37 protein-coding genes and 1 tRNA gene are annotated in these 41,836 nt (G+C 33.8%); 11 read left to right on the top strand and 27 right to left on the bottom strand.

The features are described from left to right. Positions 1 to 237: 237 nt before the first annotated feature. The 19 genes from lon to accD form a co-directional block, all read right to left on the bottom strand. The gene (gene lon, locus GQ590_RS09410) at positions 238 to 2,673 is read right to left on the bottom strand and encodes an endopeptidase La (protein WP_160408552.1); all 2,436 of its coding nucleotides are present in this window, start codon (positions 2,671 to 2,673) and stop codon (positions 238 to 240) included. A gap of 190 nt (positions 2,674 to 2,863) precedes the next feature. Beyond that, positions 2,864 to 4,129 (bottom strand): ATP-dependent protease ATP-binding subunit ClpX, encoded by a 1,266-nt coding sequence (gene clpX / locus GQ590_RS09405; RefSeq protein WP_368669160.1) that lies wholly within the window; start codon positions 4,127 to 4,129, stop codon positions 2,864 to 2,866. A gap of 19 nt (positions 4,130 to 4,148) precedes the next feature. Then, complete coding sequence (gene clpP / locus GQ590_RS09400; protein WP_065637162.1) at positions 4,149 to 4,751, bottom strand: ATP-dependent Clp endopeptidase proteolytic subunit ClpP; 603 nt, start codon at positions 4,749 to 4,751, stop codon at positions 4,149 to 4,151. Between the two features lie 93 nt (positions 4,752 to 4,844). Beyond that, positions 4,845 to 6,146: a trigger factor gene (gene tig / locus GQ590_RS09395; protein WP_160408549.1), complete on the bottom strand. Its 1,302-nt coding sequence runs from the start codon at positions 6,144 to 6,146 to the stop codon at positions 4,845 to 4,847. 106 nt (positions 6,147 to 6,252) lie between these two features. Then, positions 6,253 to 7,281, bottom strand: a complete 1,029-nt coding sequence (gene lpxD / locus GQ590_RS09390; RefSeq protein ID WP_160408546.1) for a UDP-3-O-(3-hydroxymyristoyl)glucosamine N-acyltransferase — start codon at positions 7,279 to 7,281, stop codon at positions 6,253 to 6,255. After that, entirely contained in the window at positions 7,281 to 7,769 is a 489-nt protein-coding gene (locus GQ590_RS09385; RefSeq protein ID WP_160408544.1) for an OmpH family outer membrane protein, read from the bottom strand. The genes lpxD and GQ590_RS09385 overlap by 1 nt, the downstream gene beginning before the upstream one ends. A 36-nt stretch (positions 7,770 to 7,805) precedes the next feature. Continuing rightward, positions 7,806 to 10,229: an outer membrane protein assembly factor BamA gene (gene bamA, locus GQ590_RS09380; protein WP_160408542.1), complete on the bottom strand. Its 2,424-nt coding sequence runs from the start codon at positions 10,227 to 10,229 to the stop codon at positions 7,806 to 7,808. A 25-nt stretch (positions 10,230 to 10,254) separates the two neighbouring features. Beyond that, positions 10,255 to 11,571, bottom strand: a complete 1,317-nt coding sequence (gene rseP, locus GQ590_RS09375) for an RIP metalloprotease RseP (RefSeq protein ID WP_160422585.1) — start codon at positions 11,569 to 11,571, stop codon at positions 10,255 to 10,257. Positions 11,572 to 11,587: 16 nt separating this feature from the next. Then, positions 11,588 to 12,430 (bottom strand): phosphatidate cytidylyltransferase, encoded by an 843-nt coding sequence (locus GQ590_RS09370; protein WP_160408538.1) that lies wholly within the window; start codon positions 12,428 to 12,430, stop codon positions 11,588 to 11,590. After that, entirely contained in the window at positions 12,424 to 13,155 is a 732-nt protein-coding gene (locus GQ590_RS09365; RefSeq protein ID WP_160408536.1) for an isoprenyl transferase, read from the bottom strand. Before GQ590_RS09365 ends, GQ590_RS09370 begins: the two co-directional genes overlap by 7 nt. 50 nt (positions 13,156 to 13,205) lie before the next feature. Further along, on the bottom strand, positions 13,206 to 13,835 hold the full coding sequence (gene crp, locus GQ590_RS09360) for a cAMP-activated global transcriptional regulator CRP (protein WP_160408533.1): 630 nt from the start codon (positions 13,833 to 13,835) through the stop codon (positions 13,206 to 13,208). A gap of 85 nt (positions 13,836 to 13,920) precedes the next feature. Next, positions 13,921 to 14,127, bottom strand: a complete 207-nt coding sequence (locus GQ590_RS09355; RefSeq protein WP_160408532.1) for a YheU family protein — start codon at positions 14,125 to 14,127, stop codon at positions 13,921 to 13,923. Between the two features lie 139 nt (positions 14,128 to 14,266). Further along, entirely contained in the window at positions 14,267 to 15,250 is a 984-nt protein-coding gene (locus GQ590_RS09350; RefSeq protein ID WP_160408530.1) for a hypothetical protein, read from the bottom strand. Positions 15,251 to 15,358: 108 nt separating this feature from the next. Further along, the gene (locus tag GQ590_RS09345; protein WP_160408528.1) at positions 15,359 to 18,052 is read right to left on the bottom strand and encodes an inverse autotransporter beta domain-containing protein; all 2,694 of its coding nucleotides are present in this window, start codon (positions 18,050 to 18,052) and stop codon (positions 15,359 to 15,361) included. A 415-nt stretch (positions 18,053 to 18,467) separates the two neighbouring features. Beyond that, complete coding sequence (gene purF / locus GQ590_RS09340; protein ID WP_160408526.1) at positions 18,468 to 19,985, bottom strand: amidophosphoribosyltransferase; 1,518 nt, start codon at positions 19,983 to 19,985, stop codon at positions 18,468 to 18,470. An 18-nt stretch (positions 19,986 to 20,003) separates the two neighbouring features. Further along, positions 20,004 to 20,489, bottom strand: a complete 486-nt coding sequence (locus tag GQ590_RS09335) for a CvpA family protein (protein WP_160408556.1) — start codon at positions 20,487 to 20,489, stop codon at positions 20,004 to 20,006. 74 nt (positions 20,490 to 20,563) lie between these two features. Beyond that, complete coding sequence (locus GQ590_RS09330; RefSeq protein ID WP_160408524.1) at positions 20,564 to 21,145, bottom strand: SPOR domain-containing protein; 582 nt, start codon at positions 21,143 to 21,145, stop codon at positions 20,564 to 20,566. Next, the gene (gene folC / locus GQ590_RS09325; RefSeq protein WP_160408522.1) at positions 21,123 to 22,430 is read right to left on the bottom strand and encodes a bifunctional tetrahydrofolate synthase/dihydrofolate synthase; all 1,308 of its coding nucleotides are present in this window, start codon (positions 22,428 to 22,430) and stop codon (positions 21,123 to 21,125) included. The genes GQ590_RS09330 and folC overlap by 23 nt, the downstream gene beginning before the upstream one ends. 6 nt (positions 22,431 to 22,436) lie before the next feature. Further along, positions 22,437 to 23,327, bottom strand: a complete 891-nt coding sequence (accD, locus tag GQ590_RS09320; RefSeq protein ID WP_160408520.1) for an acetyl-CoA carboxylase, carboxyltransferase subunit beta — start codon at positions 23,325 to 23,327, stop codon at positions 22,437 to 22,439. Between the two features lie 301 nt (positions 23,328 to 23,628). On the opposite strand from accD, the gene tmaR reads away from it, so the two are divergent. Further along, entirely contained in the window at positions 23,629 to 23,949 is a 321-nt protein-coding gene (gene tmaR, locus GQ590_RS09315) for a PTS system regulator TmaR (RefSeq protein ID WP_065637178.1), read from the top strand. A gap of 63 nt (positions 23,950 to 24,012) precedes the next feature. Here the strand turns inward: tmaR and yciH are convergent, their stop codons facing one another. From yciH to GQ590_RS09275, 8 genes are all read right to left on the bottom strand, one after another. Then, positions 24,013 to 24,336, bottom strand: a complete 324-nt coding sequence (yciH, locus tag GQ590_RS09310; RefSeq protein ID WP_065637179.1) for a stress response translation initiation inhibitor YciH — start codon at positions 24,334 to 24,336, stop codon at positions 24,013 to 24,015. A gap of 4 nt (positions 24,337 to 24,340) precedes the next feature. After that, positions 24,341 to 25,045: an orotidine-5'-phosphate decarboxylase gene (pyrF, locus tag GQ590_RS09305; RefSeq protein WP_160408518.1), complete on the bottom strand. Its 705-nt coding sequence runs from the start codon at positions 25,043 to 25,045 to the stop codon at positions 24,341 to 24,343. Between the two features lie 29 nt (positions 25,046 to 25,074). After that, positions 25,075 to 26,250, bottom strand: a complete 1,176-nt coding sequence (locus tag GQ590_RS12930; protein ID WP_160408516.1) for a GDSL-type esterase/lipase family protein — start codon at positions 26,248 to 26,250, stop codon at positions 25,075 to 25,077. Beyond that, positions 26,243 to 27,508, bottom strand: coding sequence for an SGNH family hydrolase (locus GQ590_RS09295; RefSeq protein WP_160422583.1), 1,266 nt, complete (start codon positions 27,506 to 27,508; stop codon positions 26,243 to 26,245). The genes GQ590_RS12930 and GQ590_RS09295 overlap by 8 nt, the downstream gene beginning before the upstream one ends. 66 nt (positions 27,509 to 27,574) lie before the next feature. Then, entirely contained in the window at positions 27,575 to 28,975 is a 1,401-nt protein-coding gene (locus GQ590_RS09290) for an MBOAT family protein (RefSeq protein WP_160408512.1), read from the bottom strand. A gap of 82 nt (positions 28,976 to 29,057) precedes the next feature. Next, positions 29,058 to 30,053, bottom strand: a complete 996-nt coding sequence (gene holB, locus GQ590_RS09285) for a DNA polymerase III subunit delta' (protein WP_160408510.1) — start codon at positions 30,051 to 30,053, stop codon at positions 29,058 to 29,060. Continuing rightward, entirely contained in the window at positions 30,050 to 30,691 is a 642-nt protein-coding gene (tmk, locus tag GQ590_RS09280) for a dTMP kinase (protein ID WP_160408508.1), read from the bottom strand. Before tmk ends, holB begins: the two co-directional genes overlap by 4 nt. A 478-nt stretch (positions 30,692 to 31,169) precedes the next feature. Beyond that, positions 31,170 to 31,304, bottom strand: coding sequence for a transposase (locus GQ590_RS09275; protein ID WP_160408506.1), 135 nt, complete (start codon positions 31,302 to 31,304; stop codon positions 31,170 to 31,172). A gap of 176 nt (positions 31,305 to 31,480) precedes the next feature. On the opposite strand from GQ590_RS09275, the gene GQ590_RS09270 reads away from it, so the two are divergent. From GQ590_RS09270 to GQ590_RS09225, 10 genes are all read left to right on the top strand, one after another. After that, on the top strand, positions 31,481 to 31,975 hold the full coding sequence (locus tag GQ590_RS09270; RefSeq protein ID WP_160408504.1) for an NADH-quinone oxidoreductase subunit J: 495 nt from the start codon (positions 31,481 to 31,483) through the stop codon (positions 31,973 to 31,975). After that, the gene (nuoK, locus tag GQ590_RS09265) at positions 31,976 to 32,278 is read left to right on the top strand and encodes an NADH-quinone oxidoreductase subunit NuoK (RefSeq protein WP_160408502.1); all 303 of its coding nucleotides are present in this window, start codon (positions 31,976 to 31,978) and stop codon (positions 32,276 to 32,278) included. Then, complete coding sequence (locus GQ590_RS09260) at positions 32,275 to 34,122, top strand: NADH-quinone oxidoreductase subunit L (protein WP_160408500.1); 1,848 nt, start codon at positions 32,275 to 32,277, stop codon at positions 34,120 to 34,122. The genes nuoK and GQ590_RS09260 overlap by 4 nt, the downstream gene beginning before the upstream one ends. A gap of 17 nt (positions 34,123 to 34,139) precedes the next feature. Next, positions 34,140 to 35,684 carry a NuoM family protein gene (locus GQ590_RS09255; RefSeq protein ID WP_160408498.1) on the top strand — a complete coding sequence of 515 codons (1,545 nt, stop codon included), beginning with the start codon at positions 34,140 to 34,142 and terminating at the stop codon, positions 35,682 to 35,684. A gap of 6 nt (positions 35,685 to 35,690) precedes the next feature. Next, the gene (locus GQ590_RS09250; RefSeq protein ID WP_160408496.1) at positions 35,691 to 37,496 is read left to right on the top strand and encodes an NADH-quinone oxidoreductase subunit N; all 1,806 of its coding nucleotides are present in this window, start codon (positions 35,691 to 35,693) and stop codon (positions 37,494 to 37,496) included. 185 nt (positions 37,497 to 37,681) lie between these two features. Then, on the top strand, positions 37,682 to 38,011 hold the full coding sequence (yajC, locus tag GQ590_RS09245) for a preprotein translocase subunit YajC (RefSeq protein ID WP_160408494.1): 330 nt from the start codon (positions 37,682 to 37,684) through the stop codon (positions 38,009 to 38,011). Between the two features lie 59 nt (positions 38,012 to 38,070). Then, positions 38,071 to 39,927 carry a protein translocase subunit SecD gene (secD, locus tag GQ590_RS09240; protein ID WP_160408492.1) on the top strand — a complete coding sequence of 619 codons (1,857 nt, stop codon included), beginning with the start codon at positions 38,071 to 38,073 and terminating at the stop codon, positions 39,925 to 39,927. A gap of 15 nt (positions 39,928 to 39,942) precedes the next feature. After that, positions 39,943 to 40,938, top strand: a complete 996-nt coding sequence (gene secF, locus GQ590_RS09235) for a protein translocase subunit SecF (RefSeq protein WP_160408554.1) — start codon at positions 39,943 to 39,945, stop codon at positions 40,936 to 40,938. A gap of 126 nt (positions 40,939 to 41,064) precedes the next feature. Next, positions 41,065 to 41,140 (top strand) — tRNA-Ala (locus GQ590_RS09230). 184 nt (positions 41,141 to 41,324) lie between these two features. Next, complete coding sequence (locus GQ590_RS09225; RefSeq protein ID WP_160408490.1) at positions 41,325 to 41,756, top strand: integrase arm-type DNA-binding domain-containing protein; 432 nt, start codon at positions 41,325 to 41,327, stop codon at positions 41,754 to 41,756. The last annotated feature ends 80 nt before the right edge of the window (positions 41,757 to 41,836 follow it).

Raw genomic sequence — 41,836 nt, 5'->3', positions numbered from 1 at the left:
GGAAGAGCACAGGTTCAAATGCAGTGTTTATTGGCCGCAACAGCTCAAAATATCAAGAAAATAGCGATAAAGCTATTTTTGTTACGTTTTTTTAGGCTGTTTTTTAATGTATTTAATAAAATCCTAATTAAAAAGCCTGTTTATGATTTAAATAAAAAAATAAACCCCGAATTATATCGAGGTTTGTCATTAATCTGAGATCAACTTAAAGTTGATCTTTTTCTAATCTAAAAAGAATTAATTTAAGCTAGCAGGATTACCAACACTACTTTTTAACTTCTTTATAGATTTTTTAGTTGGTTGTTTTAATGTCATTTTTTCACCTATTGGTTCAATACCAAATGGATTGTTTTGTAATGCAATTGTAAGCACATCATCAATCCATTTCACTGGATGTATATCAATTTCAGATTTGACATTATCTGGAATTTCTTCCAAGTCTTTAACATTATCCATTGGAATTAATACAGTTTTAATTCCACCGCGATGTGCTGCTAGTAACTTTTCTTTTAACCCACCAATAGGTAAGACTTCGCCACGTAATGTTATTTCTCCAGTCATAGCCACATCAGAACGAACAGGATTACCGGTTAATGTTGAAATTAATGAAGTACACATTGCAATACCTGCGCTAGGCCCATCTTTCGGCGTTGCACCATCTGGTACATGCACATGAATATCACGCTTCTCATAAAAATCACTATTAATACCCAATTTTTCAGCACGAGATCGAACAACTGTCAATGCCGTTTGAATTGATTCTTGCATAACATCACCTAATGAACCTGTATAGGTTAATTTTCCTTTACCTAATACACTTACTGATTCAATAGTAAGTAAGTCTCCGCCTACTTCTGTCCAAGCAAGGCCAATAACCTGGCCAATTCGATTTTCGTTATCTGTTTTTCCATAATCAAAACGCTGCACTCCCAAGAAATCTTTTAAGTTATCTTGTGTGACAGTGACTTTTTTCAATTTGCTATCTAACACTAATTTTTTAACAACTTTGCGGCAAATTTTTGCAATCTCTCGTTCTAAACTTCGTACACCTGCTTCTCGAGTATAGTAACGAATGATACCAATAATAGCTGAATCATCAATACTAATTTCTTTTGACTTTAAACCATTATTTTCCATCTGCTTAGTAATCAAATGTTGCTTAGCTATATTCACCTTTTCATCTTCGGTATAACCAGATAGACGAATAACTTCCATTCTATCTAATAATGGAGCAGGAATATTCATAGAGTTAGCAGTTGCAACAAACATTACATCCGATAAATCATAATCAACTTCTAAATAATGGTCGCTAAAAGAGTTATTTTGTTCTGGATCAAGGACTTCTAATAATGCCGATGCGGGGTCTCCTCGCATATCCGATGCCATCTTATCAATTTCATCTAATAAAAATAATGGGTTTTTAACACCTACTTTTGTCATTCGTTGAATTAATTTTCCCGGCATTGAACCAATATAAGTCCGTCTATGTCCACGAATCTCAGCCTCATCACGCACACCACCTAAAGCCATTCGAATATACTGCCGTCCTGTTGCTTTAGCTATCGATTGCCCTAGCGACGTTTTACCCACTCCAGGAGGTCCAACTAAACATAAAATAGGACCTTTAACTTTATTAACACGGCCTTGAACCGCTAAATATTCTAAAATTCTATCTTTTACACGTTCAAGACCATAATGATCTTTATCTAAAACTTTTTGTGCGCCTTCAATATTGTTTTTAACTTTACTACGTTTATACCAAGGAACTTGAATCATCCAATCGATATAACTTCGAACAACTGTCGCTTCAGCAGACATTGCTGGCATCATTTTTAGTTTATTCAGCTCAGATAATGCTTTGTCTGTAGCCTCTTTTGACATTTTAGCTTTGGTAATCTTTTCTTTTAACTCTTCATATTCATCAGGTTTATTATCTATATCACCTAACTCTTTATGAATAGCTTTAATTTGCTCGTTGAGATAATATTCTTTTTGAGCTTTTTCCATTTGCTGTTTAACACGTTGCCGTATATTTTTCTCGACTTGTAGTAAATCAATTTCAGATTCCATCAAGGAAATAAGCAACTCAAAACGTTTTACAAGATTAGCTGTCACTAAAATATCTTGTTTTTGTTCGACTTTTAAAAATAGCGTGGCTGCAATAGAATCAGCTATATGAGATGGCGCTTTTAATAAATGAATAGAATCAACAACTTCCTGAGTTACTTTTTTGTTAAGCTTTGAGTATTCATCAAAATTAGATAAAGTTAAGCGAATCATAGCTTCACTTATATTATCAGTTTTTTTTACTTCGCTTAATGGCTTAACTTCGGCAATAAAAAATTCATCGCCTTCCTTTTCAACAGCATCAACTACTTTAGCCCGTTCAATCCCCTCAACTAGAACCTTTACTGTTCCATCAGGTAATTGAAGTAACTGTAAAACATTAGCCACTGTTCCAACTTCATATAAATCATCTATATCAGGATCATCTAAAGAAGGATTTTTTTGAGTTACAAGAAGGACCTGCTTATCCATTTCCATTGCTTTTTCTAGGCAACGTATTGATTTACTTCTACCCACAAAGAGAGGGATTACCATATGTGGAAATACAACAACATCACGCAATGGTAAAATAGGCATAGTCATGTGTTTAGTTCGTGTCATTTTCATTTCATTCTCTCTTATGTAGCATAAATCCATTTGTTCAATATTGGGGTTATTTTTAGATATTCAAGCCTATCTTTTTGGATTTTAAAATATATTATTTCAAGAACAGATTGACAATATTTATGAGAACTTTACTCTAATAATAGTTGGGATTATCGTTGTTGCCATCATGTTTATGATGGCAAGCTTGTATTTAAGCAGAAAGTTCAGTATTTTCAAGAGATACTAATTTAGGCGATTGAGATCGTTCAACTGTTTCTTTATCTACAATTACTTTTTTAATAGTGGTCATTGATGGTAAATCATACATGGTGTCTAATAATATATTTTCCACAATAGAACGCAACCCTCGCGCTCCTGTTTTTCTTTGCATTGCTTTTACAGCAATAGCATCCAATGCCTCTTTAGTAAACTCAAGTTCAACATTATCTAACTTAATTAAAGTTTGAAATTGTTTAGTCAACGCATTTTTAGGCTCAGTTAAAATACTAATTAAGGCATTTTTATCTAGTTCAGACAATGTACCAATAACGGGTAATCTACCTATAAATTCAGGAATTAAACCGAACTTGACTAAGTCTTCGACCTCAATTTGTGCTAATAATTCAGATTCGGAAACTTTATTTTTGGTACTTTTTACATCAGCACCAAAGCCTATTCCTGTGTTAGTTGATACGCGATTTTCGATAACTTTATCCAAACCACTAAATGCACCGCCACAAATAAACAGTATTTTTGATGTATCAACTTGTAAAAATTCTTGTTGAGGATGTTTACGTCCACCTTTTGGAGGAACTGAAGTAATAGTCCCTTCAATAATTTTCAATAAAGCCTGTTGCACTCCTTCACCTGATACATCTCTAGTGATAGATGGATTATCTGATTTTCGTGAAATTTTATCAATTTCATCAACATAAATAATGCCTCTTTGTGCTTTTTCAATATCATAATCACAATTCTGTAATAGTTTTTGAATAATATTTTCAACATCTTCACCGACATAGCCAGCTTCAGTTAATGTTGTAGCATCTGCCATTGCAAAAGGCACATCTAAAAAACGAGCTAATGTTTCAGCTAATAATGTTTTACCGCTACCTGTAGGTCCTATAAGCAAAATATTACTTTTGCTCAATTCAACATCACTGTGGCTCGCATAACTCCGTAATCGTTTGTAATGATTATAAACTGCCACAGACAAAACTTTTTTTGCTCGTTCTTGACCAATTACATATTCATCAAGATGCTCTCTAATTTCGTGTGGGGTCGGTAACGGTTTACTAATAAACTCTTCATGAGAGCGAAAACTTTTTGTCTCTTCTTTTAAGATATCATTACATAGTCTTATACATTCATTACAAATATAAATAGATGACGGGCCAGCAATAAGTTTACGAACTTCATGCTCACTTTTACCACAAAAAGTACAATAGAGTAATTTTTCTGAACTTTCTTTATTCACTTTTACCACCTATCCAAAATTAAGATCGTTTACTATATATGGCATCAACTAAACCATATTCAACCGCTTTATCAGCTGACATAAAATTATCACGGTCGGTATCTTTTTCAATCACACTAATATCTTGACCGGTGTGCATTGCTAAAATATTATTTAAGCGATGTTTTACCTGCAAAATTTCTTGTGCATGTATTTGGATATCTGAAGCCTGACCTTGGAAACCACCTAATGGCTGATGAATCATTACTCTCGCATTAGGTAAGCAATAACGTTTACCTTTAGCACCAGCAGTTAAAAGCAATGACCCCATTGAACACGCTTGTCCCAAACAAATTGTACTAACATCAGGTTTTATAAATTGCATTGTGTCATAAATAGCCATGCCTGCTGTCACAACACCACCAGGTGAATTAATATACAAATAGATATCTTTATCAGGATTTTCCGCTTCTAGAAATAGCATTTGAGCAATAATAAGATTTGCCATATTATCTTCAACTTGACCAGTCAAAAATATAACTCGTTCTTTTAATAATCGTGAGTAAATATCATAAGCTCGTTCACCACGAGAGCTTTGCTCAACAACCATTGGAATAACACCCATATATGATTCTAAAGGCATTTTTATCTCCTAATTAAATAAAATAGCCCAAACAGACAATCCTTATTTGGGCTTTAAAGTAATTCTTTAAAATTAAATAGAAAAGCAAATAAATTAGGCTATTTGCTGGTTCATTAATTCAGAAAATGAATAATTCTTTTCTGTTATTTTTGCGCTAGCTAATAATAGATCGACAACTTGATCTTCTAATGCTACAGATCGAATATTATCCATTGCTTTTTTATCTTTACGATAATATTCTAAAACCTCTTTTGGATCTTCATATGCAGTTGCAATTTCGTCAATTAATGCCTGAACACGCGATTCATCCGCAGCTAATTTATTACTTTCAATGATTTGACTAAATAGTAATCCTGTTGCAACCCGTTTTTTAGCCTCAGCTTCAAATAATTCTTTTGGCAACGCTATATTTTGTTTTACATTACCGCCAAAACGAGATACTGCTTGTTGGCGTAATACGTCAACTTCACGGTCAATTAGTGCATTAGGTATATCAATTTCATTATTTTTAACTAAACCATCAATTGCTTGTACTTTAATTTTATTACGGATTGTTGCATTAAGCTCTCTTGCCATATTCTTACGAACTTCTGCTCGTAGACTTTCGACTGTGCCATCAACAATACCAAAGCGCTTAATAACATCCTTTGTAAGTTCAGGTAATTCAAGCTCTTCGACTTTTTTAAGTGTTGCTGCAAATATAGCTGGTTTACCTTTTAAATTTTCAGCATGATAATCTTCTGGGAAAGTCACATTAATATCAAACTGATCACCTACTTTATGACCAATAATTGCATCTTCAAATCCCGGAATCATTCGACCTTGGCCTAACACTAGTGCAAAATTGTCTGCTTTACCACCTTCAAATTCAACACCATCGACTTTTCCTAAAAAATCTAATGTTACACGATTTTGTTCTTTCGCAGTTTGATCAACGATTTTCCAACTACCTTGTTGTTTACGTAAAGTCTCGATCATTGTTTCAACATCAGCATCTGTAACTTCGGCAACAGGTTTTTCAACTTCAATTTTATCTAAATTTTCAACTTTGATTTCTGGATAGACTTCAAATTCAACAGTAAAAGTATAATCTTCACCATTTTTATACTCTTGAGGAATATAAGTTGGGGCACCCACTGGGTTTAACTTTTCTTGAATAATTGCTTCAATAAAATTCCGTTGCATTAAGTCACTTAATGCATCTTGCAAAATAGAAGCACCATAACGTTGCTCAACAATTTTCAAAGGAACTTTTCCTTTACGAAAACCATCAATACGCACTTTTTTGGCGGTATTAATAAGCTCTTTATCAACCGCTTTTTGAATGCTTTCTGATTCAATTGTAATTGATAAACGTCGACCTAACCCTTGTGTTGTTTCTACCGAAACTTGCATCTTTATACCTCGAAATTATTGTATATTATCTGCCCATAATTATATAAAAACGATAACTGAGCTAAAAAATTAAAAAATAGGCATGCATTATACCGACCGCAATCCTCTACGTCGAGACATTTAATTGTTTCTTCTCAAGTGTCTTTAAACGTTTATTCATTTCATCAATATGTAAAACTAATGACGCTGTTTTTCGCCATACTTTATTTTCCTGCAATGGAATGCCTGATGAATAAACGCCTGGCTGTGTAATTGGACGCATCACCATTCCCATACCTGTTACAGTAACTTTATCACATATTTCCATATGCCCATTTATAACACTAGCACCACCAATTAAACAATGACGGCCAATAGTTAAGCTTCCCGCCATAATAACGCCACCAGCAACAGCGGTATGATCACCAATAATATCGTTATGAGCAATCTGACATTGATTATCAATAATAACGCCATTTCCAATAATAGTATCATCAAGAGCACCACGATCAATTGTTGTTGATGCCCCAATTTCGACATTATTACCTATAACAACACGACCTAATTGAGGGATTTTAATCCATTTACCTTTATCATTAGCATAACCAAATCCATCTGCACCAATTACAGTTCCTGATTGGATTAAACAATTTTCACCAATAACACAATTATGGTAGATAGAGACATTAGCCCATAATTTTGTACCGGCACCAATTGTTGTATTTTTACCAACAAAACAACCGGCGCCAATAATACAATTATCGCCTAATACGACGCCACTTTCGATAACTGCATTAGCACCTACTGAAATATTTTTACCCAATTGTGCTGTTAGATCAATTACTGATGAAGGAGCTATATCTTTAGCTGGATTTGGTGTGCTATCAAGAAACTGGGCTAATTTTGCGTAGGCAAGATATGGATCTTTTACAATAAGTGCCGCACCATGCCAATGTTTAAGGCTCTCTTCTGTTAAAACTACAGCAGATGCTTTGCATTCTAATAAATGATTTTGTAATTTTTTGTCAGACAAAAAAGTAACTTGCCCTGATACTGCACTTTTCATTGATGCTATACCGGTGATCATTAAATCACCATCACCATGTAATTGCGCATCAAGATGCTTAGCTAGTTGCTCTAAACGACAAGCCAACATTATTTTTTAACCTTTTCCAATACTTTATCTGAAATATTAACCGCATCTGAAGCTGATAATGTAGTTTCAGCACTTAAAATGATATCGTATTTTTCTGTTTCAACAATATCTTTTACGGCTTCTTGGATTTTAGTTAATAATTTGCCAAATTCTTCTTTTTGACGTTTTTGATAATCAACAGAAAATGCCTTAGCTTTATTTTCAAAATCAGAAATTATTTTATTTAATTTACTTTTTTCAGAAGAAGATAATGTTAGACCATCTTTTTTTAGATGGGCAGCCGCTTCACTAGCTTGTTTTTCTTCAGCTTGTAACGACTTAGCTCTCTCTTCAAATTCACTATCTAATGCTTTAGCGACAGATTCCCGTTGAGGCATACGTTGTAATACCCCCATAACATCAACTACTCCAATTTTCACTTCAGCATTTGCAAAACTTGAAAAAAGCAATGCTAGACTAACGCCAAGAACAGATATAATTTTTTTCACTTTAATCACCTATTTATTTTTATTTATAACATGGAATTACCATGTAGAGCCTATATTAAATTGGAATTGTTGCGCTGAATCACCATTATACTTTTTAAGTGGTTGAGCGTAAGAAAAGACCAAAGGACCTAATGGCGACATCCATTGCACAGCAAGCCCCGTGGACATTCTGATATCTGATGGAGAACTATAATCAGGAATATTATTACCTTTCAAATTCCATTTAGTATCCCATACAGTACCTGCATCAAAAAACAGTGATGTTCTGATATTATCAGCATATTTCTCACTAGCAAATGGCGTTGGAACAATCAGCTCTGTACTTGCAAAGGCTATCGCATTACCACCTACAGCATCTTTTGATTTTGTACATCCTAATGTGTTATCTAAGCTATCACAAACGCCTCTTTTATTAAGGTATACTGCTTTAGGACCAACAGTATTTGATTTAAACCCACGTAATACTGATGCCCCACCCGCATAGAAGTTTTCGTAAAAAGGCAATTCTTTACCACCGAAACCACCGCCATAACCTAATCGAGCACGAGTTAAGAAAACCCAGTTATGGTCATTATCAATAGGATAATAGTAAGATAGATCTGAAACTAATTTATAGAATCGATTATCAAACACTGGAACTGAAACTTTAGCACTCGTAGTCATTTTAAGTCCATCAGTAGGAAAAAATCCACGGTCTAAAGAGTTATATGTCCAATAAGCATTTAATAATAAATCATCCGTCTTAAAAGAAACAGAATTTTTATCTTTAAGGTTTTCACCCATAGAGTTAAAATAACGCCACATGCCGTATTGCGCTTGCATATCGGATAACTTATGGTTGGCATATTCAGTTCCAAAACGAACAAAATTATTTTCACTAATTGGGAATCCTAAATTAGCCGATGCCCCCCAAGTTTTACTTGAATATTCTGACTCATCATCTTTATCGTCATTTTTATAGGTATTATAATAAATACTGCCACCTAGACTTACACCATCAACGGTAAAATAAGGATTAACGATAGAAACAGACGCAGTTTTATCAGTATCTGTAGTGTTAACATCAAATGAAACACTATTACCAGTACCTAACCAGTTGTCTTGAGAAATACCAGCATTAAAACTAACACCACTATCAGAACCTATACCAACACCAAATTTAATACTACCTGTATTACGTTCAGCAACTTTATAAATAATATCAACTTGATCATCAAATCCTGCCACTCGCTCGGTATTTGCCTCAACCGTATCGAAAAAACCAAGCCGATTTAAACGTTCTTTACCTAACTCAACTAATCCATTACTTAACCAAGCGCCCTCCATTTGTCGAAGTTCACGGCGGATTACGCTTTCGCTTGTTACGGTATTACCGACTATTTTAATATTATGAACATAAAAGCGTTCCCCTACATCAACAAACACGACTAACTTAACAGTATGTTCTGCATCATTCATTTCAGGCTGGATTGACACTCTAGGATATGCATAGCCAAAATTAGCCAACAAACGCTTAACATTATCTTCAATTTCGGTAATTTTTTTACCATTATAAAGTTCACCAATTGAGACTTTTTCATTAGCAATTTTGGTAATTGCTTCTTTATGACCTGCAAAATTACCCATCAATTCAAGTTGAGATAACTTATACTGCTCGCCTTCATGAATATTGATTGTAACGTAAATGCCTTTTTTATCTGGTGTTAAGCTGACTTGTGTTGACTCTATATTAAAACGAGCATAACCACGGTTTAAGTAAAAACTTTGCAATTCATCTAGATCCGAGGCTAATTTTTGTTTTTGATATTTACGATCGCCAAGCATATTCCACCAAGGCACCTCATCACGCAAAGTAAAACGCGAAATAAGTTCTTCTGACGAAAAAGCTTTAGCACCAACAATATTAATCTGATCGATTAATGCTGATTTACCTTCAGCAACAACTAATTTTAAATCGACACGATTACGAGATAACGGAGTTACAACAGCTTTAATCTGAGCATTGTATTTACCAACACTGTAATAAAAATCTTCTAAGCCCTTTTCTATGCCTGAAAGCATGGTACGATCTAACGCTTCGCCTTCACGAATACCAGAACTATCTAGGTTTTTTTTAAGCATGTCATCTTTAACTGATTTATTACCAGAAAAAGTTATACTAGCAATAGTAGGGCGTTCTTCAACATGAATAATTAGCCGATCCCCATCACGAGAAACAGTAATATTATCAAAATTACCGCTAGAATAAAGTGATTTGACAATGCGACCTAAATCAGCCTCATTAACATAGTCACCAACTTGGATTGGCATTTCAAGTAATGCAGCCCCAACAGTTACACGCTGCAAACCGTCAAATTCAATATCTTTTACTACAAAATCATCAATACAAAATGCATTGGAACTATATACAGCTGTAGTACCGAACAGCAAAGATGCTATTAGTAATTTATTTATTTTCATCGTAAATGTTTATAACCTCATCCCATCACAATCGTAAAATATCATTAAATAGCGCAATTCCCATTATTACCATTAATAAAACAAACCCAATACGAAAAAAACGCTCTTGTGCTTTATTTGATAAGGCTTTGCCTTTTATCTTTTCAAATAATAAAAAAACAAGGTGTCCGCCGTCTAATATAGGTAATGGAACAAGATTGATAACGCCTAAACTTATACTAATAAAAGCTAGAAAATATAAGTAAGGAGTAATACCATAACTTGCCGTTTGCCCTGCGCTTTTTGCTATTGTTATTGGTCCTGATAAATGTTGCAGGCCAATAACACCTGTTGCTAGTTGATAAAGCGAATGAACAGTTAACTTTGTGGTTAACACAGTTTGCGCCATACCTTTATTAAAACCTTCTAAAAAACCATACTGCAAAACTTTTGTATCGGTTGTGGGATACAAACCAGCAACGCCTTTTCCATCTATACCAATAGTTGGCACAAGTTTAAGATAAATATCTTTATTTTCTCGATTAATCTGTAACGTCATTGCTTGAGCTTTTTTAATGGTATTGGAAAAATCGTTCCAATCTACATATGATTGAGTATTATAACCGATAATTTTATCACCAACACGTAATCCGGCTTGCTCTGCTGCTGATCCCGATACAATTTTGCTCACAATTGGATAAATTTCTAGCTCCTTGGGAACAAATCCGAATGCAGTAATAGCTGATTTTTTTTCTACATCAAAATACCAATTATTAATATCGATACTTTTTTTAACTTCTTTTTGAACACGGCCATCTATATTATCAATATAAGATAAAGTTACATTAGATTTCCCCATTGCTGTAATTAAAGCTAAATTAACATCATTCCATGTTTCTATTTTGATATTATCAATAGTTTTCAATTCAGCACCGACAGGAATTGCTACTGTAGCAGCCGGTGTATTAGGTATTACATCTTTTATTTTAACTGGATAAACTGTTACCCCTATCAAAAAAATAATCCAATAGACAATTAATGCTAATACAAAATTAGCAAATGGACCTGCAATAATAATTACCGCTTTTTGCCAAATCTTTTTTCTATCAAATGCAAACTTTTCATTATTGCTTGATAATTCTGTTGCCCTACCATCAAGCATTTTAACATAACCGCCGAGTGGAATCATAGCTATTACCAATTCGGTTCCACTTAAAAATTTATGAGACCACAGTTTTTTACCAAAGCCTATTGAAAAACATTCAACGTGAACCTTACATAAGCGCGCAGCACAAAAATGTCCAAGCTCATGAATGGTAACTAATATACCCATGGTAACAACAAATAATAACAGCGACCACAACAAAGTCTAACACCTTTTATAATAAGTAAAAAGATAAAGCAACAAATACAGGAACTGCCGCAGTTAAACTATCAATGCGGTCTAAAATACCGCCATGTCCAGGAATTAAGTGACCACTATCTTTAATACCGGCTTCACGCTTAAACATACTTTCTGTTAAGTCACCTAATACTGAAACTAAAATTGCTAACAAAGAGCTAATAAAAAACACATTAAATGCAATATCAAATAGGTTTATCATATAAATTATTACACTAATTCCCATTGCAAAAATAAAGCCACCAATAAAGCCTTCTACCGTTTTACCGGGTGAGACTTTTGCTGCTAATTTGCACTTACCAAACGCTCGCCCTACAAAATAAGCCCCTGTATCTGTTGCCCATACTAGCATAAAGACATAAAGCAACCAAATTGCGCCTGCATAAAAATTAGAATTATAGTTAATTGATCTTAATTTAACCATACCAATAAAAAATGGCACTAGTGTAAAAAAAGCAAACAATAATTTAATAACAATTGAATTACACCAATATTTAGTCGTCGCAGGGTAACTAACCACTAAAAACAAAGCAATTAACCACCATATGATTGATAAAGATAAAATGACGGTATATAGCTTTATTTTTAATTCAATTGAATTTGGAATAAAATAAAGTAAACTTAATAAAATAACGATTGAAAGAGCAAATATTGGCTTTAAATACTTGTTAGTAATATTCAAAAACTGAGTCCACTCCCACGCTGCTAATCCACAAACTAAAATAACCGTTAAAGAAAATAGAGATAATGGAACAAAAAAAAGCACCACTATTACGAGGGGAATTAGTACTATTGCTGCAAGTATACGATGGATTAACATGTAAGTTCCTTATTATGAATACCACCAAAACGTCGTTCTCTAGTATTAAATATATTAATTGCTTCATCAAATAAATTTTGGTCGAAATCAGGCCATAAAGTATCAGTAAAATAGAGCTCAGAATAAGCAATTTGCCATAACAAAAAATTACTGATTCGGTATTCACCACCAGTACGAATAACTAAATCAACTTCAGGCAATTTGCTCATACTCATTGCCGAGCCAAAACGTTCTTCTGTCATTTGATCTAAAGTGATTTGTCCGTTTTTAAATTGCATAGCCATTTTTTTTGCAGATTGTAAAATATCCCAACGACCACCATAATTAGCGGCTATATTAAGTACAAGACCAGAATTATTTTTAGTTAAATTTTGTGCACAAACAATCAAGTTTTGTAAATGTTCGCTAAAGCAAGAAATATCACCGATAATATTTAAACGGATATTATTTTTATGCAAGTTTTTTATTTCTCGATTTAACGCATAAATAAACAGAGAAATTAAGGCTGAAACCTCGTTAGCTGGGCGTTTCCAGTTTTCGCTACTAAAAGCATATAAAGTAAGAACTTTTATTTTTAAACTTGCTGCATAAGCAACAATTTTTCGCACAGCTTTTAAGCCTGCTCGATGGCCGATAGCACGCAATTGATTACGCTCTTGCGCCCAACGACCATTGCCATCCATAATTATAGCAACATGACTTGGAATACATCTTTCTTTAGTCATGCAATATCTCGTGTTGTATCAATCATTTTATCAATTTATTATTCTGTCAATTAACGTGTACCATAAACGACAATCGTTTTACCGTGTGCAGAAATCAAATGTTGATCTTCAAGCATTTTCAAAATTCGGCCAACGGTTTCACGTGAACAGCCAACAATTTGCCCTATTTCTTGCCGTGTAATTTTAATTTGCATACCTTCGGGATGTGTCATTGCATCAGGTTGTTTAGCAAGATTTAAAAGTGTTTGTGCAATGCGCCCTGCTACGTCTAAAAATGCCAAATTACTCACCTTTTCAGATGTTACTTGTAATCGACTTGCCATTTGGCTAGCAAGATGCATTAAAATATCAGGATTGACTTGAATAAGTTGTTTAAATTTTTTGTATGAAATTTCGGCCACTTCACAACTTGTTTTTGCTTTAACCCAAGCACTTCGCTCGGTATTTTCTTCAAAAAGACCTAATTCACCCAAAAACTGATTTCGATTTAAGTATGACAAAATCATTTCATTACCTTCATCGTCTTTAATCAATACTGCTACGGAACCTTTTAAAATATAATAGAGAGTTTCTGCTTTTTCGCCTTGGTGTATAAGGGTACTCTTAGCTGGATATTTATGAATATGGCAATGAGATAAAAACCATTCTAATGTTGTATCCGATTGTTGCTTACCAATCATTACACCTACCTCTCCATTTTATTTACAACAGTAACACTATAACAAAGTTACGCAATAAATCATATATAAACAATCATTTTAGCTATCATTTTATTTGCTTTATATCAATTGTTTCATACAATTGAGACCAAAATATGGCTACCGTTCCATTTTCTAATTGAAGTTTAACATTGTTAACCTTTTCTTGTAGTGATGTTTCTTGTAAACCATAATCAGTGCCTTCGCGCAATACAAAGTATTCAATTAAATTATTTAATGTTTTCGGATCAAGATCTTGCCAAGGAATAATCATATTTATAAAGGTAAATTAAAGATTGTCGTTATTTTATAGTAAAGCTGAAATAATATGAAGCATAACAAGGTGATGGTTTATTTTTAATAAAAAAACCACTCCGAAGAGTGGTTTTGTACTACACAGAAAAAAGTTAAAATTATTGGACAGTAATCTTAAGCTTATAACCTTGACCACCCGCTTTGTAAATTACACTTGGATGTTGGTACATCGTATCACTATTACTATCGGCAAGCGTAATTTTAAGCCCACTTGCTATACCTTTGACTTTATCTTGAGCTTTAACACCTTCATATGTATCATCTAGATTCCATTCATAGGTAGAATAATCGCCGGTTAAGTTAACGCCATCGGCAGGTTTATCAGCATCTCCGGCCCAGACATAAGCCTCATAGCTTTCACCATATTTAGGGATATCGTTAGTTTTGGCATAGTTTTTATTTAAATCTAACTTACCTTTATCATCATATCCGAAAATACCAACGTGTACTGAGCTTGATATAATAGGTCCAATGATAGGATCTTCTGGTGTAACTCCTGGACCATGATCGCCCGTTGGTGTCTGTTCGCTATCAGAGCCGGCAGGGGAGGTAGAAGAAAAAATATCACTTACCATTAAAAATTGACCATGATCTGGTAAACCGTAACTAGTTTTCTCTTGAATTGTATAACCTATTGTTTTAGCACCTGCAAAGTCATCTGTTATTTTAAAAGAAAGGTGACCTTGCGTCGAAGTACTATGATCTTCTGCCGAAACTTTAACTTGAGAAACCTTTCCATCTGGCATCACTTTATAAACTTTTAAAGTATCTTTCATCGCCCCAGTAGTATCTGTATCACCGTCCTTATCCACTAAATCATAAGTTATGTGAATATAATCACCAACTTGAACTCTCTGACGTTTAACTGAGGAAATAGGCGTTTTACCATCAGCATCAGTTGTGACAATAAGAGTCATAGCATGTTCTGGTGCCGACCCTCCAATAGCTTTTATCATTGGTGCATTACCATGGATAACTTCATTAGTAGTTGTTTCTAACGCTTCTAACGCAATTGCGCTACTTGTGGCATAACCAGCTAAAAACAAACCTAATGCAACCTTTTTAATTGTAAGATTTTTCACGTTTAACTTCCTAATTTTTTTACAAACTAACGTTTTGTATTTTACATAAACACAACATCAAGTTGTGTATCCCTTTTAGATTACCGATACTAATCGGTAATCACCCCCTTATTTATTATAAACTGCAACTTGTAATTTAAACCCTTGATCCCCTGCACATGCAGGAACAGAAACTGACTGTGGAGTTAAATCCAAATGGCTTGGTGCATCTGCAACTGCTGCAATACTAGTGCCTGATGTTGCATAACTGTAGTTACCTGTCTTTTTACCTTTTATGGTATAGTGAGCATTCTCACCCATAGCGACGTTAAACCATGGCCCATTAGGATGATTTTTAGCATCATTTGGTAATGAAGTTACTGCACCATGGCAAGCCTCTGTATTTGAACCGACTAATGACCAAATCACAAATGGATTAGCAATTGGTGTGCCGTCTACAGAAAACGCCTTGACATAATATTCATTATCTACCCGCCATTCATTTGGACCGCCAGGCACAAATTGAAGTAAAGAGCCAGAACTTTGCGCAACTAATACTCCATTAGCATTCCAAACCTCGATATTACCTGCACTACCACCAACAAAATCAATTGATGCTTCATTAAATGATTTTCCTAAACCATATTTATCTAACGAGATTGAAAAATTAATCATCCCTGAAACATTTGAAGCAACATCAAGTACGTAACTGTCACCAATCATATCTAGACCTGCAGCAGTTGAAGCATTTGAGGAAACGGTTTGTCCTTTAGCAACTTTTTCGAATGATCTCACAATAACGCAAGGCTGTTGCCCAGGGCATTGATTAACCGTGCCTGAAGTACCATCAATTAATGGTATATTTCTACCATTACTCGTTGCTGTCCATAGCGCAGCAAAACCTTCAAATGTGTCAGGTACACTATTCATTACCTCACTATCACTAAAGCCGTCTACATCTTGAGCGGTGTTGATTGCACCATTATAAATCTTAGGTTTAACAAGGCTTGCTAATACCGTTATTCGACTCAAACCATCTGCTTGTTGTGTTGCCATTGTGGTTTTATTACCTGAAGCATCAACTGCCCATACCCCCACTTTACGCATAGCAGGATCTGGCAATACTTCAAAGCTAATTGCATTAGATTGAGCTGATTTACCACGCACATCTGTAATCGACACAGATAAAGAATATTTACCATTTGTACTAACTGGATGACGTTGGCCATTTTGGTCTACATAACTAGGTGCAACAATTTTCCAATTATTTGTATCAACAGACGGGTTAAGCCACGATGACGCATTACAGATTCCAGCTGTTGCACATAAAAAACCACCATTAGCATCAATTTCTAACATGTCACCTGACCATGTTAAGCTTGATAATTTTTTAGCGTTATGAACACTAATCGTTAGTGGGTAAGCTTGTCCTTCAATTAACTGGGTTTGTTCAAGCCCTAAATCGACAGACATTTTTTTCTCTTTATATTCAAGAACAATATAGTTATTACGGTCAACTAAATCATAACGGCTACCTTTTAAAGAGCGCGCAGCTTGAACCATATCTGGATCTAACTGATCTTTTAATGGAATGCCTATACGATAGTTCATCGTTAATTCAGCTTTACTTGCCTTTTTATTATTTTGACCTACTTTATGCTCGCCTTTAATAGTGAAAAGTGGGACAGGTGTATAATCAATACCTACTGTAATGGCTTTCGGATTTCTTTGCAGATTGTCTTTACCAAATAAAGCAACTTTATCACCAAAGTATTGTTCATACATAAGTGAGCCACCTAAATGCGGGTATTGTGGTAAATAACCTTGGAATCGAATATCAAATCCTCTTGCTGCTCGCTCTAAATAATCATCAAAATCTTTAGAATCTTTCCAGTCAGATAAAGGGTGATAGTAGTTAGCTGCAAACTTCATATAATCAGTCCATGCTTCAGCACCAATACCTAAACGATTATGCGAACGTTGGAAATCATGATCAAGAAATACGTTATAACCAAGTAACCATTTTTTATCAGCAACATCCCAACGCTGACCAATACCAAAGTTACCTATTCGGCGATTATGTTCATATTCTTGAAATGATATTTGACTAAATATTAATGTGTTTTCAGTATCATACAATGGACTAAATAACTTTAGATTAACGTTATTAAATTCGCCTTTATCACTTACGTCAAATTGTACTTGAGCCGTACCAAAACGCCCTAAAAAGTCCTGTACAAGATTGCGCGCAGGCTCAATAACTTGGTTTTTTACACTATTACGTATGTAATTTTCTGCATAATCTTTACCTCTGTTTTTTAATTGCCCTGATAAACCACCATTATCTGACGAGGTTAATTGCTTCCAATCTTGACTAGCTAAAGTTTGCAATGTTAAAGCAACTTGACTTGCAAGCGCATCTTTGTCTTTTTTTACATCATAGTTATCATCTGACCCTAACTGAGGCAAGTTAGCATGTTTATCATTTTTGTTATCTTGTATTTTAATTACAGGTAATAAAGGCGAATTTTCAGGCAAGAGTATATGCTCACCAATGTCAACATAATCCTTTTCATCAAAACGCCCTGCATTGATTGTGCGTAATTCAGAAATAGAAATACCACTTAAAAGCGCAATTTGATAAAGACTACGCGGTTGGTTGTTAATCATTTCACGAGCCTTTACGCCATCTTTTAAATCAATTACCTTATTACTATCTACTGCTATTTGCGATACTTGAGATTCAGTAGCATAGGCCGATTGCAATCCTAATGTAGCGATTACAAATGTACAGATAATTGTTAAATTAAGATCCTTTTTCATCTTAATATTCCTTATATTTCACTAATAAAATGCATAACATAAAACTCATGGCTAATATCAATTGATTTTTATCTAATATCAACATGGCTATTTATTTTCAATGTTTAATTTTCTTTAACCTTCTTTACAAAGATTTTATTTTTTGTGATTTTATTACAAAAATGTAATATGTCAAAATAATTTATTCCCATTTTTTGATATTTTTTAAATTTTTGTCTAATTTTTAATTTATTATAACGAGTTAATTGAATGACATTTCTGTTTTTGTTAATAAATTAGGGAATATTATAGAATAATAAGCTATATGAAATTACTTTACATCAATAAAAAAGGCCTAAATTTGGTATTTTAGGCCTCTATGCATCTTTATTGTTCTTTACTTTACTTTTCTTTGTTTTTCTTTGTTTATAGAGGGTTATTGACCTTCATTATAAATTTCTAAATTTTCTGACTCTTTAGATGTTAGCAATTTTTTACTTTCACTTCTTTTTTGTTCGAGTGATAATAAATAGCTATCATCAATTCCTCCAGTAACATATATTCCATCAAAAACAGAACACTCCAAATGGTGAATATCTGAATTTTGTTCTGTGATTGAATCAATTAAATCAGATAAATCTTGAAAAATGAGCTTATCAGCGCCTATAGCCTGGGCGATTTCGTCAACAGTTCGATTATAAGCAATAAGTTCACTAGCAACAGGCATATCAATACCATAAACATTTGGATGCCTAATTTCTGGCGCAGCTGACGCTAAATACACTTTTTTTGCACCAACTGAACGCACCATTTCAAGAATTTCTTTTGAAGTTGTACCTCTGACAATAGAATCATCGATTAAAAGTACATTTTTACCTTCAAATTCAATGCGATTAGCATTAAGCTTTCTTCTTACTGATAATCTGCGAGCGATTTGTCCAGGCATGATAAATGTACGACCAACATAGCGATTTTTAACAAACCCTTGCCGGTAGGGTTTGTTTAAAATACGTGCGATTTCAAGAGCTGCATCGCAAGATGTTTCGGGAATAGGTATGACTACATCAATATCAATATCTTTCCATTCTTTAGCTATTTTTTCTCCTAGCTTTTTGCCCATTTCAATACGTGATTGATAAACTGATACGCCATTAATCAACGAATCGGGTCTTGCAAAATAGACATATTCAAAAATGCATGGATAATATTGAGGATTATTAGAGCATTGCTTAGAATATAATTGTCCATCTTGAGTAATATAGATTGCTTCTCCCGGTTCAAGATCACGTATCAACTCAAAATCAAGAATATCTAAGGCAACACTTTCAGATGCAACCATGTATTCAACTTTCTGGTTTTCAAGTATTCGTTTTCCTATAACCAAAGGGCGAATGCCATAAGGGTCACGAAAAGCAACAAGCCCATGATCAATAATCATTGCAACACAAGCATATGCACCTTTAATAATGCTGTGAACATTGTGTATTGCGTTAAAGATATTATCGGCGGTCAATGGAAAAGTAGCAAACTTATCGAGTTCATTGGCAAAAATATTGAGTAAAACTTCAGAGTCGGAATTTGTATTAACATGACGTTTTGCCAGTTGAAATACTTTATTCCTAAGTTCATCAGTATTAGTTAAATTTCCATTATGAGCAAGCGTGATACCATAAGGTGAATTGACATAAAAGGGTTGTGCTTCGGACGGGCTAGAACTTCCTGCAGTTGGGTACCGAATATGTCCTATTCCTAAATTACCTTGCAATCGTTGCATATGATGTTCTTGAAACACATCTTTGACTAAACCATTCGCTTTGCGTAAACGAAAGCGATTTTGGTTATCGATAGTCACAATACCTGCTGCATCTTGCCCTCGATGTTGTAAAACAGTCAATGCATCATAAATAGATTGATTAACAGTACTACATCCTACAATACCAACAACACCACACATACTATGGTTACCTCAAATTTACTGAACTAAAAACGAAGAAGACTGTTGTATAAAATCAAAAAACCAACGAATGATAAAATGAAAATGCGGAATTAGCAAAGATTGAGTCCAATACGGTGATTGAGATAACGGTGTAAAGGTATCAAGCAAAAACAGTATTGCAGCAACAACTAAAACCCCTCGTAACACACCGAAACAGGAGCCTAATGTACGATCAACGCTAGATAATCCTGTTTTTTGGACTAATTGACTAATAACATAAGAAACAATAGTACATACTAATAATGTAGAAATAAAAAGGATAACAATTGCTACTGCAATACGTATCATTTCGCTATCAAAATAAGTTAGATAGTCAGTAATATAGCTATAAAATCGACTAGAAATAAAAAAAGCTAAAATCCAACTAATGAGCGATAATGCTTCACGTACAAAGCCTCGTATAACACTAATTAATGCAGAAAAAACAATTACACCAATAATTGTAAAATCAACCCAATTCATCATAATAACTCATAATTTTATATAAAAATATTTTAATTTTATTATCGTTTGTGACACGAAAAATAAAATAGTAATTAATTAGCAACAATAATTCCTTTTAATTTAGTTAGGTTGTTTAAGTCAATAAGCACTTGATCCGCTTGTTCTTTTTTAGCATAAGGACCAACCTGTAACTTAATTAGCTGATTAGGCGCTGGATTTTGGGGTAATGTTCTAACGCTGTAATTATTTAACTTTAACAAAGCAACCAACTCTTCTATTTTTTGTCTATTTTTTAATGCTGTAAGTTGAATCATATAAGGTTTAGTCTCTTGTTCCGGTATTACTGTCTTTATTGTTGTTGTGGTATCGGCATCATCAAGAATATCAGGAAAAACTAAAGTGCTTGAATTTTGATCTGAATCAGGTATATAAGGAACTTCCGATACGTTATTGGAGAAATTGTCATTAATATCATTAGAGGATGCTACAATTTGCTCTTGATGAGTAATATCTTCTGCTTGAAAGATGGGCGTTGTTGATATTGGTAAGTTAGGCTTATCGGTTATAATCCATGGAGCAATTGCTGCAATAATAAGCAATAATGTAGCAAAACCGACGAGGCGATTTCTTACTTTATTTTGATTATTTGAATTACTTTGTTGATTGCCCGTCATGATTAATTCCACTAAAATGCTGAGTTTCAGCTAAAACATCAGATACGGTATGAAATGAACCGCATATCACGATCATATCGTCCTTTTTAGCATCATGCATTGCTTGTCGGTAAGCTTTAGAAACCGTATCGAAGGTTGATACATTAAGTTCACCTTTATTTAATAAGTGCTGTTTTAACACTTCTGCGCTACAACCTCGCTCACCATAAAGTGAAGCACAATACCATGTATCACCAGTTAAAATAGATAAGGTGCTTTTAATATCTTTGTCTTTAAGCATACCAATGACAAATCGTATTTTACCAACATTCAGATATTTTTCTTTAAGCTTTTCTAATTGCTGAGTTAAATAAACCGCAGCATGAGGATTATGTGCTACATCAAGAATAACTAGTGGTGATGTTTTGATAATTTGAAAGCGCCCTGTTAAATTAGACTTTTTTAGTCCGTTAACTATTTCGTGTTCTGTTATTTTAAGTGATGAATAGCTTAAAGCAGCAACTGCAGTTGCAGCATTAGCTAAAGGAACATGGGCAATAGGTAGATTTTTATACTGTTTTATAGGTGATTGAAATGCCCATGAATCGTTATTGATTTGTTGATAATGCCAATCACCATTCACCGAATAGATCGGGCAGTTAACTAATTTCGCCACATTTAAAATGGATGTTGGCATATCTGGCTCACCAACAACAGCAATACTTTTCGGTTTAAAAATACCTGCTTTTTCACGTCCAATACTTTCACGGGTATCACCTAAATAATCAACATGATCAATACCAATAGTTGTAATAACTGCCACGTCAGCATCAACAATATTGGTTGCATCTAGCCGCCCACCAAGGCCAACTTCTAATATAACCACATCTAATTTTGCTTGTTTGAATTGATAAAGTGCAGCAAGTGTTGCATATTCAAAATAGGTAAGAGATATATCGGATCTGGCTTTTTCTATTTCTACAAAGGCTTTTACGGTTTCTTGTTCACTTGACTCTTGGTTATTAATACGCACGCGCTCAGTAAATTGTAATAAATGAGGCGAACTATAAACACCAACTTGTAAACCTGCCTCAAGTAATATCATTTCAAGTGTTCGGCAAGTAGTGCCTTTGCCATTGGTGCCAGCAACAGTAAAGACATAAGGCGCTGGTTGCAATAAATTAAGACGTTGAGCAACTGCTGTTACTCGCTCTAAACCCAAATCGATAGTTGTCGGGTGTAATTGCTCTAAATAACAAAGCCATATATTTAAATCTGACACAGCATCTAGGTGTTTATTTTGCATACTCAATTAAACTGTCTCGTTAAGAGTAACATTATTAAGCGGATCAGGTAACTTCATTAGTTTAGCGATTAAACTCGCAATTTTAGGTCGCATATCTTTGCGATGAATGATCATATCAATTGCGCCTTTTTCAAGTAAAAACTCACTACGTTGAAACCCTTCTGGCAAGGTTTCACGAACAGTTTGCTGAATCACTCGGGGACCTGCAAAACCTATTAGCGCTTTAGGTTCAGCTATATTAATATCACCAAGCATCGCCAAACTTGCCGATACGCCCCCCATGGTAGGATCGGTCATTACTGAAATATAGGGTAAACCTTCATCTTGCATTTTAGCAAGGATTGCACTGGTTTTTGCCATTTGCATTAACGAAAATAATGCTTCTTGCATTCGCGCGCCCCCACTTGTTGAAAAGCAGATTAAAGGGCATTTGTCCTCAATAGCTTGCTCTGCTGCTCGTGTGAATAATGCCCCAACAACAGAAGACATTGACCCACCAATAAACGCAAATTCAAAACAAGCCACAACGACAGGGATGTCAAACAATGCGCCCTTCATTACAACCATTGCTTCTTTTTCGTGGGTATCTTTTTGTGCAGCGCTTAAACGATCTTTATATTTTTTGGTATCTTTAAATTTTAATATATCTTTAGGCATAAGGTCTGTGCCAATTTCGACATCTGAACCTTCATCTAAAAAACGGTATAAACGCACACGGGCAGGAATATGCATGTGGTGGTCGCATTTTGGACAAACCTCTAAGTTAAGATCAAGCTCAGCTTGATAGATAACTTGCTCACAATTACTACATTTTGTCCAAACTCCACCGGGAATATTGGCCTTTTTATGATCTGACGATATATTATTTTTACTAAGAATTTTTTCAATCCAGCTCATTATGATTCTCTCATTCTGGCACTTTTTACTAATTTGACGCTATTGTACAATACTTTGAACCAATTCTTAATAGTTGTTTTTATTTTTATCTTATTTTGTAATAACAAACTATGATATTTAAATAAAAAACTTTACGAAAACATCTTTCCTTAAAATAAATTTTTGAACAATTAACAGACAAAATATCTGATACAAGAAACATCGTCTATGTTTAAAAAATATAATTAATATGACCTACAAAAATTATTAGTATATAATTGGTAAAAGTTTATTTTCCATTTTTTAAGATAAGGGGTTATAGATGGACAAGGAAAAAGCAAGCGCATCATCATTTCAAGATGTATTAGAATATATTCGTCTATCACGTCGTTTAAATAAATTAAAGCGTGAAATATCAGACAACGAGAAAAAAATTCGTGATAATCAAAAACGCGTACTTTTACTTGAAAACTTAAGTGAATATATTAAACCGGATATGACTTATGAAGAGCTTCAAGCAATTATTGCTAATATGAAAAGTGATTATGATGACCGTGTTGATGATTATATTATTAAAAACGCTGAAATCTCTAAAGAACGTCGGGAAATTAGCAAAAAAATGCGTAGCTATCGATCTAGTTAAAATCAATTATTTTATAAATAGCGTCCATTTTATTGCGACGCTATTTTTATGGAACAATATTATCTATCCGCCAGCTAGTTTTACTTTAAATCCTTTACTTTCTAGCAACGATTTTAATAACTCGCGTTTATCCCCCTGAATTTCAATAGCACCATCTTTAACCGCTCCACCACAACCACAACGTTTTTTTAATTCTGTAGCTAGCTGTAATAATTGAGCATCATTCATATCAAATCCCGTAATAACACAAACGCCTTTACCTTTACGACCTGAGGTTTGTCGTTGGATTCGAATAATTCCGTCCCCTTTAGGGCGTGGTACCACTGATTGACTAGGTTTTATGCGACCTTTATCGGTTGAATAGACAAGTAAATTTTCTGACATCATGTCTTTAACTCTTACTTGGTTCAAGTGTTGCTAAAATTGTTTGTAATGCTTTAGCCGGATCTTCTGCTTGGGTAATTGGGCGCCCAATTACTAAATAATCAGAACCTGCAGCTTGAGCTCGCTGAGGTGTCATAATACGACGTTGGTCATCAGGATTCGTGCCAGCAGGTCTAATGCCTGGTGTTACTAATTTAAAATCACAGCCTAAACGTATTTTAAAGCTTTGTACTTCTTTAGCTGAACAGACCACGCCATCAAGCCCACAATTTTTAGCAAGTATTGCTAATCTAGTTGCTTGCTCTAAAGGCGATACATTAATACCAATTTCTTGCAGGTCTGTCGATTCCATGCTAGTTAATACTGTTACTGCGATCAAGATCGGCGCATCTTTACCATATGAATAAAGTGCATCTTTTGCAGCTGTCATCATGCGCGAACCGCCGCTAGCATGCACATTGGTCATCCAAACGCCCAGATCAGCAGTAGCCGCAATTGCTTTTGCGACAGTATTAGGAATATCATGAAATTTAAGATCTAAAAACACATCAAATCCTTTTTGCATAATCTGCTTGATAAAATCAGGACCAGCATGCGTAAAAAGCTCTTTACCGATTTTAAGGCGACAATCTTTAGGATCAACTCGATCAATAAAATTCCATGCCGACTTAACGTCCGCAAAATCAACCGCAACAATAATTGGTGATGCCATAACTCATTTATTCCTTTTAATCAAAATTTTTAGCTATTTTTTCTAATAAATTCATTTAAATCGGCATAAAAAATACGAGCACTTTCTTTATAGCCTTTTAAAGTTTGATGAATTAAATCTGGACTAGCAAGCCCTTGCTGTCGCCACTGTTTAATGGAAAACTTGCCCCCCATTGCTACTTGCCAATCCCAAAATAGTGTTTTTTCAGATTTAGCGACTTGTTTTTGAATATTCATTATTTTTGCAAAAGACTTTGGTGTATCAGTTCCATTTACCATTGTGTCAGGAGGACTCATTATTAAAATGGTAGCATGGGGTAATATTTTACGAATCAATCTGATATTGTTCACTAAGTTTTTTTTATATTGACTGGCATCTAATGTTTCATCAAAACTTTCATTTGTTCCGTATTCAAGAATAACGAGATCACTTTGTGATAAGGCCAGTTCTTTAAACCAATTTTTCCCCCACTTTTGCCAAATTGTCTGTTTAGCGCCATTTGTAGCAATCGATGAAACGATAACACCTGATTGTTTATAACGAGTTAACCAAATTCCACCAAGCTCTATATCTTTTTGACCTTTTATTACTAAAGGCATTTTAGACACAACCGAAGCTGTTTGCCAAACATTTGGTGTTGGCTTATAACTTAAACTAATTTTTTTATCACTGGCATCATAAAGTGTTAATGAGCTTGAGTTATTTTTAAGTGTTTTAAAGGTTAACTTAACTTGCCAGTATTTATTATTAGATATTCTTGGCACAACTTGGATAGTAGCCGAATCTTTATTTGGTTTGGCAATGAATCCCCCCATAGGAAAATCCAAATTATTTAAAGTACGGCTACTTAACACATCCCAGTCTTTAGTTCGCCATGTAACCGCTACATGGTTTTGTCCTTTTATAGCGACAGGTGTTACCCAACCAATGCCTGCATTACCGTATTTTTGTTGCATTAATGTTCTAAATTCGCCAGTAAAAAAATCAGCTGCAGAATGTGAATCACCAAATTGAGTAATATTAATCACTTGATTAGCCTGTTTTTTATCCGCTAATGATTTTAAACGTGTTGCAAATTGTTTTGCATTAGGATCACCAAAATCAACTATCGCTGATGCAGTAGTAGTTTTACTTTCAGCTACATTACATCCAACAGTAATTGTTATTACTATTATGATTGCAATATATTTTAAAAATTTAATCACTATGGGTATCCTCTAATTCTTTATAAATTATTTGTTCCATAATGGCATTTGCCAGAATTTTTTGGCCTGTTAATGTAAAATGAATTCCATCATCAACTCTTACTTTAATTTTTGCTTTATCAATTTTTGTAAAATTACTAAATTTTTCGTACGTACAACCCAGTAATTCATTTGTTGATAAGAAATGCTGTTGAGACTTTTCTAGCTCAGATCGATATAAATTATTTAGATAAACCATTCCATCGTTTAATTTTGGTTTACGCATACAAGGAGCAGCAAGCCAAAGCACTTGAACATCATGTTCTATAGCACTATTTAAAATAGATGCAATACGCAAACGATAGTGTTCTTCCCACAATTTGGATTTGAATTTAGCGTATTTAGCGTAGCTTTTAACAGGAAAATCCCAAGGATCGTTAGCTCCAATAAAAATAATAAGTAGTTTAATTGAAGGGTCAGCAATTAAATTATCGTTAATTGTTTTTGGCCAATTAAAAGCGTTTGGATAAGCAAGTCCTGTACTTTGTTTACTTAAATCAAGACTTTCTATTTTATATTGCTTGAAAAGCATTTTTTTAACATATGGGGCTACACCTTGCATTAAAGAATCACCAGCAAATAATACTTTATCATTACTTGTTAATATAATAGGTAGTAGCTCATGGGGTTGCTCAATATCCTCTAGTATTTTTTTAGGATCATCGTGTGATATTAATTCAGTTTTGGACTTATTATAATTAGTAGGATCAGAATGTGGTTTTAGTTCAGAGGTTATTTCACCACTTTCTATATTTACCCTTTGAGTGATTTTTATATCTGAATCTGTTACCACTTCTATTTTTTTATTTGGTTTTATCTCTTCAGTTTCAGCTACTACTGAGTTAGATGTTATCTTTTCAGCAACGGGTAGTGCAACATCAATTGGTTGTGCCAATGAAGATGGTATTTGTACATTTACATCTTCTTGAGTATCTTGCTCATATTTTTTGTTTTCTTCAAGTTCTTGTATTGAAAGTTCTTCTACTGCAAGTGTGTTACTATTAAACAAATCAGTATGATATGCTTGCTCGCAATAAACCAATATTGACTTGTAATATATCGCTATTAATGTAATGGCAGTAACAAAAAATATTACAAATATATAACGAGCAGATAAAGGAGCATTAGCAATAACATGAGCTCTTTTGGTTTTCTTATTTTTTATGGCATCTTTTTTAATCGTATTTTTATACAATGCATTATAGCGTTGCTGTTTCAAATTCAAATTGTTTTTTTTATTATTTTTTGATAACGTTTTGTTAGATATCATCATAATTAAGTATTATTAAAAATTAGCGTAAATAAAGTTTGGCACACCTGATGGTGCAATATAAATAACTAACCACAAAATGAAAATAAATACCAACGGTAAATATAAATGAGGTATTTTGTTTAACTGTATAATAAACCACTCAGTAAAATTTTTACACATTGGATAGGCAAAGTAGATAAAACCAATAACCAAAAAAGACCCTGCATATTGAGGTTCTATAAAAAAGTTATGCAGTAATGCGGTCAAATAATCCAATGCATCAGACAAACTTTCACAATAAAAAAACAGCCAAGTAAAACAAACATAATGCCATGTTAGTAACCGAGCGGCTATTGGTGAACGTAACGTTAGCCAATTTTTACCTAAATAACAATCACCGATATTAAGTACCACAATGCCAATACCATGACATGCTCCCCAAATAATAAAATTAAGGCCTGCTCCATGCCACAATCCCGATAATAACATGGCTAAAATAACATTAATTTGAGTTCGAATAAATCCTCGACGATTTCCACCAAGTGGGATATAAATATAGTCGCGAATCCAACTTGATAAGCTAATATGCCAACGTGACCAAAAGTCCCTTAAATTCAAAGCTAAATATGGCAAATTAAAATTAATTGGCAAACGAAACCCTAACAATAAAGCAATACCCGTTACTAAATCAGTGTAGCCCGAAAAATTTAAGTAAATTTGCATAGCGTAAGCATAAAGTCCAACTAACAAATCAATTACACTAAATTCTAATGGATTGGCAAATATGGGTTTTACCCAATGTTCACTAATTAAACCGCCTAAGCAGTAAACCTTAGTCACAGCTAAAATAAGCAATGTAAATGCACGAAACGGTTCTAAAATTTCACGAGGCTGAGTAATATTGATTTGCGGTAAAAAATCTTTAGCTCGGTTAATGGGACCAGCAATAATACTAGGAAAAAATGATAAAAACAGCGCAAAATCCCAAAATTTAGCAACAGCAAGCTCCTTCTTTTTTATTGAAACTAAGTAACTTACGGAATGAAAGGTATAAAATGAAATACCAATAGGAATTAATACAGTGATAACTGGCAATAAAACAGGCAAATCAAAGAAATAAAATAGATCTTGCAACTCGTAACGAAAAAAATCAAAATATTTAAATAGTGCTAAATTTAAAACCGATACGCATAATCCAAAAGTTAGCCATCGCTTTGCATAACGTTCTGATGCAGCAATCATCACTGAAAGCAGATAAATCACACAGGTATAAATAAAAAGGATAAGCGAAAATTGCCAACTATAACTGCCAACAATAAGATAACTTGCTATTAAAAGCAGGCTATTTTGTATTTTGGGTGATAAGCGACATCCCCAATATAAGGCGAAGAAAGCGATAAAGAGTAAACTAAACTCAATCGATAAATAACTCATTGTGATCCTTTTTACTTAAACGTGTACTTTCCTGAAACTTTTTAACAAAATTTTTATAAAGCCATTAATTTTTATAAAGTTATTAATTTTTCGTTTCGCTAATTAATTCGGATTGAGCTAGCACATTATAAACAATAAGTTCTTTATTCAATCCCGTAACAGTTAATAATTGATTTCTTGCTTGTAACCATAAATCATAAAGTGCAGAAAGTTTTTCATTACTTTTAGTTGCGAGCAGTCGAATTAATGGGACTTGATCTCGATTAACAATAAAGCGGCCTACTTTTTGCTTCGCTTTTAACGCATCACTTAATAATGCACAAAACCAAATGATTCTTTCAATAACATCTTCATAATTAAAGGTTTTAGCGAGCTGCCAATAATTATTTTGTGGTACAACTTCTAATAGATGATCACAAAATTCCTTTCGTTGTTGCCACTTTTCTGGCGCTAATAATGCAGTCGCTTTGAGCGGTGCATTTTCGCTCAATAATAATGCCGAGGCAAGTTCATTATCACTATACTGTTGATAGTGTTGTTTTTTTAACCATTCAATAGATTGTTCCAATTTAGGAAGAGTCAAAAAATAAGAAAAACAACGGCTATGAATTGTTGGTAATAATTGACTATTATGTTCATCGCTTAAAATAAAATAGGTATTTTGGGGTGGTTCTTCTAACGTTTTAAGCAACGCATTAGCGGCAGCTTCGGTCATTAAAGCTGCATGTTTTATCCAAATGACTTTATTGCCTCCTTGTTGGGATTTTTCGTAAACTCTACTAGCTATATTACGAATTTGATCAATACCGATTGACTGTTTATCTTGTCCATTGGTTATTACAGAATAATCAGGATGATGATGAGCCAAAAACAATTGGCAACTATGACAGCTTAAGCATGGTTCTAATTGCTGTGAACATTGACATAATAAACGATTTGCAAGCTTTGAAATAAACTTGTTTTCACCACTACCTTGAACATAGTTAATTAGCAAAGCATGATGAGAACGCTTGTTTATAATTCCTGATGCTAATTGCTGATAAGGTTGTGAAAGCCAAGGGTAGTCATTTAAGATCATTGATTATTCCCCTGTTTTGTTAACCATGTTGTTAAAATGTGTTCAATCTGTTTAGTTACATTATCAATTGATTGAGAGGCATCAATAATCATAATAGTATTGTCTTGCTTGGCAAGCTCCAAATAGCGTTGCCGAATTCGTTTAAAAAATGGCAATGATTGTTGCTCAATACGATCGAGTTTCCCTCTCGCTTTTGCGCGCATTAAACCAATTTTAGGATCAATATCTAGATATAAAGTAAGATCAGGCTTAAAATCAGCCAATACTTGTTGTTTTAATGTTGTTATAAAAATTTGACCTAACTGACGCCCACCACCTTGATAAGCCTGGGTTGACAAGTCATGGCGATCACCAATTACCCATTTACCGGCTTTAAGTGCTGGTTTTATGACATTATCAATTAGTTGAATACGAGCGGCATATAGCATTAACAATTCGGCTTTATCCGTTAATGGTTCGTTATCTAAACCATTTTTAATTATATTGCGTAACGCTTCAGCAATCGGTGTGCCTCCTGGCTCTCGAGTAAATTGCAAATTGTTAATATGGTGTTGATTTAAAATTTGGGCGATGGTATTAATAGCCGTGGTTTTACCCGCTCCTTCTAGCCCTTCAATAACAATAAATTTGCCAATCATACTAAATTCCCAAACTATTTATAATGAACATACAATTAATATTGCATCATTGTACGCTATTTTTGCTGATTATTTTAGTTTGAACTATTAATACTGTACTAAATTTTAGATGTTTAATGAGATAATAAAATAATCGGTAAAAATTATTTAATTATTTGATTTATTTTTATGCATATGAGTTAAGTTTCTATCTGTAAGTAAAATATAGTAAAATCCACAAAGGATAGTTAAAGTGTAGGAATTACGCTCGTTGTTTTTAGTAATTTGATATGACTCCCATTGAATATAAAACACTAAAACAGGTAGTGTAATTTCTATGCGAATTTTGCACTAATTATGGGGTATTTGCATGAGCATTACAGCTTTTTTATAATTACTTCCTAAAGCTGGGATTTTAAACTTAACTCATCAACCATTTGTTTAAGCTCACGATTTCTTTCTCATGTTCTTTTGAGCGTTTGATATCTAAGCTTTCCATTCAGCCGTATTTTTCCCACCATTTATAGAAAGTTGAATTACCCATGCTATATTTACGGCACAGTTCTTTAACGGCAATACCGGATTCTGCTTCTTTTAATATCGATACAATTTGGTGTTCAGTTATTTTTTTCATGCTTGAATCCTCTTTTACTTTTATTATAGGGAATTTTCTATTTTTTACTGCACTGTTTTTAAGGGAGAGTTACAGTAAAAAATTTTAATTTTAGACAAACACCACATTTACGTGCTGTATCTTGATAACATTTGGGTATATACTAATAACATTATGAATATATATTGGATTATTTAATGATCGCTGTTTTTTATATCGCGTCGATTATTGCTGTCTTTGCCAGTATAAAAGTGATTAGTAGTTTACGAATTGATAAAGCAATTTTATACCTCATTATTTCACTTTTTGCGTCAGCATTGATATTTATTCTACTTGATACGTATTTTTCTGCTGTTTTATATGTCTTATTATTTATTGGTGGATCGGTGACTCTATTTTTGCTTGTCGCATCAATTTTAAAAATTAGCGTAGATAATGTAGAAAACAACAAGAAACTAGGTATTAGTCCTAGAATCTGGTTAGGGCCACTAATTTTAGCATTTATTTTGCTAGTAGCTCTTATTTATGGTGTAGTAAATACTAACTATTTAGAACTGAAAGAGTCTCATGAGTTAATGCATGAAATGTCCATATATGCGTATATTTTGATGGTAGAATTAGCCATATTTTTATTGTTGGGTGCAGCTGTGATTGCTTATCATTTTATGCACAGGCTTATATCGGAGAAATAAATGATTCCACTCATGCATTGTCTTATTTTGTCTTCTATTTTATTTGTAATTGGTCTGTTAGGGATAATGATCCGACGCCATTTCTATTTTTTATTACTTAGCCTTATTATTATGAATAATGGTGCAATAGTCGCATTGTTTGCTGCCAGTAACTATTGGCAACAATCTGATGGGCAAATGCTAGCTATATTAGCGCTAATAACGGCTTTAGCTGAGATTTGTGTTGGCCTTGCATTAATGATGAAATTATTCTACCGTCGAAAAATCTTTAATATTGACTCATTGAGTGAAATGAAAGGATGAATTTACTTTATTTAACCATTATTATTCCCATGCTCTCTTTTCTAATATTGATTTGCTTTGGGAGGTATATTCGATCAATTGACGTGATGATTATTGGTATTACCACTATGCTGATCATTGCATTAATTGCAGTATTTTGTTGCGTTGATTTTAGTTCAAACACAGTACCAGACATGACCTTAGTTTATACTAGGCAATTGTGGAATTGGTTTTCTGTGAGTAATTTTACTGTGCCAATTTCTTTAACCTTGGATGGTTTATCACTAACATTTTTAGTTTTAATCTCATTCTTTGGCTTTTTGATCTACTTTTTTGCTGCCTGTTATTTAACGTCAAGAAGTGATATTTACACCTTTTACGCTTACAGTAACTTATTAATTGCTAGCATATTAACCATCATACTAGTTGATAATCTATTTGTTATGTTGATTGGTTGGGAAGGCGTGAGTATCAGCACTTACTTACTTATTGGTATTTACTACAAACAAGCTCGTAATGGTTATGCAGCAGTCAAGGCATTTATCATTATGCATTTAACTGATATCTTTTTAATTATTGGTATATTTTTACTGTATCAAACGGTAGAGACATTAAGTATCCGCGATGTTTTGGAACAAGCACATGATAATTTAGCTGTTGACTCAGATATTATATTTTGGACAACATTAATGCTGTTTCTTGGTGCAATGAGTAAGTCCGCACTATTTCCTATGCATTCATGGTTTGCAGAAACAACATTAGCACCAATGCCAGCAGTAGCTTTAATGCAATCATCTACAGTTATTTTAGCAGGCGTATATTTGATATTAAGGCTAAGCAATTTATTTATGATGTCTAACGATACGTTAGCCATAATGACTATCATTTCATCATTAACTGTACTATTTGCTAGCTCAATAGCTTTAGTACAAAATGATATAAAAAGAATTGTCACTTATATCAATTTGGCACAAATTAGTTATTTATTTTATGCCTTTTCCTCTCAAAATTGGAATTTATCACTTAATTGTTTAATTAATTATGCTGTAACGAGTACTTTATTAATTTTTGCATCTGCAATATTAATTAAAAATTGTCAAGGTGAAAGAAATATCAATAAACTTGGTGGCTTAATAAAATCATTCCCAATACTATATGTAATATTTTTATTTATTATGTTATCGTTAAGCGCTATGCCATGGATTTCAGCATCATTTTATATCAAAGGAGATATTATTTGGGGATTAATGGCAAAAGAACGTTTAATGTCAGGAACTATAGGATTATTAGGGATTTTGCTGTCTAGTTTAAGTATTTGGCGCTTAATCTTTATAGTATTTTATCATAAACCAAAGATTTTTGATTTTGCTAAAACTAAATCAATAAGTTATTATCCAATTTTTATATTAGTGATTTTTACAACGGCCGTATTTATCTATTTCCCTTTACCTATTCAAGGTATTATTCCTATTGCTGAATTTGATACTAACGGTCGGACATATTTTCGCTTATTACTAGCCGCAGTAACATTATTGAGTTTTCTTATTGCCTATATTTTATACGCTCACCCCAATAGCGAAGTACAAGAAGTCCTAAATACCCCAATAATTAAGTTTTTTTTACGTTTATGTAATAGTGATTGGCATTATAACTATTTATTGCATACGCTATTTGTTAATCCTTATATCTATTTAGCCCGTTTATTGAAAAAAGATCCTCTTGCTTTATGGGATGATTGGATAATGAAAGGAATTAAAAAAGTAAACTCATTCATCGTTAACCTAGAAAATGGGCAAACTCGGTGGTATTTGGTTTCAATGGTAATAGGTAGTATTATCATATTAATGTTACTGATTTTTATTTAATAAAGGTGTAATCATTCATGTTATTATGGCTTGTTTTTTTACCTGTAATAGGCGGATTTATTGGTTGGTTATGCCATGCATGTTTTCAAAGAGGCGTTGTTTCCACCAATGTACAAATACGTTGGTCGAAATTACCAATAATTATAGCATTTATCACAATTTGCATTACATTATTAATAGCGATAACATTTTGGATAGACGCCATAAATGTGTTAAATCAACAGGAAAATTGGGTAAAAGAAGTGAATCTTGAATGGATTCCTTTGCTAGGCATTCATTTTCATCTTGTTTTAGATGGTTTATCTATGATTGTTATCACCTCAACCCTATTTATCGTGCTATTGACGATTGTTTATTCTAGTAAAGAAAGCCTAAACAATCTTGGCTTATTTTACCTATGTTTATTATTTATGACATCAGCTATTATAATTCTGTTTGTCATCACTGATTTATTTTTAATGTTCTTATTTTGGGAAGCAGTGGCAATTCCCATCTATTTTTTAATCTCATTATGGGGAAGACGAGATTCAAACTCACAATTGCGTTTTAATGGTGCTAGTAAATTTTTGATTTATACCCAACTAAGCAGTTTACTTATGCTAATCTCAATAGTGTCATTAGCCTTAATTAATTGGAACTTAACAGGACATTGGACGTTTGATTATCAGATCTTAACCAAAACGCCTATCTCAAGTAATACTGAATTTTTACTTATGTTAGGTTTTTTAGCAGCTTTTATTGTTCGCATACCTTTTGTACCTTTTCATAGTTGGTTTATTCAAGCTCATATTGAATCTTCAACAACTGGGTCAATGATGATTAGTGGATTACTACTTAACACCACTGCATTTGGTTTATTACGTTTTGTGATACCGTTATTTCCTAGTGCATCAATCATAATTATGCCGGTTATGTTAGTTTTTGCAATACTTACTATTGTTTATGCAGCCTTACTGGCATTCAATCAAACCGATATTAAGAAACTTATTGCTTATATTCACATTGCATTGATGGGCTTTGTTACTGCAATTATTTATAGTGGTTCGGTGATTGCTTATCAAGGCGTTGTTATTCAAATGATTGCTATCAATTTAGCAATAGTTGGCATGTTTATAATTAGTGGATTATTAGTTGAATGTTACTCAACACGAAACATAAACCAATTTATCGGGCTTAAAGAGCGCGTACCTTACTTATCTTCATTTGCTTTATATTTTATTTTGGCTGTATTAGGTATTCCTGGTACGGCGAATTTTGTTGGTAATTATATGATGTTACTTGGTAGTTATAATACTTTCTCGTTTTATACAATTTTATTAGCAATTGGCTTATTATTGGTATCTATTTCATTTATTGTTCGTATGCAACCAATTTTTTATGGCTCTACTGATAAAGGCAATACAACAAAACATATACTTAGCAAAAAAGATTTCTTATTATTATCAAGCGTCTTAATTGTCCTAATTTTTATTGGCATGTATCCTAAACTAATCTTAGATATGTCTTATTCTGTGGTAAATCAAACTCAACAATATATAGCCACAGAGCGAGTGGGAGAATAATCAATTATGATAGCTTTATCACCTATTTTAGTATTAAGCTTTGCCATCATTATTTTATTATTTTCACTGTTTGTTTTAAAAATAAATACTAAAGCTTGCACTATTTTAACTGTATGTGGATTATCTATCGCTTTGTTCTGCGCTGTAGTGGTTGGTTATAAAATTTCGTCTAGCACTCAAGCAATTACTGATATCAGTAGTGATAATATGCAAATATCGGTACCTGATTCAGATCGTATCAAAAAAACCGACCCATCAAGTGAAACAACAATCGCAGTCGATACTGTGCCTACTGAATCAGTAGAATCACCAAATCAGAGTGAAAACAGAAGTGTTGATGCTAATAACGATAACAACAATATCGATAAGACAAATACACGCACAGATACAAATGAAAACCCAAGCACTAACGCAAGCATCGATACAGGTACAACGAGTATTACAGATAGCTTTAATTCTAATATTGGTGATAACGCAAATATAGATACATCTTCAGTGGATGAATGGAAAGCTCGACATATCACTGCCCTATTTACTTGTGACGGTTACGGATTACTTTATACTAGTTTAATTTTAATGATATCCATTACAGTTGCATGTTTTGCTTATCGTTGGTTTAAACAAGAACAAACCCATCATGGGTTATTTTATTTAATTCTACTTTTTATGGCATTAGGTGGTGTAACACTCGTATACTCAAGCCATTTAATTTCATTTTTTATTGGTATTGAACTGTTATCGATCCCGTTTGTGGGGTTGATTGGTTATCAATATACGCAAACACATTCATTAGAAGCTGCCGTTAAATACATGATATTATCCGCTGTTGCGGGTGTATTTTTATTGATGGGGATCGCCTTTTATTATGCAACGACAGGGGAACTAACTTTCAGTGGGCTAAGTTATCAGCTTTCAACGATGTCTTACCCAAGCACATTATTACTGATAGGTGTTTGCTTAATGCTAGTGGGTATTGGTTTTAAGTTATCACTCGTTCCATTTCAACTATGGTTACCCGATGTTTATCAAGGCGCTCCAACAGTTGTCGCTTTGTTATTATCAACGGTCGGAAAAGTTGCCGTTTTTTGTGCTATAGCAAGACTGTTTTTATTGGCCCCTATTGTTAATAATGAAACCATCCGTATTATTTTAGTGATTATGGCTTTTTGCTCTATTTTATGGGGTAACTTATTAGCGTTAATGCAAAGTAACTTAAAGCGATTACTTGCTTATTCATCAATAGCACATTTTGGTTATTTATTAACAGCTCTCATTGCTGTGCAATATCAAGTACTTGCATTAGAAACTATTGGTGTTTACCTAATTGGATATATTTTAGCTAACATCTGTATTTTAGGAACGATCAGTTTAGATTCTCATTCTGATGAACTTCAAGATCATGAAACTGAAATCGACCTGTCAGGACTTTTTTGGCGAAGACCCATTCTGGCATTAGCAATGGGAATAGGCTTTTTATCTTTAGCTGGTGTCCCATTAACTACAGGATTCATTGGACGATTTTTACTGGTATTATTAGGGGTAACAGCTGAACTATGGTGGCTAGTTGCGGCTATTGTTATTGGTAGCACATTAGGACTTTACTTTTATGCTCGCTTAATCATCAATCTTTATATCAGACCAATCAGCCATGATGCTCAAGTGACAAGCGGATCTTCAATGAAATTAAAATGGAGTAATATTAGAATTAGTGAATTAATTATTGTGCTATGTGCTTTATTAACAATGCTTTGTGGAGTTTATCCTAAATGGTTATTTAACTTAGTTAGTTTTGCGCAATATTTAACCACATAATTAATATTTATTCACTATTATTATGCTGTTAACGATATAGATATTTATCGAAATGCTAAAACGCTTTACTTTATGCTAAACACGATTTTTTCTGAAACTTTTTGATAAGAAATAGTTAATAATAGATTTATTTATTATGTTATAATTTCAAACTTTAATATTTTATTTAAATCAAGAGGACCTATATGGACTTTTTAATTTCTAATGCTTACGCCGCAGATGGTAATCAACTAGGTGGTGATTACTTTCCGATGATTATGTTGATTGTGTTTGGTTTATTTTTCTATTTTATGATTATGCGTCCACAACAAAAACGCGCCAAAGCACATCGTGATTTAATGGCGTCAATTTCAAAAGGTGATGAAGTATTAACCAATGGTGGGATTATTGGTCGTGTGTCAAAAGTTAACGACAATGGTTACATCGCATTAGAATTAAATGATACAACTGAAATTGTAATCAAACGTGACTTTATTACATCAGTTTTACCAAAAGGAACAATGAAATCACTATAATAGAGTTTTATCTATTATATTCATTGTATTAATTACCTAATCCTACAAGAGAATATGTCGTGTTAAACCGCTATCCTTTGTGGAAATACATTATGTTGGTCGTAGTCATTTGCCTCGGCCTACTTTATGCACTTCCAAATATTTATGGTGAAGATCCCGCTATACAAATTTCAGGCTTAAATAGTGCTGAAATCAATGTTACTACACAAGATAAAGTTAAAAAAATTTTGATTGATAATGATATCAAATTTAAATCAATCGTTTATGAAAATAAATCGATTTTAATTCGTGTTAGTGATAACGATGCACAGCTTAAAGCGAAAGAGCTTATATCCGAAGCGTTAGGTGAAGAGTATATTGTTGCATTAAATTTAGCACCAGCAACACCCGCATGGCTTACAATGTTAGGTGCTGAACCGATGAAACTAGGACTTGATTTGCGTGGTGGTGTTCATTTCTTAATGGAAGTTGATATGACAACTGCATTAAGTAAACTCACTGAACAATCCATTGAAAACATAAAAGCTGAATTTACAGCTAGTAAATTAAATTATAAAACAATCAACAAAAACCGTAATGAGCAAATTATCATACAATTTGATAATACTGAAGATCGTAATAAAGCGATCACCAAGATCAATAATTTACAGGATTTCAAAGTTATTTCTCAAAGTGACAACGGCATTATTATCAACATTAGCGACAAACGGTTACAACAAGCTAAAAATGACGCTGTACAACAAAACACAACTATTTTACGCAACCGCGTTAACCAACTAGGTGTTGCCGAGCCGATTGTGCAACGCCAAGGGGCGGATCGTATAGTGGTAGAATTACCGGGTATACAAGACACCGCATTAGCTAAGCGTATTTTGGGCGCAACAGCGACACTTGAGTTTAGACAAGTTAACCAAGATCGCACCGCTGATCTGCCTACTATCTTAAGTGGTGATATGCGAGTTCCGTATGGTTCGGAAATCCAATATACGGAAAGTGGCTACCCAGTATTACTTTATAAACGAATTGTACTAACAGGGGATCATATTACTGATTCATCATTTCGCACAAGCCAATATGGTCAACCTGAAGTTGCTATTACGCTTGATGGTTCTGGCGGTAAAAAAATGTTGAATTTTACCCAAAAGAATATTGATAAAGCGATGGCAACCTTATTTGTTGAATATAAAGACACGGGTAAACGTGATGAAAACGACAAACCAATTCTTGAAAAGCAAGAACGTGTTATCAACGTAGCAACAATTCAAGGTATTTTTAGTGACCATTTTCAGGTAACGGGTATTGGCAGTATTGATGAAGCTAAAAATTTATCGTTATTATTGCGAGCAGGAGCTCTAATTGCGCCAATTCAAATTATTGAAGAACGTACTGTTGGGCCATCAATGGGACAAGAAAACATAACCCAAGGGTTAGAATCTTGCGCTTGGGGGTTAGCGGTTTCAGTTATCTTTATGTTAGTGATGTATCGCCTATTTGGTCTATTTGCAAGCCTTGCACTGGTTGCTAATTTAATTTTAATTGTTGGTGTTATGTCCTTACTTCCTGGCGCAACGCTCAGCATGCCAGGTATTGCAGGTATTGTATTAACCGTTGGTATGGCTGTTGATGCTAATGTACTTATCAATGAACGGATAAAAGAAGAGCTCAGCAACGGACGTGGAGTACAATATGCAATTAATGAAGGATATGCAGGGGCGTGGAGCAGTATTTTTGACGCCAACCTAACCACATTAATTACAGCGGTTATTCTTTATGCTGTTGGTACAGGCTCAATTAAAGGCTTTGCCATTACATTAGGCATCGGCATTGTAACATCAATGTTTACATCGATTGTTGGTACTCGTGCATTAGCTAATCTTATTTATGGCGGACGCCGTGTTAATAAGTTATCAATTTAGAGGTTTATTGTGATTATTAATAAAAAAGAAAATCATGATGTTAGAGAACTCAATCATGGCCGCAGAGTCCTCGACTTTTTAAAATTTGGCTTTATTGCTTTTGTGATTTCAATGTTATTAGTGGTAGCCTCTTTTGTGGTTATTTTTGTTAAAGGATTTAATCTAGGACAAGACTTCACTGGCGGTACGACAGTAGAACTCACAGTAACAAAAGCGGTTAATCTTGATGACCTTCGTAACAGTCTACGCAATGCAGGCTATCATGAACCGATAGTACAGTATTACGGTAGTAGTAAAGATATCATCATTAGATTACCTTCAGCTAAGCAAGAAGATGGTAGTGTTTCATCTACGATTGATAATGCATTAGGCACAAAAATTTCTAATTTAATACATAAAGACATTGATGCCAATGCGCAAATTAAACGTATTGAGTTTGTCGGCCCAACAGTAGGCTCTGAACTTGCCCAAGATGGTATTTTGGCCATCTGTGCAGCATTAGTGTGTATTCTAATCTATATTGCCTTTCGTTTTGAATGGCGATTTGGTACTGGTGCGGTTGTTGCCTTAGCGCATGATGTTATCATCACCGCAGGTTATCTATCGTTATTTGAACGAGAACTAGATTTAACTATCATTGCTGCAATGTTATCGATAATTGGTTATTCGCTCAATGATACCATTGTAGTTTTCGACCGAATTCGTGAGAATTTTAGAAAGATTCGACGAGCAGATCCTTACGATGTTATCAACATCTCGTTAACACAAACATTGCACCGTACTTTGATGACGTCAGGGACAACCCTTGCAGTAGTCATCATTTTGTATATCTTTGGCGGTTCAATGTTAAAAGGTTTCTCTGAAACATTAGGCGTTGGTATTGTGCTTGGTACAATCTCATCAATTTATGTGGCTGCCTATATGTCACTCAAATTAGGCGTAAAACGTGAACACTTTATGCCACCTAAAATTGAAGCAGAAGGCGCAGATCAACCTTCAATATTGCGTTAATTATGTGAACTCTGCCATTGATTGGCAGAGTTTTATTAGGCTGTTTTTCAAACAAATAGTACTGAACTGATTGACACTTATTGTTTAGTTGCATATTATTAATCACAGTTTTATCCCATTCTATTTGGGGCCATAGCTCAGCTGGGAGAGCGCAACGCTGGCAGCGTTGAGGTCAGGGGTTCGATCCCCCTTGGCTCCACCAATTCAATAATCAGTAACATTCTTTTAAACCCTACAAAGTACACCAAACCCAGTAATAACAAGCCTTAAAGTCTATTTTATTGCCCATTAAGTATCAGTAAGGTACATTTACAACCAAAAATAATGGGGGTATATTTGGGGGTATAATTAAATACCCTATTATTGCGTACCCCCAAAGGTGAAAAATGGCTGTAAAAACTACTCCCTTAACTGACACACAAATAAAAGCATTAAAAGCCACTAGTAAGGATAAAAAGTATTTTGATGGTGGAGGTCTTTTTCTGTTAGTTAAATCGACAGGGGTTAAATTATGGCGATTTAAATATAAAAAGCCAATATCACATAAAGAGGCATTACTATCTTTCGATAAATACCCAGAAACATCGCTACAACAAGCGCGAAAACAACGAGATGAAGCGCGAGAATTAATAAAGCAAGGGATAGATCCACAACATCACAAAGCGGAACAAGAACAACGTAAGCAAGAAGCTTGTAATAATACCTTTTACGCTATGGCTGAGAAATGGTTAAAATTCAAAACAGAACAAGGTTTAGAAGAGCAAACACTCAAAAAGGCTTGGCGTTCATTAGAAAACCATGTTTTCCCTTATATGTAATAGTCTTCACTCAATCTGACATTTAAGTTATTTTATAACACAAAAGGAGAGTCAGAAATGAATCAAACCGCCAAAATCAT

This window comes from Gilliamella sp. Lep-s35 (assembly GCF_009795845.1).
In the GTDB taxonomy this organism is placed as follows: domain Bacteria; phylum Pseudomonadota; class Gammaproteobacteria; order Enterobacterales; family Orbaceae; genus Gilliamella.
This window is presented reverse-complemented; position numbering and strand designations above follow the sequence as displayed.

Coding starts and splice junctions, on each gene's coding strand:
- lon (WP_160408552.1), bottom strand. CDS start 2,673: ATGAAAATGACACGAACTAAACACATGACTATGCCTATTTTACCATTG.
- clpP (WP_065637162.1), bottom strand. CDS start 4,751: ATGCCTTTAGAATCATATATGGGTGTTATTCCAATGGTTGTTGAGCAA.
- tig (WP_160408549.1), bottom strand. CDS start 6,146: ATGCAAGTTTCGGTAGAAACAACACAAGGGTTAGGTCGACGTTTATCA.
- lpxD (WP_160408546.1), bottom strand. CDS start 7,281: ATGTTGGCTTGTCGTTTAGAGCAACTAGCTAAGCATCTTGATGCGCAA.
- bamA (WP_160408542.1), bottom strand. CDS start 10,229: ATGAAAATAAATAAATTACTAATAGCATCTTTGCTGTTCGGTACTACA.
- GQ590_RS09370 (WP_160408538.1), bottom strand. CDS start 12,430: ATGTTAATCCATCGTATACTTGCAGCAATAGTACTAATTCCCCTCGTA.
- GQ590_RS09365 (WP_160408536.1), bottom strand. CDS start 13,155: ATGACTAAAGAAAGATGTATTCCAAGTCATGTTGCTATAATTATGGAT.
- crp (WP_160408533.1), bottom strand. CDS start 13,835: ATGATTGGTAAGCAACAATCGGATACAACATTAGAATGGTTTTTATCT.
- GQ590_RS09355 (WP_160408532.1), bottom strand. CDS start 14,127: ATGATTATTCCTTGGCAAGATCTTGATCCGAAAACATTAAATAATTTA.
- GQ590_RS09345 (WP_160408528.1), bottom strand. CDS start 18,052: ATGAAAAAGGATCTTAATTTAACAATTATCTGTACATTTGTAATCGCT.
- purF (WP_160408526.1), bottom strand. CDS start 19,985: ATGTGTGGTGTTGTTGGTATTGTAGGATGTAGTACTGTTAATCAATCT.
- GQ590_RS09335 (WP_160408556.1), bottom strand. CDS start 20,489: ATGAATTGGGTTGATTTTACAATTATTGGTGTAATTGTTTTTTCTGCA.
- GQ590_RS09330 (WP_160408524.1), bottom strand. CDS start 21,145: ATGACGGGCAATCAACAAAGTAATTCAAATAATCAAAATAAAGTAAGA.
- folC (WP_160408522.1), bottom strand. CDS start 22,430: ATGCAAAATAAACACCTAGATGCTGTGTCAGATTTAAATATATGGCTT.
- accD (WP_160408520.1), bottom strand. CDS start 23,327: ATGAGCTGGATTGAAAAAATTCTTAGTAAAAATAATATATCGTCAGAT.
- tmaR (WP_065637178.1), top strand. CDS start 23,629: ATGGACAAGGAAAAAGCAAGCGCATCATCATTTCAAGATGTATTAGAA.
- yciH (WP_065637179.1), bottom strand. CDS start 24,336: ATGATGTCAGAAAATTTACTTGTCTATTCAACCGATAAAGGTCGCATA.
- pyrF (WP_160408518.1), bottom strand. CDS start 25,045: ATGGCATCACCAATTATTGTTGCGGTTGATTTTGCGGACGTTAAGTCG.
- GQ590_RS09290 (WP_160408512.1), bottom strand. CDS start 28,975: ATGAGTTATTTATCGATTGAGTTTAGTTTACTCTTTATCGCTTTCTTC.
- holB (WP_160408510.1), bottom strand. CDS start 30,053: ATGATCTTAAATGACTACCCTTGGCTTTCACAACCTTATCAGCAATTA.
- tmk (WP_160408508.1), bottom strand. CDS start 30,691: ATGATTGGCAAATTTATTGTTATTGAAGGGCTAGAAGGAGCGGGTAAA.
- GQ590_RS09275 (WP_160408506.1), bottom strand. CDS start 31,304: ATGAAAAAAATAACTGAACACCAAATTGTATCGATATTAAAAGAAGCA.
- GQ590_RS09270 (WP_160408504.1), top strand. CDS start 31,481: ATGATCGCTGTTTTTTATATCGCGTCGATTATTGCTGTCTTTGCCAGT.
- nuoK (WP_160408502.1), top strand. CDS start 31,976: ATGATTCCACTCATGCATTGTCTTATTTTGTCTTCTATTTTATTTGTA.
- GQ590_RS09260 (WP_160408500.1), top strand. CDS start 32,275: ATGAATTTACTTTATTTAACCATTATTATTCCCATGCTCTCTTTTCTA.
- GQ590_RS09255 (WP_160408498.1), top strand. CDS start 34,140: ATGTTATTATGGCTTGTTTTTTTACCTGTAATAGGCGGATTTATTGGT.
- GQ590_RS09250 (WP_160408496.1), top strand. CDS start 35,691: ATGATAGCTTTATCACCTATTTTAGTATTAAGCTTTGCCATCATTATT.
- yajC (WP_160408494.1), top strand. CDS start 37,682: ATGGACTTTTTAATTTCTAATGCTTACGCCGCAGATGGTAATCAACTA.
- GQ590_RS09225 (WP_160408490.1), top strand. CDS start 41,325: ATGGCTGTAAAAACTACTCCCTTAACTGACACACAAATAAAAGCATTA.